The organism is Roseburia sp. CLA-AA-H209, assembly GCF_020687575.1.
In the GTDB taxonomy this organism is placed as follows: domain Bacteria; phylum Bacillota; class Clostridia; order Lachnospirales; family Lachnospiraceae; genus Roseburia_C; species Roseburia_C amylophila.
Genome location: NZ_JAJEQU010000013.1, coordinates 1 through 57,671 on the forward strand (window position 1 = coordinate 1; position 57,671 = coordinate 57,671).

General features: G+C 41.4%; 47 protein-coding genes (1 of these 47 running past the window's edge). 3 read left to right on the forward strand and 44 right to left on the reverse strand.

Features of this window, described 5'->3' with window-relative positions; genetic code table 11:
• Nucleotides 1–712 precede the first annotated feature (712 nt).
• The 21 genes from ftsH to LKD41_RS11860 all read right to left on the reverse strand — a co-directional run bounded on the left by ftsH (nt 713) and on the right by LKD41_RS11860 (nt 24,846).
• A complete protein-coding gene (gene ftsH, locus LKD41_RS11760) occupies nt 713–2,563 on the reverse strand; it encodes an ATP-dependent zinc metalloprotease FtsH (RefSeq protein ID WP_227701282.1) in 1,851 nt (616 codons plus the stop codon).
• Between the two features lie 12 nt (nt 2,564–2,575).
• Nucleotides 2,576–3,100, reverse strand: coding sequence for a hypoxanthine phosphoribosyltransferase (gene hpt / locus LKD41_RS11765; RefSeq protein WP_022242336.1), 525 nt, complete (start codon nt 3,098–3,100; stop codon nt 2,576–2,578).
• Nucleotides 3,093–4,553, reverse strand: a complete 1,461-nt coding sequence (tilS, locus tag LKD41_RS11770; RefSeq protein WP_227701283.1) for a tRNA lysidine(34) synthetase TilS — start codon at nt 4,551–4,553, stop codon at nt 3,093–3,095. The genes hpt and tilS overlap by 8 nt, the downstream gene beginning before the upstream one ends.
• A gap of 1 nt (nt 4,554) precedes the next feature.
• On the reverse strand, nt 4,555–6,390 hold the full coding sequence (locus tag LKD41_RS11775) for a SpoIIE family protein phosphatase (RefSeq protein WP_227701284.1): 1,836 nt from the start codon (nt 6,388–6,390) through the stop codon (nt 4,555–4,557).
• 170 nt (nt 6,391–6,560) lie between these two features.
• A complete protein-coding gene (locus LKD41_RS11780; protein WP_022242339.1) occupies nt 6,561–6,863 on the reverse strand; it encodes a septum formation initiator family protein in 303 nt (100 codons plus the stop codon).
• A 14-nt stretch (nt 6,864–6,877) separates the two neighbouring features.
• Nucleotides 6,878–7,354 carry a spore cortex biosynthesis protein YabQ gene (yabQ, locus tag LKD41_RS11785; RefSeq protein WP_227701285.1) on the reverse strand — a complete coding sequence of 159 codons (477 nt, stop codon included), beginning with the start codon at nt 7,352–7,354 and terminating at the stop codon, nt 6,878–6,880.
• A complete protein-coding gene (gene yabP, locus LKD41_RS11790) occupies nt 7,351–7,638 on the reverse strand; it encodes a sporulation protein YabP (protein WP_022242341.1) in 288 nt (95 codons plus the stop codon). The genes yabQ and yabP overlap by 4 nt, the downstream gene beginning before the upstream one ends.
• 82 nt (nt 7,639–7,720) lie before the next feature.
• Nucleotides 7,721–7,960: an RNA-binding S4 domain-containing protein gene (locus LKD41_RS11795; protein ID WP_022242342.1), complete on the reverse strand. Its 240-nt coding sequence runs from the start codon at nt 7,958–7,960 to the stop codon at nt 7,721–7,723.
• 612 nt (nt 7,961–8,572) lie between these two features.
• Nucleotides 8,573–8,848: an HU family DNA-binding protein gene (locus LKD41_RS11800; protein WP_022242343.1), complete on the reverse strand. Its 276-nt coding sequence runs from the start codon at nt 8,846–8,848 to the stop codon at nt 8,573–8,575.
• Nucleotides 8,849–8,982: 134 nt separating this feature from the next.
• On the reverse strand, nt 8,983–10,719 hold the full coding sequence (locus tag LKD41_RS11805; RefSeq protein ID WP_117697716.1) for a phospho-sugar mutase: 1,737 nt from the start codon (nt 10,717–10,719) through the stop codon (nt 8,983–8,985).
• A gap of 94 nt (nt 10,720–10,813) precedes the next feature.
• A complete protein-coding gene (locus LKD41_RS11810; RefSeq protein ID WP_227701286.1) occupies nt 10,814–12,076 on the reverse strand; it encodes a hypothetical protein in 1,263 nt (420 codons plus the stop codon).
• A gap of 66 nt (nt 12,077–12,142) precedes the next feature.
• Entirely contained in the window at nt 12,143–13,150 is a 1,008-nt protein-coding gene (locus tag LKD41_RS11815) for a phosphotransferase (RefSeq protein ID WP_227701287.1), read from the reverse strand.
• 50 nt (nt 13,151–13,200) lie between these two features.
• Complete coding sequence (locus tag LKD41_RS11820) at nt 13,201–14,535, reverse strand: CCA tRNA nucleotidyltransferase (RefSeq protein WP_227701328.1); 1,335 nt, start codon at nt 14,533–14,535, stop codon at nt 13,201–13,203.
• A gap of 22 nt (nt 14,536–14,557) precedes the next feature.
• Nucleotides 14,558–17,887 (reverse strand): tetratricopeptide repeat-containing diguanylate cyclase, encoded by a 3,330-nt coding sequence (locus LKD41_RS11825; protein ID WP_227701288.1) that lies wholly within the window; start codon nt 17,885–17,887, stop codon nt 14,558–14,560.
• Between the two features lie 256 nt (nt 17,888–18,143).
• Nucleotides 18,144–18,845 (reverse strand): aspartate/glutamate racemase family protein, encoded by a 702-nt coding sequence (locus LKD41_RS11830; RefSeq protein ID WP_227701289.1) that lies wholly within the window; start codon nt 18,843–18,845, stop codon nt 18,144–18,146.
• A 142-nt stretch (nt 18,846–18,987) separates the two neighbouring features.
• Entirely contained in the window at nt 18,988–19,971 is a 984-nt protein-coding gene (locus LKD41_RS11835; protein ID WP_117697731.1) for an SIS domain-containing protein, read from the reverse strand.
• A 42-nt stretch (nt 19,972–20,013) separates the two neighbouring features.
• Complete coding sequence (locus tag LKD41_RS11840) at nt 20,014–20,433, reverse strand: hypothetical protein (protein ID WP_022242350.1); 420 nt, start codon at nt 20,431–20,433, stop codon at nt 20,014–20,016.
• A 23-nt stretch (nt 20,434–20,456) separates the two neighbouring features.
• Entirely contained in the window at nt 20,457–21,362 is a 906-nt protein-coding gene (locus LKD41_RS11845; protein ID WP_227701290.1) for a fructoselysine 6-kinase, read from the reverse strand.
• Nucleotides 21,363–21,596: 234 nt separating this feature from the next.
• A complete protein-coding gene (locus LKD41_RS11850; protein ID WP_227701291.1) occupies nt 21,597–22,910 on the reverse strand; it encodes an anaerobic C4-dicarboxylate transporter family protein in 1,314 nt (437 codons plus the stop codon).
• Between the two features lie 296 nt (nt 22,911–23,206).
• On the reverse strand, nt 23,207–23,836 hold the full coding sequence (locus LKD41_RS11855; RefSeq protein ID WP_022242353.1) for an HAD family hydrolase: 630 nt from the start codon (nt 23,834–23,836) through the stop codon (nt 23,207–23,209).
• On the reverse strand, nt 23,836–24,846 hold the full coding sequence (locus tag LKD41_RS11860) for an SIS domain-containing protein (protein ID WP_227701292.1): 1,011 nt from the start codon (nt 24,844–24,846) through the stop codon (nt 23,836–23,838). The genes LKD41_RS11855 and LKD41_RS11860 overlap by 1 nt, the downstream gene beginning before the upstream one ends.
• A 165-nt stretch (nt 24,847–25,011) precedes the next feature.
• Here LKD41_RS11860 and LKD41_RS11865 point away from each other — a divergent pair, with 165 nt between their 5' ends.
• Nucleotides 25,012–25,722: a GntR family transcriptional regulator gene (locus LKD41_RS11865; RefSeq protein WP_227701293.1), complete on the forward strand. Its 711-nt coding sequence runs from the start codon at nt 25,012–25,014 to the stop codon at nt 25,720–25,722.
• A gap of 101 nt (nt 25,723–25,823) precedes the next feature.
• On the opposite strand, the gene LKD41_RS11870 is transcribed toward LKD41_RS11865, so the two are convergent.
• The 17 genes from LKD41_RS11870 to LKD41_RS11950 form a co-directional block, all read right to left on the reverse strand.
• Complete coding sequence (locus LKD41_RS11870) at nt 25,824–27,488, reverse strand: EAL domain-containing protein (RefSeq protein ID WP_227701294.1); 1,665 nt, start codon at nt 27,486–27,488, stop codon at nt 25,824–25,826.
• A gap of 71 nt (nt 27,489–27,559) precedes the next feature.
• On the reverse strand, nt 27,560–28,159 hold the full coding sequence (locus tag LKD41_RS11875; protein WP_227701295.1) for a hypothetical protein: 600 nt from the start codon (nt 28,157–28,159) through the stop codon (nt 27,560–27,562).
• A complete protein-coding gene (locus LKD41_RS11880; RefSeq protein WP_227701296.1) occupies nt 28,125–28,334 on the reverse strand; it encodes a hypothetical protein in 210 nt (69 codons plus the stop codon). Before LKD41_RS11880 ends, LKD41_RS11875 begins: the two co-directional genes overlap by 35 nt.
• Before the next feature lie 20 nt (nt 28,335–28,354).
• The gene (locus tag LKD41_RS11885) at nt 28,355–28,573 is read right to left on the reverse strand and encodes a HAMP domain-containing protein (protein WP_331470921.1); all 219 of its coding nucleotides are present in this window, start codon (nt 28,571–28,573) and stop codon (nt 28,355–28,357) included.
• Nucleotides 28,542–28,811 (reverse strand): hypothetical protein, encoded by a 270-nt coding sequence (locus LKD41_RS11890; RefSeq protein WP_227701298.1) that lies wholly within the window; start codon nt 28,809–28,811, stop codon nt 28,542–28,544. The genes LKD41_RS11885 and LKD41_RS11890 overlap by 32 nt, the downstream gene beginning before the upstream one ends.
• A complete protein-coding gene (locus LKD41_RS15845) occupies nt 28,808–29,338 on the reverse strand; it encodes a response regulator transcription factor (protein ID WP_331470922.1) in 531 nt (176 codons plus the stop codon). Before LKD41_RS15845 ends, LKD41_RS11890 begins: the two co-directional genes overlap by 4 nt.
• A gap of 73 nt (nt 29,339–29,411) precedes the next feature.
• Nucleotides 29,412–31,007, reverse strand: coding sequence for a GH1 family beta-glucosidase (locus LKD41_RS11900; RefSeq protein WP_227701300.1), 1,596 nt, complete (start codon nt 31,005–31,007; stop codon nt 29,412–29,414).
• 450 nt (nt 31,008–31,457) lie between these two features.
• Entirely contained in the window at nt 31,458–35,510 is a 4,053-nt protein-coding gene (locus LKD41_RS11905) for a glycosyl hydrolase (protein WP_227701301.1), read from the reverse strand.
• Between the two features lie 723 nt (nt 35,511–36,233).
• Nucleotides 36,234–37,169, reverse strand: coding sequence for a mannose-6-phosphate isomerase, class I (gene manA, locus LKD41_RS11910; RefSeq protein WP_227701302.1), 936 nt, complete (start codon nt 37,167–37,169; stop codon nt 36,234–36,236).
• Nucleotides 37,170–37,184: 15 nt separating this feature from the next.
• Complete coding sequence (locus tag LKD41_RS11915) at nt 37,185–40,283, reverse strand: diguanylate cyclase domain-containing protein (protein WP_227701303.1); 3,099 nt, start codon at nt 40,281–40,283, stop codon at nt 37,185–37,187.
• 28 nt (nt 40,284–40,311) lie between these two features.
• Nucleotides 40,312–41,349 carry an electron transporter RnfD gene (locus tag LKD41_RS11920; protein WP_227701304.1) on the reverse strand — a complete coding sequence of 346 codons (1,038 nt, stop codon included), beginning with the start codon at nt 41,347–41,349 and terminating at the stop codon, nt 40,312–40,314.
• A 232-nt stretch (nt 41,350–41,581) separates the two neighbouring features.
• Entirely contained in the window at nt 41,582–42,604 is a 1,023-nt protein-coding gene (locus tag LKD41_RS11925) for a glycoside hydrolase family 130 protein (protein WP_227701305.1), read from the reverse strand.
• Nucleotides 42,605–42,630: 26 nt separating this feature from the next.
• Nucleotides 42,631–43,812, reverse strand: a complete 1,182-nt coding sequence (locus LKD41_RS11930) for a glycoside hydrolase family 130 protein (RefSeq protein ID WP_227701306.1) — start codon at nt 43,810–43,812, stop codon at nt 42,631–42,633.
• The gene (locus LKD41_RS11935) at nt 43,809–44,978 is read right to left on the reverse strand and encodes an AGE family epimerase/isomerase (protein ID WP_227701307.1); all 1,170 of its coding nucleotides are present in this window, start codon (nt 44,976–44,978) and stop codon (nt 43,809–43,811) included. Before LKD41_RS11935 ends, LKD41_RS11930 begins: the two co-directional genes overlap by 4 nt.
• A gap of 29 nt (nt 44,979–45,007) precedes the next feature.
• Nucleotides 45,008–45,880 carry a carbohydrate ABC transporter permease gene (locus LKD41_RS11940; RefSeq protein WP_227701308.1) on the reverse strand — a complete coding sequence of 291 codons (873 nt, stop codon included), beginning with the start codon at nt 45,878–45,880 and terminating at the stop codon, nt 45,008–45,010.
• Between the two features lies 1 nt (nt 45,881).
• A complete protein-coding gene (locus LKD41_RS11945; RefSeq protein WP_227701309.1) occupies nt 45,882–46,916 on the reverse strand; it encodes a carbohydrate ABC transporter permease in 1,035 nt (344 codons plus the stop codon).
• Between the two features lie 116 nt (nt 46,917–47,032).
• A complete protein-coding gene (locus tag LKD41_RS11950) occupies nt 47,033–48,463 on the reverse strand; it encodes an ABC transporter substrate-binding protein (RefSeq protein ID WP_227701310.1) in 1,431 nt (476 codons plus the stop codon).
• A 339-nt stretch (nt 48,464–48,802) separates the two neighbouring features.
• On the opposite strand from LKD41_RS11950, the gene LKD41_RS11955 reads away from it, so the two are divergent.
• Complete coding sequence (locus LKD41_RS11955) at nt 48,803–49,756, forward strand: helix-turn-helix transcriptional regulator (RefSeq protein WP_227701311.1); 954 nt, start codon at nt 48,803–48,805, stop codon at nt 49,754–49,756.
• Here the strand turns inward: LKD41_RS11955 and LKD41_RS11960 are convergent.
• The 6 genes from LKD41_RS11960 to LKD41_RS11985 all read right to left on the reverse strand — a co-directional run bounded on the left by LKD41_RS11960 (nt 49,704) and on the right by LKD41_RS11985 (nt 57,289).
• Nucleotides 49,704–50,723, reverse strand: a complete 1,020-nt coding sequence (locus tag LKD41_RS11960) for a LacI family DNA-binding transcriptional regulator (protein WP_227701312.1) — start codon at nt 50,721–50,723, stop codon at nt 49,704–49,706. The genes LKD41_RS11955 and LKD41_RS11960 overlap by 53 nt on opposite strands.
• 164 nt (nt 50,724–50,887) lie before the next feature.
• Nucleotides 50,888–53,077 carry an alpha-galactosidase gene (locus LKD41_RS11965; RefSeq protein ID WP_227701313.1) on the reverse strand — a complete coding sequence of 730 codons (2,190 nt, stop codon included), beginning with the start codon at nt 53,075–53,077 and terminating at the stop codon, nt 50,888–50,890.
• A 9-nt stretch (nt 53,078–53,086) separates the two neighbouring features.
• Entirely contained in the window at nt 53,087–53,734 is a 648-nt protein-coding gene (locus LKD41_RS11970; protein WP_227701314.1) for an NUDIX hydrolase, read from the reverse strand.
• Nucleotides 53,735–53,774: 40 nt separating this feature from the next.
• Nucleotides 53,775–54,512: a hypothetical protein gene (locus LKD41_RS11975; protein ID WP_227701315.1), complete on the reverse strand. Its 738-nt coding sequence runs from the start codon at nt 54,510–54,512 to the stop codon at nt 53,775–53,777.
• A gap of 3 nt (nt 54,513–54,515) precedes the next feature.
• Nucleotides 54,516–56,243 carry a phospho-sugar mutase gene (locus tag LKD41_RS11980; protein ID WP_227701316.1) on the reverse strand — a complete coding sequence of 576 codons (1,728 nt, stop codon included), beginning with the start codon at nt 56,241–56,243 and terminating at the stop codon, nt 54,516–54,518.
• A 110-nt stretch (nt 56,244–56,353) separates the two neighbouring features.
• A complete protein-coding gene (locus tag LKD41_RS11985; protein WP_227701317.1) occupies nt 56,354–57,289 on the reverse strand; it encodes a glycoside hydrolase family 113 in 936 nt (311 codons plus the stop codon).
• A gap of 153 nt (nt 57,290–57,442) precedes the next feature.
• On the opposite strand from LKD41_RS11985, the gene LKD41_RS11990 reads away from it, so the two are divergent.
• Nucleotides 57,443–57,671, forward strand: the 5' portion of a protein-coding gene (locus tag LKD41_RS11990) for an AraC family transcriptional regulator (RefSeq protein WP_227701318.1). It continues 668 nt past the right edge of the window; only the first 229 of its 897 coding nucleotides appear in the window; its start codon is at nt 57,443–57,445; the stop codon falls past the right edge of the window.

A 57,671-nucleotide genomic window follows, 5' to 3' on the forward strand; every position in this document is an offset into this window, starting at 1 on the left:
CCTTATACGCCGCAGTGCGCATCCTCGCGGAGCGTTTTTTACTTTACAGGAAAGCAATTTCCTGTAAAGTAAAAAAAGACGACCTTTCGCACGGTCGTCCTTTTAGGAGAAGGTATTTTTACTATGGGGTGTAGCAAAAATTATATAATGTATTGGGGGGTTTTTACGTTAATTATAGTACCATTTTCCCATTCAAAAGTGTGCACAAACTTCCAAAAAAATTCACATTCCTTTTATTCAATCTGTATAGCCCATAAATTTCATATCTAAAATACCACTTATTTTTTGCACAAAAGAATGGCTTTTTTAGGCTTCTATTTTGGTCTGACCATTTTTCTGCTCTTTTCCTCATTACTCGCGTAACAAAGAATGTGCCTTGGCACATTCTCGCGCCTGCGGCGGTCGCTTGCGACATCTACCTTATACGCCGCAATGCGCATCCTCGCGGAGCGTTTTTTACTTTACAGGAAAGCAATTTCCTGTAAAGTAAAAAAAGACAGCCACCGATCGGCTGCCCTTTTAAGGAGAAGGTATTTTTACTATGGGGTGTAGTAAAAACTATATATATAATGTATTGGGGGGTTTTTACGTTAATTATAGTACCATTTTCCCATTCAAAAGTGTGCACAAACTTCACAAAAGTTGCACATGCTTTTTGTACACTTTGTATAGTACCTTTTTCCCATTTTCGAAAAAACCTTCTCTTTGGCTTCTACTCCTCCGTTGTCTCAGTTACAACATCAGCTCCGCTCTGGAATAATGCTTCAAATTCATCTCTTCCAATCTTTTCTTTTTCCAAAAGAAGGTCTGCTGATTTATGGAGTACATCACTATTTTCCTGAATGATTGCCCTTGCTTTGGCATAGCATTCGTCAATGATGCGTTTTACTTCTTCATCAATTTTGGATGCCACACCCTCGCCATAGCCTCTGGTATGTGCAAGATCTCTTCCGATAAACACTTCGTCATCATCATTGTTATAATTAATCAGTCCGACATTTTCGGAAAATCCGTATTTCGTTACCATTGCTTTAGCAAGCTCGGTTGCCTGCTTGATATCCTGTGAAGCTCCGGTTGTGATATCATCAAAAATCAACTCTTCTGCCACACGTCCACCTAAGGAAACAATTATCTGCTGCAGCATTCTTCCCTTGGTATCAAACATTTCATCACGCTCCGGCAATGGCATCGTATAGCCTGCTGCTCCACCACCGGTTGGGATAATGGATACGGTATATACCGGTCCCACATCTGGAAGTACATGGAATAAAATCGCATGACCCGATTCGTGATATGCGGTAATCTTCTTTTCTTTCTCGGTAATAATCCGGCTCTTCTTCTCCGGACCAACACCTACTTTTAAGAAGGATTCCTTAATATCTTTCTGGATAATATAACTTCTGTTTTCTTTGGCTGCAACAATTGCCGCCTCATTTAAAAGATTCTCCAGGTCTGCTCCGGTAAAACCTGCTGTAGTCTGTGCAATCTGTTTCAAATCCACATCCTCTGCCAGGGGTTTATTCTTTGCATGTACCTTTAAGATTTCTTCTCTTCCACCAATATCCGGACGCCCCACATGTACCTTACGGTCAAATCTGCCCGGACGCATAATTGCAGGGTCTAAGATATCGACACGGTTGGTTGCTGCCATTACGATAATTCCTTCGTTGACACCAAATCCGTCCATCTCTACCAGAAGCTGGTTCAAGGTCTGCTCCCGTTCATCATGTCCGCCGCCCATACCGGTTCCTCTTCTTCTTGCCACTGCATCAATCTCGTCGATAAATACGATACACGGTGCATTTTTCTTGGCATCTTCAAAAAGATCACGTACACGGGATGCGCCGACACCAACAAACATTTCTACGAAATCAGAACCGGAAATACTAAAGAACGGAACGCCTGCTTCTCCGGCAACTGCCTTGGCAAGCAGAGTCTTACCGGTTCCGGGAGGTCCCACCAGAAGAACTCCCTTCGGGATTCTCGCTCCCAGTCTGGTATACTTTCTCGGCTCTTTTAAGAAATCTACGATTTCTTCTAATTCTTCTTTTTCTTCCTGCAGTCCTGCCACATTTTCAAAGGTTACATTGCGGTTCTCATCGGTGGTCATCTTTGCCCGGCTTTTTCCAAAATTCATCATCTTGCTGCCACCACCACCGCCTGCTGCCTGATTGTTCATAACAATCATAAACAGAATAAACATTGCTCCAAACACAAGTAAGAGCGGCAATAAATTCATCAGCCAGTTTTCTGCCGGAATATCATTCACCACATAAGAAGTAAATTTTTCCTTATCCATCAGTGATTGAGCCTCACTGACATCCAGCACATATAAGGTCTCTTCTGACTTATCCGTTTTGACAATATCCAGTCTTCCGGTTGGATAAACTCTGTTTGGCTGCACTTCTACAGATTTAATCTCATCATCAGCCAGTTCCTGTTTAAACTGGGCATAATTATAGTCATCCTGATTCAGATGCTGTCCGTCCAGTAAGAACCAGACCAAAACCACAACTACAATCAGACTGATATAAAAGCCCCATCCTCTATATGATTTCTTCACGCAAACTCCTTCCTATCCCAAATCAAGAATGCCAATGTATGGCAGATTGCGATAGCGCTGGTCATAATCAAGACCATATCCTACTACAAATTCATCCGGAATTTCAAAACCGGTATAATCTACCGCAACGTCTGTTATCCTGCGATCCGGTTTATCTAACATTGCACACAATTTTAAGCTCTTCGGTCCTCTGGCGGATAAATCATCCAGCAGATAACGCAGTGTTCTTCCTGTATCAATAATGTCTTCAATGACAATTACATTTCTACCTTCAATAGATTCTTCCAAATCTTTCTTTATGGTGATTTTTCCACTGGACACGGTTGACGCGCCATAACTGGAAACGCACATAAAATCAATTGTTACCGGCACGGTAATACGCTTTGCCAGTTCACAGGTAAAGAATATACTTCCCTTCAGTATGCAGATTAAATGAACGCTTTCACCTTCATAATCCTTGCTAATTCTTTCTCCTAATTCAGCAATTTTACGATCAAGTTCTTCCTCTGAGAGTAATACACGAATCTGCTCACTCATTGTCTTCTCTTCCTCCATAATATTGTATTTCCAAAATCGTCTTCGTCGTACTGCTTACTTTGTAATATGCACTGATCCGGTATCCCACAATCCACAGGATATGAGCACCGTCTGCCACCAACGGAATAGTGTCCCGCTGCTCTTTTAAAATTTTCTCATTTACAAAATACTGCTTCAGCTTCTGTGTTCTGCCCGTCTCATCCAGCACAAAATAATCGCCCGGCCGTCTGTTCCGAATCAAAAGACTATTTTTTATTTTATCATAATCCAGCCATTTCGTATACTTTTTTTTAGAAATTCCTTCCGGTAACTCTTCCCGTTTATAAATCCGACAGGTAAAATCCGGATGTTCTTCTATTGAAATCCCACAACAACCGGCTGGTTGACCGCTTTGTCGTCCGACCGGCTGACTGGAAGACTGACCGGAAAGCATTCCTACCGGTTCTGTAATTTTATGCTCCGGTTGTTTTTCACACTTTTGCAGACGCACACCGCCATAAGTCCGCTCTGCCACCACCTGATAAGGCAGGTTCACGCTTCTTCCCGTCTGCATGGCAAAAAGTTTCTGTACCAGTTCTACATGGGTTCTTGTAATATCTTTACTGCTTGCGGCCGTCTCACAGATACACTCCTTTATAATGCTTGTATACAGGATTTCCGGTTCTTTTAAAAGCTCCTCCGATATCAGGAAAGCCTGCGTCTTTTGGAAATCTCTTTCTACATATTGTGCCCTTTTTTCTTCTATTACAGCAGACAGATATTCCTGTGTCTTCCGGATGTCATCCCCCAGCTGTTCCATATGGGCATAAACTCCGGCATTCAGTTTCTCCAACACCGGAAGTACCTGATTACGAATCCGGTTTCTGGTATAATCCAAAGATGCATTGGTAGCATCTGTACAGTAGCTTTCACCTTTTTCTTTTAAATAATTTTCGATTTCCACCCTTGCCGTATGAAGAAGCGGACGGATGATGCCATCTCTCACCGGCGGAATTCCAGCCATGCCACGCATGCCGCTGCCCCGGATCATATTCCAGAGCATAGTCTCTGCCAGATCATTACGGTTATGGGCAACTGCAATTTTCCCTTCCGGCGCACCCAATTCTTCTAACGCTTTATGAAAACTTTCGTATCGTAAATTTCTTCCCGCCTCTTCTTCCGAATATCCATGCTGCTTTGCATATTCCGGCACATCATAATCATAGCGGAATAGCTGCACCTGATACCGCCTGCAAAGTTCCTCCACAAATGCTGCATCCTGAAGGCTTTCTTCGCCCCGAATGCCATGCTGCACATGGACTGCTGCCAGCGTAAAGGAAAGTTTTTCTTTCAATTCCAGCAGATGCAGCAGCAGGCATACGGAATCTGCGCCACCGGACACTCCGGCAACCACTACATCCGACTGCTCAATCATATGATATTGTTCCAGAAAAGATTCTACACCAGGAATCATATTATTTCTCCCAAATTGCGGTAGCAAGCACCGTCATATCGTCTGCCGCCTTTCCTCCGGTAAAAAGTAACACCCGCTCTAAAATGCGCTTTGCAAGAATTGTTGCATTATTAGTCTCAATGCTTTCTATGATTTCCTGCATGGTTTCTTCCGGATTCGGCACATGTAAATATTCTAGCACACCATCTGATACCATGACAAGGAAATCTCCGTTATATAAGTCCTTTTCGCTTTTTTCCATATCCAGTTTATAAGACACGCCCACCGGAAGACTGGTGGAAATAAGACATTCCACTATGCCATTTCTCCGGATAAAGGTTGCCGCCGCTCCGATTTTATAAAAACGGCAGGTTCCGTCATATAAATCCAGTTCACTGATATCCACCGTGGAAAATAAATCCTCCTGCCCTTTCATCACCATGGCAGAATTCATCATGCGGGCTGCCGTTTCCACATCAAAGCCCGCCTCCAGAAATTTTTCCACCAGTTCAATGACCATTTCACTTTCCTTGCAGGCAAGACTTCCAGAACCCATGCCATCCGATAAGCACATGACCATTTTTCCACTTTCCGGCTCCAAAAAGGAAAAGTTATCCCCGGAAACGGCTGCTCCATCCTTTACCATCCGGGCTACGCCATAAATTGCCTGAAACCGCGGCTCTTCTTCATAGGTATAGAGGTTGACGCCTTTTCCAATCAGCGTCTTGGTATCCTTCTCCGGAATCATGCGCCGGTTCAGTGCTCCGGCTACTGCCTTTGTCAGTTCTCTCGTAGTGACACAGCCATCTTTTACCATGACTTTCATCATAAGCTGCCAGCGGCCGTTTTCCTTTTCCCAGAGCTGTTCATCAATCACTTTTATGCCCCGCTCCCTTGCCCGATAAGCTATGTCCTGCAGATTTGACCGGCACTCTTCTGTAATATTTTTCTGCTTCTTTGCACAATCCTCCATGATATATGCCATGGCATCCAGCTGCTCGGCTATGACCTCACGGTTTTCTACCAGCCGGTTGTACCACGCCATATTTAAAGAAGCTTTTTCAAATATCCGAAGAGCCTCCGCCGTCATTTCCTTCATATAGGGGCAATATTCTTCCATTTTCTTTTCAATATCGCGGTTTGTCTTTCCCGCCTCCCGGATAGATTGCAGCAGTGACGACAAATAGCCGTACATGGGGCTGTCATCCTTTTCCCAGCAAAGAGCACACTGGTCGCAGGAAACACACATTTTCCCGGTTATCTCATTTTGCATCCTGCCCATTTCCTCTGCCGAGAAACTGGTATGTTCCACATTCATCCGCCCGAATATATCTGAAAGGCTTTGAAAGGACTTTGCATAGGTCAGTAGTTTTTCTTCTTCATTACTCTTTATCTCCGGTATTGGCTGATTCACAAATGTAAATTCCAGAAAGCTATGTATGATACGGCTTAACACCATGGTGGCCGCAAATATAAAGACTCCTTCTAAGACCGCCATTTCCGTCCGCATTCCGTCTCTTACGTTTAACATTTCTCCAAATATGGATAATAAGGTTGCCGAACAGCCTGCGCCAAAGGCAGCTATCCAGGTATAACAGCCTTTATTTACCCATTCTGCCAGCTTGATGATTACTATGGTTACCAGCAGTGTCATTACATATTTTGTCATCAGTGTCAGTGGCAGCATAAATGCCATTCCAAGAAACATTCCGATTCCCAGCAGCAGCCGTCCGCCCCGTTCCAGGTAAGCTGCCGCAAAATATGCCGGGATAAAAGGGTAGCAGCCTGCAAATCCAAATTTACACACTGCTACCCCTATAAAACATATTACCGCCTGTTTCGTTCTCAATTTCTTCATTTCCATTGTTCCTCCTTCTCCTGTCATTTGTGACAGCAGAAGCTATTATAGAAATGTTTGTCCGAAATCTTTGTCAAACCGTTGTCTCATTTCAAAAAAGTTTTCGGCAAAAAGCGGAATGGTTTGTCTATTTTAAGTTTTTCTATGGTCTTTATGTTTTCGAAGCTGTTCTACTTCTTGTCTTCCTTGAAGATAATCTCATTTTCATGGGTCAGTCCCAGCTTGCTCTTTGCCTGGTCTTCAATATATTCCTGACTCTTGGTATATTCTTCGTAATTATCCAGCTGATTCTGACGTTCTGTTTCATCTTCTAAAGATTCCGTCAGTGCCTTCTCTCTGGCAGTATACTCCTGCTCCTTCTGGTAGAGCTTAACAATTTGAACTGACATAATCACCAAGAACATTATCGCAATCAAAGAGATACAGATTCTTCCGTTTCGTTTCTGTTTTCTTTTTCTTCGACTATTTGTCATACTCATTTCCTCATCTATAGTTTACATAATACCATTTTAATGGTTTTACGGATTTTTTTCAACGTTTTTTGTAATTTTCGTAATAATCTTCTGATTTTCCCTTTCAGGAAACGTAAGGGTACTGCCACCATGCGAAATACTGCCCGCAATGGTTTCCCCACTACCTGATACAGTTTCTTAAATACTTTTACGATTCCCTTCACCAGCCATGGACTGATGGCATAATTGCATAACAGCATCCCAACGCTCATGCCCAGCATGCAAAAGCCCCGGATTGCTCCGTCATTTTCCCGGCAGAGCATAATAAATATAAATATGGCACTGCCGATGCAGTACAGCATATCCTCCACTGCAACCATCCCTGTTCTATGGGGGATCAGCCTGCGCAGAATCCGAAGCAGGTCAAAGGCTAAGATTAACAGAAATCCCACCAGCATGAACCGGAGGAACCTTAAGGCTTCACCGGAAATTTCCGGGCTGATTTCTATCATTTAAACAACCTGCCTAAGAAGGATTCTCCGCCACCTTTGTGATAGGTTTCCACATCCGAATAGGTTAAGCCATCAATTTTCCCTGTGACATCCACTTCCCCCTGTTCTAAGGACAGGCGGTTTACATGAAGGTCATTTCCCTTTATCAGAAGCATTCCCTGTTCTGTTTCCAGTAAAATCTCATTTACATCAAAAGAAAGCACATCCAGCACTCCGCTGAAGTTTGCACTTTTCCGGTTTGCCAACAATACTTTATGTGCTTTTGCTGTTTTCAATTCTTCCATTCAGTCTCATACTCCTTTACCCGAAAGTTAGTCCTTTCCAAAATATATGAGACTGTTTCTCTTTTTATGCGTTTTTACTCTTTTACAGATAGCGGAATAATTCTCCTGCCTCTTCTTTCTTGGTGGTATCTGCGATTGCAACCACTTCTACTTTCACCGTCTTCTGTCCAAACATGATTTCGATGATGTCACCTGCTTTTACATTGACGGATGCTTTCGCCGGTTTGCCATTTACGGTGACACGTCCGGCATCACAGGCTTCGTTGGCAACGGTTCTGCGTTTAATCAGGCGGGTTACCTTTAAATATTTGTCTAATCTCATTTGCTTACCTTCTTTCTTTTTGAAATTCGAAGTAGCATTGTCCATCCTTCTATGTTCCATGAAGTAAAGAAACGGAAACTGGCTTTTGTATCTAATCAGAATGCGTTGTAATTTCTGTCCTGATTTTTCCTTGATATAAGGCTGGCTTTCCGCTTGCTTTGACGGAATGCGGCGGTTGTCCGTCTGCTGCGGATACGACCACTCGCCAGCAAGGGTGGCTAAGCATTCTGCTTAAAGAAAATGGTTATTCTGGCAACCGGCGCAAAGTCGCATCCATGCTCCAATTGCACCTCGCTGACACCTCCCTGTGTCAGCGTTGCCGGTTGCTATGCAGAATGCAAGCCACCCTAACCGTCTCGTTCATGTATCCGCATACAGGCGAACACCCACCGCATTTTGTCAAACATTGGAAAGACAGACTCAATTAACAAAAGGAAAAATCAGGGCTGCAATTACAGCATTCTGGTTTCACAAAAACAGTTTCCGTTTCTGTGTCTTCATGCATATAGAATGATAGAAAATTCTTTTCTACTTCGAATTTCAATAAAAAAAGGTGTAGCAAAAGCAGTTTTCTACTTTCGTTACACCTCTAATCAGAATCATTTTATCAACTTATTTATTGATTAAATCTTTTAAAGCTTTTCCTGCTTTGAACTTAGGTGCTTTAGAAGCTGGAATAACCATCTCTTTACCGCTCTGTGGGTTTCTTCCTGTTCTTTCAGCTCTTTCAGATACTTCGAAAGTACCAAATCCAACTAACTGGATTTTCTCACCTTTTTTTAATTCTTCAGCTACGATATCAGTGAAAGCTTTTAAAGCTGCCTCTGCATCTTTTTTAGATAAAGCTGTTTTTTCAGCCATAGCTGATACTAATTCTGCTTTGTTCATGTTAAAATTCCTCCTCTGGATTTTATAATTCTTCTTGAGGTCTACACTCTCCAAGATTACCTACGAATATATTTATACTTGTTTTTCCTTTATTTGTCAAGGAAAATACGGTAAATTAAGGCATACAATTTGGTCTATAACATTTTATTGATTTTGTCCAAAACTGCTTTTCCAAGGACTTCATATTTCTGCTCTGCTTCTTCCATAGATGAACCCTTCACACCAATGTAGAATTTTACTTTCGGCTCGGTACCGGATGGTCTTACACAGAACCACGCAGCATCGTTTAATTCATAGTAAAGTACATTAGAGCTTGGAAGTCCTGTTGCTGTTACTGCTCCGGTTGCAAGGTCTGTAATGGTATCCTTCTTGTAATCACGTACTTTTTCAACTTTATAGCCACCGATTTCAGTTAAAGTTTCGCTGCGCAGTGTATCCATGATTTCCTGAATCTTAGCCAGACCCTCGATTCCCTTTAATGTAATAGACTCAACATGGTCTTTATAGTATCCATATTTTTCATACATGGCAAGCATTGCATCCCAAAGAGTCATATTCTTGGTCTTGTAATATGCAGCAGCCTCACATAACGCCATAGATGCTACCACTGCATCCTTATCTCTTGCATAGGTTCCGGTCAGGCAGCCGTAGCTTTCTTCCATACCAAAGAGGTAGGTTCCTTTTCCGGTCTTTTCGAACTCTAAGATTTTGCCACCGATAAACTTGAATCCGGTTAATACTTCGATTAACTGAATGCCATAGTATTCTGCAATGGCATCTGCCATATTGGTAGATACGATGGATTTGATAAATGCACCATCTGCCGGCAGGGAGCCGTTGATTGCTTTCTTCTGTCCGATAATATAATCACCAATCAGGCAGCCGGACATATTTCCGGTTAAGGAATGATATTCTCCCGTCTTAGAATCCTTTACATATACACCAAGACGGTCTGCATCCGGGTCAGTTGCAAGGATTAAGTCTGCATCTACTTTCCTGCCCAGTGCAAGTCCCAATGCAAATGCTTCCTCTGCCTCCGGGTTCGGATAACTTACGGTTGGGAAATCTCCATCCGGAAGCTCCTGTTCCGGAACAACATATACATTTTCAAAGCCAAGCTCTTTTAACACACGGCGGACCGGGATATTTCCTGTTCCATGTAATGGTGTGTATACAATCTTAAGGTCTTTGCCTACTGCATCAATGGCATCCTGATGTACCACAAGCTTCTTAAGCTCTGCAATATAAGCATCATCGATTGCCGCGCCGATAGTCTCATAAAGACCTGCTGCCCTGGCATCCTCTAAGGACATGGTCTTAACGGTGCTGTAATCAGTTACTTTCTTTACTTCATCCATAATTCCGGTATCATGAGGTGGTGTAATCTGTGCACCGTCCTCCCAGTATACCTTGTATCCATTGTATTCTGGCGGGTTGTGGCTTGCTGTAATATTAATTCCGGCAGTGCATCCTAATTTACGGACTGCATAAGATAATTCCGGTGTTGGTCTTAATGACTCAAATACATATGCTTTGATTCCGTTTGCTGCAAGGCAAAGTGCAGATTCATCTGCAAATTCCGGTGACATATGTCTGGAATCGAAGGCAATTGCCACACCCTTATCCTGTGCATTTACTTTTAAAATATAATTTGCAAGACCCTGTGTTGCTTTGCGGACAGTATAGATGTTCATACGGTTGGTACCGGCACCGATCACCCCACGTAATCCTGCTGTACCAAACTCAAGATCTTTATAGAAACGATCCTCAATTTCCTTGTCATTGTCTTTGATTGCCTGAAGTTCAGCCTTGGTTGCCTCATCAAAATACGCTCCCTCAAGCCATGCTTCGTAAGTTTCCTTGTAACCCATTCCTGATTTCCTCCTGCTTTTCATTTATGTTGTTTACCAAAAGAACCTGCCAGTGGCAGCCTCCTTCGGATGTCTCGCCCTTTCATTTCTCCCACTAATTCGTAAGACTGTTAACTACCTGATTTAATGTACTTGTCGAAGAATTATTGTTACTGGTTAATGTATCAATAATTTCACTCAATGCCTTCCTATATGCATCAGAGTCACTGGATGAACTTCCACTGGAGCTGTTAGTTCCACTGGAATTCGATGTACTGTCGGAATGCTTATGCTCCACGGTTGTATTCTCTTCATTTCCGGCAGTTTCCGTCGATTCTGTCTCTGTACTGCCCGTATCATCACCTGACAACGCAATTTCTATCTGTGCTTCCGGTGAATTTACATATAGCCGCTTCGACCAGGTGTCATATCCATCTGCAGTAATCTGTATGGAATGAATGCCATACTGCAGCTGTAATGGCTGTGTATAATCAACCTGACTACCATCAATATACATCAAAGCGCCTGCAACATCAACCGCAAAGGTTAAAGTACAATATTTCGGATCCTCACCCTTTATGGAATCTACATCCACGGAAATCTGCTCATTTCTTGTTACAGCTACCTCTGTGGAACCGCCGTAGCCATTGCCGGCAACGGTTAATTCATAGGTTCCTTCCGGCACCTCTAACTGCATATTCTCCGTGATCTTATAATAATTCTTATGATTCAGGCTTAACCAGCCGCCCTCTAATGCCTGTGTATTTACAAGCTGGATGACTCCATGTCCTGTTGTAACGGACACTGACAGCACTTTCCGGTCAATTCCCTGTATTCTTAAGGTGTCCTGTCCGGTAACTGCGGACAATTCTATGGCTGCATCTCCGGAAAACACTTGTAATTCTTCATCATAAGAATACTTTGTGTCTCCGATGGTAAATATCTTATCTTCTTCATTATAGGAAAATTTTCCGATATCGTCCATCTCCCATGCATCTGCCGACTGCTCCACCTTTTCTAATATCAGGTCTTTGTCCCGTAGTGTTAAAGTAACCACTTTTCCCGGTACCATGGATGCTGCCGAAATCAGACTACCATGTCTGTCTTTAAAAATTGTCCCGTCTGTATAAGAATACTGTTCATAACGTCCCGTGTCAATATTCAGAAATGTCATTGTTGAAAGTGTTGTATCAACACCACTTACCGTATACAGGCTGCTTTCCTCTGCCTGTGTCTCTTCCTCCGTTGCTGCCTCAACACCTGATGCATAGCCTTTCATGCTGACAGGCCCATCGTCTTTCTTTCCACAGCCGCTCAAGGCCACAAATACTGTGAAAATAACCAAAGCCAACAGCCAGTGCTTCCCTGATTGCTTCATTTCGCACCTCTTTTTCTCCTGTATGCTCTTTTTCTCCGGCAATTGCCTGTACATGATTATACATGATTATTCCACAAAATAAAATAACATTCTTAAAAACTGCTGGCGGATTTCTTCCTGTTCGATAACCCGGTTCAACTTCTCAATGTCTCTGCCGGACACCCACGCCTTATTGGCATTAAAGTAGTGATTTGCCACTTTCCAGAACTTCTGTGGGTATGCCATCCTTACATAAAGCTGCTCCCATTCCTCTGGTAATAATTTTCGTCTTTTTTCGTAAGCTGCCAGCATATCCGTTGCCAGCCCGATATTAAAATTATGTTTTTCCATCAGTTTCCGTAAGAAATGCGCCAGATCCCCTACCAGCACATCATAATGTGCCTGTTCAAAATTTGTAATTATAATTTTACCATGGGTAAATAATACATTATGTTGGTTAAAGTCTCCATGGCAGATTCCATACATTGCTGCTTCCCGGCTCTGCTTTCCGCTCTGCCCCTGCGTTTCACCCGGATTTGGTTTCATCAGCCGATGTTCCACGTCCAGTGCCTGTTTTAAGAAAATCTCATAATTGCGCATAAATATCATTTCAAATTCATTCTTTTTATGCTTTCCATGAATATAATTACGCACCTTTTTAAGCTCCCGGTTGTGCCGGAATACCTCCATGGCATAATCCTGTCCGCCAATTTTTAAATTTTCATCCTCCACCTTCTGCAGGACAAGATGCAGCTTTGCCAGTTCTTCTACCGCAGCAAGTACATCATCACGGCTCCTGGTCTCACACTCCCTGCCCTCCATATATTTTCTGGCATAGTACCATGTTTCATCCACCTCCTGGGCTAAAATTTCTCCTTCCCTGGTATGTATGATTTCATCTGCTTCTATTCCATTTTCTTTCAGACGGAGCAAAACATGTTCTAAAGCTTCCGCTCTGCCTTTTGACCCGCGAAAAGATCCTATTATTATTTTTCTGCCCTCTGATGTCGTGCAGATATAGGTTCCCCTTCCTTTCTGGATGGCGGTTACCTCAAACGGATACTGTTCTAACAACTGGCTCGATAAATTATACACAAAAACCCCTCCATACGACGAATTCGCACAAATCTTTATGCGTCTTTCTATCATATGAAGAGGTTCTTTAAAGTATAACCTGTCAGATATTCTTTTGTATTCTTTTCCGGTTCTTCAATTACCACGTCTAAAAGCTTTGCCAAAATGTTCCCTATCTGCGGACCGGGCTTCACACCAAGTTCTATTAAGTCCCGTCCGTTAAGTGCAAGGTCTTTTAGTGTCAGACAGTCTGCATCTTCGATTATTTTATCATAAATCTTATGATATCCGTCCAATGCTTCAAGCTTTTCTTTCCTCTGATAATCACTCTGGGCTAAAATATCTGCTTTCTTCAGTTCAAATATAACCGGATAGCACTCTAATCCTGCCTTCTGTATTGCCTTTCGTACGGACTCCGGTGTCAGTGCCGGGTTAATATCGTGAATTGCCACCAGCCGGCAGACCATATCAATGGTTGCATTGTCGAATTTTAATCTGCGTAAAATTGTCTTCGTCTTCTTTGCTCCCACCTGCGGATGCTCGTAGAAATGGTCAATTCCATCTTCATCTGTACTGCGGCAGTCGGGCTTTGCCACATCATGAAATAATGCTGCAAGCCGTAGCACCTTGTCTGCTTCCACACCTTTTAACACTTCAATGGTATGCTCTCCTACTGTATAACAGTGATGGGGATTATTCTGTGGTGTACGCATCATCACCGAAAATTCCGGCAGTACCACATCCGCAATTCCTGTGGCATATACGGTATGCATCTCCTCCGGATGAACTGAGGTAAGAAGCTTAACCAGTTCTACCTGAATACGCTCTGCACTGACCTTTTTTAACATCGGTGCAAGCTCCTGAATCGCTTCTGCTGTCTCTTCTTCTATATCAAAGCCCAGCTGTGCCGCAAAACGCACTGCCCGAAGCATCCTTAAAGCATCTTCCCCAAATCTCTCCTTTGGTTCTCCTACACAGCGGATGATGCCACGCTTTAAATCTCCTGCTCCGTCAAAAGCATCCACCAGTCCCCGCTGTTCATTATATGCCATGGCATTAATGGTAAAATCCCTGCGTTTTAAATCCTCTAAAAGATTATCTGTATAGGTTACTTTCTTCGGATGTCTGGCATCCTCATATTCGCCATCAATCCGGTAAGTTGTCACCTCATACCCTTTTTTATCCAGCATTACCGTTACCGTTCCATGCTCAATTCCGGTATCGATGGTGCGCCCAAAAATTTCTTTTACGTCTTCCGGATAAGCAGAAGTGGTGATATCCCAGTCCTGAGGCACACGTTGAAGGAGGGTGTCTCTGACACACCCTCCTACTGCATATCCTTCAAAGCCTGCTTCCTGCAGCTTCTCAATTATAAACTTAACATGCTCTGGAAGCTTCATTACCATACGTTTTCCCGTTTCCTTTGCCTTACTTCTGTTCCTGTTCTTCAAAGAACTTATACGTTCCTTTGGATTCTGCTTTTACTGCATACAGAAGATCATCTGCCACTTTAATCATTTCATCAATGTCTTCTGCCTTCTTTACCTGATTGGAAGAAATAATACCAATAGAGCAGGAAAGTAATTTCTTATCATCAATCTCAACCGGCTGTCCGATTTCTTTTGCAATCAGTTCCCTGAACCCATCCTGTTTCTTAATCTCTTTATAGATAGCCTTTGCGGTATCCTCTAAGGTCTTTTTTTCTCCGGTGTAGAGGAAAATAATAAATTCATCACCACCGAAACGTGTCACAAAGCCCTTGTCCCTGCAGACCCTGCTGAAGATATTTGCCATGGACTTAAGCAGCAAATCTCCCACATCATGTCCAAAGGTATCATTATATCCTTTGAAATTATCCAGATCGATAAACATAATACCAAACTCATGCTTCATGCGGCCCTTTTTAATCTTCTGGATAATTTCCCCGATGTTCTGATAGAATCCCTTCCTGTTGAGAATTCCTGTCAGCTGATCGGTTACTGCAGATTTATACAATGCAGCATTCATTTCATAGAGCTTCTCATATGCATAGAGACGATTCAGTGCATACTGTACCTCCCGGAACAAAAGCTCATAAATCCGCATATCACTCTCATCTAACATATACCGGCTGACAGAGGAATGCCAGTTATCCTTCATCAGAATATATGCTATCATAATGCTTGTTACTTTTCCATTGTCAAAGAATGGAATGGCAACAAGGGAGCATACATTATCTTCATCAAACAGTTTGACCACATTCAGATGTTCCGAATAGTTACTGCTGATTTTCGATACAACAAACCCTCTCTGTGTCTTTTCGAACACTTCCTTTAAATACTTCTGCTCCTTCATAGAAAGGCTGGCTTCTGTATTATCATAAAGTACCTTTGGTTTTCTTCCATGATACTGTATATATAATGCCCGGTCCAAATTAAAGTGATACAGGAATGTCCGCATCACATTCTCTACCATTACTTCTGCCGAAACATCCGTCACATCAATGGTCTTCTGCCATGTCGACAGAAAATCCATCTGACGTCGTTCCTGCTTGTAAGCACGGTTAATGCTTTCCTGCTTCAGCTGCATTTCCATCTCCAGGGTAGATATCACATGAAGAGGTTCTTCTAATAAATACTGTTCCAATGGCTCTAATACCTTAATTTCTTCATCTGTAAGAGAATGGGTATTATCCTCAAGATATTGTTTTAAGATTGCCTCTTCATTGCTCTTAAGTTCCATTCTTCCTGTCTGCCCATAAAAGCGGATCCTGTCCTTACGGAACAGCTGATAACAGAAGAACTGGTTCCCCTCAGTCCGCACCAGATGTGTCTCTGCACAATTAAAATCTTCAAATGCAGACGAATCATTACCGGAATCCACTTCAAGTAATGCCCGTGTGAAATGATAAAGGAACATATCATCATCACAACGTGCATAATCGTGGATGATTCCCAGATCATTCTGAAGCTTTTCTTTTTCAATTATGTAATTTAAGAACTGTTTGCAGTTATTGAGGTACTGTTCACAGTTGAAACGGTTGCCAATCTTCTGATTGCACAATGCTAAGAGTCCATACAATTTGCTTAAATTGCAGACCCTCAGACTATTCAAATGCAGACGTTCAATGATCTTCATGCAGCGCATCAGATATTCGTTGGCTTCCTTGAATTCTTCTGCTGCAATACAGTTAATTGCCATATTGTAATATACTTCCGCAATATCCTCCGGCAATTCCAGATTATATAAAATTTCTACTGCTTTCTGAAAATAACGCTTTGCAAGATCATTCTGTCTTAATGCCGTTAAGGTATAACCGATTCCCGAGAAAATACGTCCACTTTCCACAGAACGTTTGTTGTCCAGTGCTTCGAAAGTTCTTACCGAATACAGCAATGAAATCGGATACATACCGTTGGTAGACGCCAGCATAATATTCTTCTGGTATGCATTGTAAATAAGCTGTGTATTGCCAATTTCTGTTGCCAGTCTGATTCCCTTACTGAAATAAATAAGCTGGGATTCGGAATAATATGCCTTTGCTACAATCTCCGGCTTATTGTCATAGGCATATACATAAATGTACGCCAGATGATTCCGGTAATTATATTTCATTAATTTTTCAATCATGGCATCGCTGACTTCCACGTTCTGTGCACAGAAGAAAATATTATTCCAGCCTGCCATCTTCGCCTGTATTTCTACCAGCTCTGCTTCAAACTGACCGCGCTCCATGCCACCTTCTATTGCAATACTTTTTGCAACACCTGCACATTCAGTGGCTTCCTGCAATTTTGACTGATACATATAAATTACAGAGCGGATATAATATGCATGAAAGCGCATCCTGCGGTTCTTTTTCTTCCCTGCAAGCTGTAAGATACCCTCACTTATTTCCAGTGCTTTTGGCAAATCCCTCATATATACCGATACATATGCATAGAACTGCCAGAGTTCGTATTTCACTTCATCCGATACGGTAAAATTTTCAAATCTGATTCTGCGGTCTACTTTCTCCAGATAAAACAATGCCTGTTCAAAATCCATGAAAAAAACAAGATTCTGTAATGTTCTGATATCTTCTTCAATACTTTCTGCTGTAATAATCTCATCTCTTTGTTCCTGGGATTCTCCGGCATTTCCAATGCGGAATATTGCAACATTATTGTCCAATTCCTCCGTTACGCTTTCCCAGCCCGGCAGCATATATTCCGGCAGCCGCTGCTGCTCATTCATGCCGAGAACGATTCCGATATTCTCTGTATGCTCTGCCTTTAACAGTTCATAGACTATTTCTATGGTTCCCATTCCGGCAAACTGCACACGGTTAATCCAAAGCATAAACGGCTGTATCTTAGAAACTTCAACAAGCATTGCCACAATAGCATCATGCATCCGCTCCCGCTCATAGTCAACTTCTGTATACAATAAACTCTCTTTCCGGATACATTTTCCGGTCTCCCGGTATGCTGCAATAATCGGACGCTGCAGGGAATAGACATTACACTTGTCCAGAAATTCATCAAATGTCATCTCCTTCTGCTGGTCGAAAAGTTCAAAAATCAAATCCAGAAACGGCTCATATGCTCCCGATAATTTCTCTGCCCGGAATTCGTGGGCTGCAAAATGAACCTTTTTATTATTTGTTATCTGCTCTGATATTTCCAGCTGCTTTAATGAAAAATCATTACTGTATTTTGCCAGAACAATGTTGTGTTCTTTCTTTCCAATCTGTGCAAAAACCTGTTCCAGAATACTGTTATAATATTTTTGAATCATCTGTTTCCCCCTCAGAAATATTCAAAAAGGCTCTGAAAATATATGATAATTCCCTGTTATCATATACCTCCCTTTCTCTTTCTGTAATAACCTGTCTGGTATTTATAATTTATATATTAGTATAGTCCTCAAACCCACGGATTGTCAATGTTTGTTGCGACTTTTTGAAGGGAGTTTGAATGAAGTCCTGAAGCAGGTTTTAATAGAAATCCAGTCCTTTTTCGGTATCATTTATTTTCATAAAAATACAGCTGCTTTATAATGCATGTATTGGTAATTGCAGAAATTTTAATGCAGCTCTTGCTGCAATCTCCGTCGGGTCAACTATATTTTCTCTGATTCCTGCCAAGGAAAAAGCAATTGGTAATTCAGTACATCCCAGAATCACACTTTGCGCACCCTGTTTAATCAAGGATTTTAAAATATCGTCAAGTCCGTACTTTTCTACATCCTTTTTTCCAGCTTTAATACACTGATAGATTACTGCCATAATTTTCTGTTGCTGCTCTGCATCCGGATAAATCGTTTTGATTCCCTGTGCCCGAAGCTCTTTCTCATAAACCCCACTCTTTATCACGCCATCCGTAGCCAATACGGCTGCACATGATATATTCTGCTCTTTTAAAGCTTTTACTGTCTCGCGGGGCATATGCAATATCGGGATATCAGTAAATATTTTTAACCGGTCATAAAAAAAATGTGCTGTGTTACAAGGTATCATCAATAAATCTGCTCCCATATTTTGCAGACTTACTGCACTTTTTACCATCTCTGGTATAGGATCCTCTCCATTTTCAAGAATAGCTTTCGTTCTATCCGGAATATTCGTGTTACAATCAACACAAACATGCACATAGTTCTGATCGCAGTCTGCATCTGACACTTCAAAAATCTTTTTCATTAAATCGCAGGTAGCCATCGGTCCCATGCCACCAATAATACCTATTGTTTTTTTCAATTCCGTTCCTTCTTCCTCAGGTCATGTGTCAAAGCTCAGAAAGCCCGGAAATCATTATCATTTCCAGGCTTTCCTTGTAATGTACTTCAAATTTTCCATCAAAATCTGACATGCTGTATGTTTACATCATTTTTTAAGTTTTTTAATACTCTACCTTCCACATATAGCGTCGTGTTGTCAGTGGATGCTGTCTCTCCTCAGCCAAAGCCTTATTATAAACCGGATATACATTTGTGAATAAGGAATGGTTAAAATAGTCTACGACTGATGCATCAATTGTAGACAGCCCTAAATCCTTTGCATCAATTACTTCAATCCGTTTTGCATAAGTCTTCAAAAACTTCAATGCACGTTCATCCAACGGTCGATTGGTTCCCTCAGAAACCTGAAGCACAAATGGTACTTCTTTATCTGTAATTTCGAAAGGTCCATGGAAAAATTCCCCACTGTGAATACTGGAAGAATGAATCCACTGCATTTCCATAAAAATACATATACTTTGCATATATGCTGCACCATAACCCGCTCCGCTTGCCATAGTATAAATAATTTTATCATCTTTATATTCCTTGGCAAACAGTTCAGCCCGTTTTTCCACATGCTTACATGCATGTTTCACAATACCATCAATACGTCCAACACCATCCATAAATTCTTCATAATGCTCATACCCTTCTGTCTGATTCAACAGTTCCACTGCCACCAGAAGTGCACAGATAATTTTTTCACCAGCAATATCCTTATTATCCCCAAAAGTATAATTGATAATATAATCACCAAATGGGGTAATCTCTGATTCCTCTTTCCATGTCAGAATAATTACAGCTGCACCTTTTTCCTTTGCCAGCTTCGCTGCATTAATTGTTTCCGGTGTATTTCCCTTATGGCACGATAAACACACGATTACATTTTTTCCCAAATCCTTCGGAGTACTATATACAAATTCATTACTATTAATTAGTGCTGACTTAATATTTGCACATTCTCTTTCCATAAATGTTTTCGCTGGATAAAGTGCTCCATTAGAGCCACCACATCCCACAAAATATAATGCTTTAATACCGCCTTCTTCTTTTCTGCTTTCTAAAATTTCTGTAATTACATTCTTGATTTCTGTTGGCTTCATTGATAATCCTCCCATAAATATTTTTAATACATTGTTGTTATATTATTCTGCAAGCATCGGTCTCGCTAATTTCTGAATATATGAAATTTCTTCCTGGCTCAGTTTACAATACTCACTATTATCCATACTACATCCGGCATCCTGCACATACATCATTTTGGTATCCTTTTCTACAATAGTAAAAAACCAACGCTCTTTCGGTACATTGTATAAAGTTCCTTTCTCCACCGGAGTTAATTCAATATTAAACTTTCCATCTATTCTGTCCGCTGTAATAATAATACATTTTCCAGAAATCAAAATGAATTGTTCATCTGTCGTATGATGTATCTCTAAATGCTCTAACCCATCAATGTCATTATTCGGTTTCCAATTTTTAATACAAACAACCCATTTTTCATTCCGATATGCACATTCTATTCCTTCTCCATCATATCTGTAACTTGTCGGCTTTATATCCATATACTGTTCCTCCTTAAACCCTTTTAATTATTTCTATTATCAATTATTCTTCCTGCAATTGGCGTTCCATACCCAAACGCTCCTTCGACACCGCAAATCTTTGAAGCGAATTCTGCTCCAGCCTGCATGGCTTTCTTTAAAAGTTCTTTAACATTCCCATCATCTTTACTTTCTTCTTTAAAAAATTCCGGTTCTTTATGCCGTAAAATATATGTCAAAAATGTCGCGAAATAAGAGTCTCCTGCACCCATAGTATCCATAATGCTTTCTGCCTTTACAGCTTTTTCATACATCATTTCACCATGGTATAAAATGTATGAGCCAGCTTCTCCTATTGTTCCCAGAACAAATGGGACTCCAAGCTCTTTTACTTTATTCATTTCCCTTTCGCGTTCTTTATCACTTAAATGTGCACAGGAAAGCATCGCCACTTTAATATGCGGACAAATTTTTTTCAGATATTCGTCTGTCCATCGATTTGAAAAATCAAATGCAACCGGAAGACCCAAAGAAGCAATTTCTTCTATGTCATCATCTATATAGGCATTCAGATTTGTATAAATCAGATCAAACTTTCTTATATATGAAAAATCTTCCTGCGTAAAATCATAAGGATACTCTTTTGCCACACCTCCATGATTGGATCCGATAAATACGCGATCTCCCTGATTCAGTGTCACACATGCAAATCCATTTTCACCTTCATAATTCCTGCTATGTGAAAAGTCTACATTCATATTTTTCAGTGCTGCCTGAATGCATTCTGCTACTTCATCATTTCCAAATTTACCTAAAAATGCACTTTCTGCATTATTCATATGCGCATATGCACATGTGTTAACACACTGACCTCCTGGATACATTTTCCCCCTGGAAAGATATTTGTCACAAACTGCATCTCCAATTGCAATTATTCTAGGCTGTCTCATTTTTATTTCTTTCTCCTTTCTTTCAATTTTTCTTTCACCCAGACTCCCTCACCTCTTCTTTTTGCAACAAGCAATTATTTTTCCAGATTCGCTCTTTCATTTTTTCAGATAGCCATTATTAATATTTATGTATATCTGGCAATCCATCATGAGGTGGCAGTTCCCACAGCCTGTCAGAATAACACAGGCTGTGTGCTGTTACTGTTTTCTTTATTTTGCCACCACCGGTTTTTATCAGAAAACAAAATATCCGATTCCTGTTGCTACTAATACCGATACAATTGTACATACAAGTCCCGGCCGCATATAGCTGTGATTAAATATGAATTTTCCAATCTTCGTAGTACCTGCCGTGTCAAAAGCAAGACCTGCTATACACTGGCTGGAATCCGGGATAAAGTAGTTGGATGAGCATGCCATCCATCCACCTACGATAATATAAGCCGGCAGTTTCAATGCAATTGCAATCGGAATCATAATCATTGTCGTAGACGCTTGTGAACTCGTCAGTGCACCTACCAGAAATACTGCAATAATATAAATCCAAGGATATTTATTTGTTAATGCTGACAAATTTTCTGTAATGAAGTCTGTCTGTGCTCCAACAAAGGTATTTACCAGCCAGCAAAGTCCCGATGCAAGAATAACAGCAAAGAATCCAGTCTTTAACAACGGTACTTCTAAAATATCGTTACTATCAATTTTACTTACAATAACAATAATTGCGGCAGCTACATACATAATAATCTGGATTAAAGATGTCATTGCTAACTGTGTACCATCGCTAAATGTTGGACGGAGTGCCGGGAAAATACCGCATATTGCAATTACTACCATAGAAACCAGGAAGATAGCAACAGAAATCTTTGCTTTTTTGGTTACCTGTTTTTCTCCTTCTACTTTCTTTTTAAAATCTTTTACCAGTCCATCTGCAACTCTCTGCTGATATTCAGGATCATCCTCTAACTCCAGGCCTTTCTTGTATACAGACAATGCTGCAACCAATACTCCTATCAGTGCTGCCGGAATTGCTACCAGCATAATTGTTGCCAGATTTACTTTTTCAAAAATAGTCATATAACCCACAATAGCTACTGTTGCAGCTGTTATTGGTGATCCGGTATTTGCCTGCTGGGATGAAATAATACTAACAGAAATCGGGCGCTCAGGCCGAATTCCATTTTCCAATGCTATTTCATTAATAACCGGAAGTAACGAATATACAATATGTCCGGTTCCACAACAGAATGTAAATAAATACGCTACAAAAGGTGCTACCAAAGTAATGTTTTTCGGATTTTTCCGTAATATTTTTTCTGCAAGCTGTACCATAAAATTCAATCCGCCAGTCGCCTGCATCGTACAGGCTGCGGTAATTACTGCCAACATAATCAGTATAACAGTAATCGGTGGATCTGATGGAGTCACTCTAAAGATATATACGAAAATCAACATTCCGATGCCGCCAGCCATTGCCAGGAAACTTCCACCTTTTCTGGTTCCCCACACAATAATCAGCATTAAAACAATAAATTCAATCCAAAACATGGACATCTACCTCCTCTTTTTTATTTATTCCAAAGCATGTGCACTACTTTAAAACCCAAATGTGTTAATTTGTTTTTATTTGTATTGTTTTATTTTGTATCTATTTGTATTATATATATTCCATACATTTGTGTCAATAAAGAAATACATTTTCGACATTATGCACAATTTTTTGTTTCACTTTTTGTACATCAATATCAATTTAATTGTGCATAGTAAAACCCGCCAGGAGCACTGGCGGGCATACAATTAAATACTTTTTATTCTTCTGTTTTCTCTTTCTTTCACTCAAGCAGTTAAATGTATGAAGAAATAACATAATCCGCCTGACTTACATCCTGATTCTCACCAGCTCCTGTATACGCAACTACCTCTATATTTGCAGCCTTTGCTGCCTGTATACCAATAAACGAGTCTTCTATTGCAATACATTCTTCCGGCTTTGCTTCTAAATATTGCATTGCCTTTCTATAACATTCCGGATCCGGTTTTCTATTCCGGCACATGTCTCCGCATACCACCACATCGAACAAACCCAGCATTTTCATCCGGTTCAATGCTACTACAATCAGCCGTGTAGAGGTCGAAGAAACCACTGCCAGCTTTTTCCCCTGTTTTTTCAAGCCGGCAATAAACTCCAGTAATCCCTCCATCGGCTTAATGCAGCCATTTTCATATGTATTTCCTATTTCTTTTCTTTTTTGCAAAAGCTGTTCCATTGTTATTTTCTCCGGCGAGCGTTCCAGTAGTCCCAGCAGAATATGGGAATCATGTGAGCCAATTAGTCTATCCCTGTCTTTTTGTGTCAGTTCCACTCCAAACTCTTTTAATGCCAGGCCCAGATAATTACCATTACTCTCTTCTGTATCTGCTATAACTCCATCAAAGTCAAACAATACATATTTTTTTTCACAGAATTTTTTCATTAATATTCTACCTTCCACATATAGCGGCGGGTTGTTAACGGATGTTCACGCTTTACTGCCAGTGCGTGGTTGTAAATCGGATATACATTATTAAACAGTGCATGGTTAAAGTAATCTACTACTGATGCATCAATTGTGGATAAGCCAAGCTCTTTCGCATCAAGAACCTCAATACGTTTTGCATATGTTTTCAGAAATGTAAGTGCTCTCTCATCCAATTCACGGGTTGAGCCTTCTGATATCTGAATCATAAACGGACGGTTTGCATCTGTAACTTCAAATGGACCATGGAAAAATTCACCGGTATGAATACTGCTTGAATCAAGCCACTGCATCTCCATAAATATACAGATGCTCTCCATATAGGCAGCTCCATATGCTGCACCACTTCCCATTGTATAAATCACTGAATCGTTCTGATACTCTTCTGCAAATGCCTCTGCTCTGGCAGCTACATGTGTACGTGCATTTCTGATGATATTGCTAATCATGCCTAAAGCTTCATAGAATTTATCATAATTAGCATATCCCTCCGTCTGTGCAACTAATTCCACTGCCACAAGCAATGCACACTGTGTCTTTTCTCCTGCATAATCAATATCTCCTGCAAGATGGTCAGGACTTGCATCAAATGTATAATGGATAATGTAATCTCCAAATTCTATAATTTCTGATTCCTCCAGCCATGTCAGAATAATAACCGCCGCTCCTTTTTCTTTTCCTAATCTGGCAGCCTTAATCGTTTCCGGTGTATTTCCCTTGTGACAGGCAAGACAAATAATAGAATTTTCTCCAAAGTCCTTTGGCGTACTATGTACAAACTCATTACTGTTTATCCAGGCTGATCTCAAAACCTGTGATTCTCTTTCCACAAATGTTTTTGCCGGATAAAGTGCACCAAGTGATCCTCCACATCCCACAAAATAAATATTTTTAATTCCACCGATGTCTTTTTTTTCTTCTAAAATTTCTTTCACAATGTTTTTAATGTCTTTACTTCCGTATCCCATTTTTTCTCTCCTTTTTTATAATGTATTTATTTGTTCTATGCATTTAATATAATACAATATAATACCTTTTGTCAATATATATCATACAATATAGGAAAATATATACATTTTTGCAACTTTGTTTTATAATATTTGTGAAAGTTATATTAGGAGAGAGGTATTTATATGGAACTGAACAACACCATTGCCACACCACTGTACAAACAATTGGAGGAAAAAATACGAAAAGAAATTGACGCCGGAGAACGGGCGGCCGGCAGTCGTCTGCCTACAGAAAATGAATTAAGTGAATCATACCATGTGAGCAGAGTTACTGTCCGAAAAGCATTAGCCGTTTTATCTGAATCCGGATATTTAGAAAGGAAATCAGGAAAAGGGACTTTTGTAGCTGAGAAAAAATTGCAGCGTAACATTACAGAAGTCATAAGTTTTTCTGATATGTGCCGGATGAAAAACGCAACACCTGGAGCTAAGACCATAAAAATTGCATTGGAAGATCCTTCTGAACGGGATTTAACTGAAATGTCACTACACGAAGGGGATAAAATACTTGTAGTGGAAAGAATCCGTTATATGGATAATGTCCCTGTCATCTTAGAGTTCAATAAATTTCCTGAATCCTTTTCTTTTTTATTTGGAGAAGATTTAAACGACTCATCTTTGTATGAAATACTAAGAAAACACAATATCATTCTGGATCATTCACGCAAAACACTTGATATTGTTTTCGCTAATGCCCAAGAGGCTAAGTCTTTAAACATCAGTAAGGGATATCCTCTGCTCCGGATATCAAGCACCATCCACGATGTTGACAACACTATCACGAATCTTTGCAAACAGCTATGTATCGGTGATAAGTTCCAGTTTATTATTTAGTTACAATTTACACCATTTCCAATGCGGCTCATCTAATAGCAAATGCGATAAAGTTCCCTATTACAATTAACTTTATCGCATTTATTATATCCTTAAAGAGGTCATTTCTTAGCAGAAAGAAGTATCTCCAGTTCATCTGCTCCAACCGGTTTGGAATAATAGTATCCCTGAAACCAGGTGGCTCCCACAGTCCGGAGATAATCTTCTAATGCCTTATTTTCCACGCCCTCCAGACAACTCTTGATATTGGCTGCATTGGCAAAATCCACCATGCTCTGGACAATCGCCTTATTCTTTTTATTTACAAGAATCTTCCGGATAAAGCTCATATCAATCTTAATCTCATCAATCAGCATCTCAAGTGCCATGGCAGAAGATGAACTTCCTGTTCCAAAATCATCCATGGCAAATTTGATTCCATAGCCTCTTAATACTGCCATCCGCTCATTGATTACCGATACCGGAAGGCTTCTGCACCGCTCCGTAATCTCAAGGCAGAGATGTCTTACCGGAAATTCCGTCTTATCCAGAAGCTCTAATACCACCCGGCAGAAATCCGGCCGCTCAAGCTGCTTTGCCGATACATTTACATTAATAAAGAACTCCGGGTTCTGCTGTAAAAAGCTTTTACTGTCCCACAAAGCCTGTTCCAGAACAAAATTTCCCAAATCATACATGGAAGGATCATTTTCCAGCCAGTCGATAAAAAGTCCCGGTGGAATTGCTCCATAAGGTTCCTTCTTCCAGCGCACCAGTGCCTCTGCCCCCATTATCTTTCCATCCTCAGAGGTCACAATCGGCTGATATTCCACATAGAATCCATCACAATGATTCAAAACAGATTGATGAATAATTTTCATCAAATCCAGATCCATGCCACCATAGGACAGCACTAAATCATTAAAGAATAAAATGCCGGTGCTGCGGCGTTCCCTTGCTTTCTCCAAGGTGTATTCCAGCTTACTTTGAACCGTGGAAATATCTCCCTTATAATCATCTAAAATCAGCCCGCTGGCATAGATTTTAAATTCAAAAAAATGCCCGTCAATATATGCATTTTCCTTTAAGGTGTCCTTTATCTTTTCCATATATGCTTCCGCTTCTTCCCGGTCTGCATCCCTTAAGATAAAGGCAAAATTGGAACTGTTCATGCGATATACTGCTGTATCAGCATCCATCATATAGATGAAACGCAGTCCGATTTCCCGCTGCATCTGCTCGCTGTAATTCGTTCCATATAAAATATTCATGTCATTCATATGGTCAAATTCGATTTCAAGGACTGCCACTTTCCGTCTGGTCGCAAGATAATCTTTGATATGTTCTTCAAACTTGACCTGACTATATAAATCCGTCTGCGCATCAATCTCCTGAAGCGCATTTTCATTCTTCAGTACAACAATCAGATATTCCCGGTTCTCTTTTCTTAATACATCCACAGAAAAGCCCATCATATAATCCGTTTTCTCTTTTCCCATACGAATATAAAGAGGTTCTGAAAGTGCCTCCTTCTTAAGACGTTTTCCCATTGCTTCTTCATATTCCGGTACATCATATGGATGGATATGCTCTTTCAGCTTCTGATAAAAAGCAACGATGTATCCGGCTTCCATTCCAAGAAATTCTGCCGTTTTCTCCGGCACAAATGTCAGATTTTTCTGCAAATCCGTTACCAGAAGATAGAGATTCTTTGACAAATCTGTTACCTTACTCATCATGCCTGCAAAAAAGTCTGCATCCCCCATCCAGAAGTCTTCCTGCTTCATCTGCAATCATCCTTTTTTCAATCATTACAGGCGATTATTTACGCCCCACAAAATACCCTTACCTTCGCCTTTTATCTTACCATGTTATGCTTCGTTTGGCTATCGGATATTGTGCTGATTCCATAGATAAATTTTGTTTTATCATATAATTCAAAGTATCGGTAGCCGGCATCTTTTTCTTCCTGTGTTATATCGGATTTTACCTTCATTCCGGACACATCAAGCCCGGTATAGGAAAGCTGTTCTGCCAGCTCTTTCTCCACTGTTTTTTCTTTCTCTTCGCCATCATCTTTACCAGATGAGGAAGTTTCCTCTGTTGCTGCCGTCTCCGATAAAATATCTTCTCCTTCTGCCTCCGCCAGCAAAACGGTGCCATCTTCTAACAGAAATACCGCATGCTTCTCTGTGCCATCATATTTTGTAAAAATAAGTTTCCAGTAGTAGGCACTGTAGGTATGAAATGTTGTATCCACCGCTTTCTCCGGAAATGCTTCCCAGGTATACCAGTTGGCATAAGAAGAAGCTAAATCGGAAGGATACTGCCCTTTCTGATAAATGGCTTCCATACTGTCTCTTGCCAGTGCCGCTGCCTCGTAATCCTTTAAAGTCATCTCATAGGAATAGGCTTCCTGTGTCTCACTCTCCCACTGCTTTACGTTCCTGCCCTTCAATCAGAATTCCCGGCAGAAAAATTCCTGTCAGCACCACCAGAAGTTCTTTATTTCCATACAGTACTGCCGGCTCGATATTTTCCTTTAACACAAGCCCTTTTGCCTCAAAGGACGGTATCACCACCTTAAGTACTTCACTGCTTACATTTTCAACCTGAACTGCTTCCTTTTCCATTTCATGTTCCCTTAAATAAATCAAATCAAAGAGCTTTCCCGACATCCGCTCCAACCGTCTGCCTTCGGAAAAGATATAACTAGCTGATCCCTTTTCCGTACCATTCCCTGAAGCTCTCCTATCTTTTCTGATACTGCTTCTGCCACCCGGTTAAAGTTTTCTTCCAGAAGTCCTACTTCATCCTGACTCTTTACTGTAATCCTCGTCTCATAAGAGCCATCGGTAATCTCCTCTGCCACCCGGTTCAACTGCTCCAATGTCTGGAAGTGCGCCCTTTACCGACTCTTCCCGGTTCAACGCCTGAAGTACTTCATATTCCACCGAGGACTGCACCAGATTATTCTGAATGACTGCATTAGAAATCTGTGTTTCCTTCGCCAGTTCAAAATTCTTATGTATCATCAGATAGCCCACCAGTCCCAGACTGACTGAAAGCAGGATTAAATTTGTAATTAATACTTTATATCGAAATTTCATGCTTTATCCTCTAACCGGTATCCTGCCTTAAATACTGTTTTAAGCTCCGCTCCAAGATTCAGTTTTTTCCGTAATCTCTGGATATGAAGGTCTAAGGTTCTTGACTCTACGGAATATTCCGTTCCCCAGATTTCTTCATAGATTCTTTCCCGGAACAGTGTAATATTCCGGTTGCGCATCAGAATTTCTAAGAGTTCAAATTCCTTTGGCGTAAGCTCCACTTCTTTTCCTGCCTTTGTCACCACCTGATTTTCACTGTCTAATTCAATATCCATAAAAGTAATCTTCTGCTCCATCTTATGATAGCGGCGCAGCACAATATTAATCCGTGCCAAAAGTTCTACCACTTCAAAAGGCTTTACCATATAATCCTCTGCCCCGGAGGTCAGCCCCTGCATCCGGTCTTTTAGGGAATCCTTTGCCGTCAGAAAAATCACCGGAATTCCCATTGGACGGATGTATTCCATCAATTCAAATCCATTTAAATGTATCTGTACACAAAAAAAGTTTCTTCTATTCCTTCTGATTGCTCATCGGAATAAAAGAAACTTTTTTTATTCTCATTTTCTCTGGTCTAGAAGAAACAATTATTTTTTCATGCTACGCCTGCACCAGTGTCATTTTTCCACTGCAATGCATCTTCCGGATGCCATCCGGTATCGTAAGTCTGTCTCCGGTATCTACCCAGATGCTGCCAATTAAACCGCTGCCGGATGCCACATAAATGACATCTGTGCTGTCAGAAAGCAGCAAATCCATTTCCCCCTCTACCTTAAATCCTGCACCTGTTACTTCTGCAGCACCACGCTCTATCCGGATTTTTCTATCCGGCTGGTTGCAGGATAACGCTGCTCCATTGCTTTCCATGACTTTCTTATACCAGAATGCTGAATCCTTTACATAACGCTGCTGGGTTGCAAAGTCCACATAAATAATTCCGAACCGTTCGGAATATCCCTCATGCCATTCGAAGTTATCTAAAAATGTCCATAAGAAATAGCCTGCAATCTCTACTCCTTCGTCTGCTGCCTTCTGCAGATTGCCAAGGTACTCATCTAAGAACTGGATACGGTTGGCATCATGTACACTGCCATCTGCTTCCACATTGTCATGACAGGACATTCCATTTTCCGTAATATAAATCGGAAGCTGATAACGTTCGTAGAGGAATTTTCCTGCCCAGTATAGGCATTCCGGTGTCACCGGCCATTCTGCGGCAGTCTTTGGGAATCCTGCCGGACGGTCTACAAATTCCGGCTCTCCATCTGCTCCTGCACGAACCGGATATCCGTTATAAATATTCTGACCGTAAAAATCAATGGGCTGGTGAATCAGTTCCATATCTTCTTTCGTGATTTCCGGCAGATACTCCTTGTATTTCTCAAGACCTTCCTTTGGATAATGTCCTAAAATAACCGGGTCGGAATACCAGGATACATTCCAGGTCCAGTTGTCGACATCATTATAAAAGCCAAAATATACCTTCTTTGCAGCTTCAATATCTTCCGGGGAATTACTTGCCGGATATGCCACCCCACTGGTTGGTGCATAGCCAATCTGTATCGGCTGCTTTGCATATTTCCGGAGAGTAATAACTGCTTTTCCATGTGCCCGCAATGCATTATGCGCAATCCGGAAGCTTTCCTCTGGTGTGACTTTCTTTCCCGGTGCATGAATACCACGATAATATCCCAGTCCGATAAAGCACTGTGGCTCATTCAAAGTAAAAATCTTGTCGCAGATATCAGTAAAATTCTCTGCTACTACTTTTGCATATTCTGCAAACCAATCTATGATTTCTTCATTGAGCCAGCCGCCTTTATCCTCCAATGCCTGCGGAAGTTCCCAGTGATAAAGTGTCATATATGGCTCAATGCCGTTTTTCTTCATTTCAAGAATCATATCACGATAGAGTGCCACCGCTTTTTCATTGACTCTTCCGGTTCCCTCCGGCATCAGTCTCGCCCAGCTTACGGAAAAACGGTATGCCTTCACACCGAGTTCTCTCATCAGCGCATAGTCCTCTTTATAACGGTGCATGTCATCGGCACTGACATAGGCATTATGATGTTCGAAGGTTCTTCCCTCTTCGGTAAAGGTGTCCCAGATGCAGGTTCCTGCGCCATCGTTTTTGTCTCTTCCCTCTACCTGATAGGCACTGCTGGCAACACCCCATACAAAGTCTTTTCGAAACATTTGTTTTCCTCCTGATTCTATTTCTTGTGTTATTCTTCTGCAATTGTGAAAAATACTATAATTTTTTCAGTTCGAATATCTGTGCAGTTCCTCGAATGCGAATGCCACATAAGAACTGCAAGGGGCACTAAGAATTTTGCGAACCCTTTTCTTTTTCCCGGCAACCGGCACAAATTCACATCCATGTTCATATGTGCCTCGCTGGCACTTCCCTGTGCCAGCGTTGCCAGATGCCGGACAAAATTCCAAGTGCCCCTAGCAGTACTTAAAATGCATCCGTACTTCGACGAACCACCCAGATATATTCCAATCATAAAAGTATATCATTTTTCACAATTGCAGAAGGATTCTCTTAATCGTTTTCGTTACAAAAACACTCTACCACGAAACAACTGTTCCGGGATAGAGTGTTTTATATTAAAAATGGTAGAAATCTATTTTTCTAATTTTTTATTTTATTTTCCGATTAGAAAACGGAAGTTTTTTGCGTCTTGCAAGTACTACTGCTGCACTTCCGGATATTACTGCAACAATGCTCCACAATACGATTGGTGTGGTATCTCCGGTCTTTGTTTTTGCTGCTGCAGTATTGTCTGCTGCCGGTGCTGTGGTGGTTGGTGTTGCAGTTGGTGTTGTAACTGCTCCTGAACCATTTCCATTACCCGGATTATTTCCGCCGTCTTCATTACCGGATGGTGTTTCTTTGACATAGGAAGTATCTGTTACAATATATCCTTTATCATAGTATGGATTGCTCTTTGCCTCCTCTAATTCCTTATCGGTAAGCTTAATGCACTGGATGTCATCAAATACGATGGTCGAACTTAAATCTACTCCATTAACATAATCCACACTGTTGCACCATACGGCAAATTTTGTCACATTGGATGGATCAAAGGTTCCACCATTTTTTCCCTTTAATTTATCAAAAGGAATGGTGACATATTTTGCATCGGATGTTGCCACAAAATCAGTCAGATGTGCTTCAAAATCTTCACCGTTTGATACTAACTGGATGACTAACTTCTGTCCCTTACCATCCGGTTTTACCCACATGGTAAGTGCATTGTAAGCACTGTAGTCATTAACAGAAAGTCCTTTCTGTCTTCCGGTCCATACCTCAGGTCCGCTGGATTTTAATGTATAATCAAAAGCTCCGCCATAAGTACCACCGGACTTTTCATCAGTCAGACGGAACGCAGAACTACAGCCGGCTGCTGAGTTCTCGGTAAAGGTTCCATTGAGATAATCATCATCTCCGTAATAGAGCTCAAAGTTCTCAATTACATTTGCCGGAAGGGTTGCCTTTTCCTGTCCGAAGCTGACAAAGGAAAGGGTGGATAATGTTTTTCCATCTGCCACTAAGGTAATCGTTCCTACATCTGTCTTTCCAAGTGCTGCCAAATCTGCTTCTGTAACATCTGCTTTATAAGCTTTCACACCGCTGTTTGCTGCAAGATAAATATTTCCTTTTGCAGCCTTGCTGCTCTGGTTCTTTCCTGTTACTGCTGCCTCTAATGTTACTTTGTTCTCACCGTTTGCCAGAATAAACTGTACTTTATTCGCATTCTTTACATAAGCATACAGACTCTGGGTTCCTACCAGTGCATCTTTTGAAAATACATTGGTGAAATATCCGCCCGGATTCTGATTGGTATTGCCATTAGCTACTGCATTACTGTCTACATTTCCATAGAAGTTGGTTCCATTAGCAAATATGGTGGAACTCTCATTATAGAAATCAATAAATTCATTGATTAACTCTTGTCCCTTGGTATCATTATACTTATACGGAACATAGAAGTTCGTATCTGAGAAGTTTGCCCATACTAAGAAATACGGCATACCATTTTCTTTGGCAATGGCATTGACTTTTGAGTACCAGTTCTGTCCTTTGATTGGGTTATCTTTTACCAGAATACCTTCATTGTCAGAACCGTCTGCTTTCTGCACCCGGACACCGGTCTCGGAAATTGCAGCAATCTTGCCATGTTTGTCACCAAAACTCTTGACCACCTGGCAGGTCTTTGCAAGGCCTTTCATAAAATCATCGGAATAAGCTGCCGGATAAGTATTGTAATCATCATAGTAATCAAATGCTACGATATCCACATACTCATCGCCCGGATATCTCTTTTCATAAGCTGACTCTGTCTCAATTGGTCCGCCCGGAGAATAAACGTAGATAAAGTTATGTACGCCTTTTTCTTCGGTCAGGTAATCATGGGCATAACGGAACAGTGCATTGTAAGTCTCAATGTCTGTTGTTGCAGAACCCCACCAGAACCATCCGCCAGTGTTCTCATGGAACGGACGGAATAATACCGGAATATCGCCCAGTCCGTTGGCATAATCTGCCAAAATATCAAGATATGCGCAGAACTGTGCATTGTATTTTCCACCCGGAAGAACCTCTTTGGAACAGTTATTGCTTAAGTTCTTGGATTCTGAGAAATCGCAGGCAGAAAAATCATATGGTCTGCTTGCATCCGGTGTTGCTTTAATCTTGCTGTCACTCATATTTGGCATATGGGTAGAAAGGGTAAGGATTGCGCCTTCTGCCGCTGCTTCTTTACTGATTTTTACAGTCTCTGCAATGGCATCATCCACATTATCCATGCCAAGTTCTGCTCCTGTTAAGGAAAGGGAGTCGATTCCGACGATACCACTGATACTTCCGGTTACGTCCTTGGTATCGGAATAAACGCCACTTCTTCCTGTTACATGCTTATGGGTATCATTCTGATGTCCAAACAGTACCTCATCAGACTCAGAAAGTCCGGTAAGATATGCGTACAATGCTTTTGTTTCTGTTGTTGCATTGGCATCCGAAAGTGTTACTGTTGCCGGCATTTTACTGGTATCTGCTACCGTTCCTGCCTGTGGAACAGAAGTGATATCCACAAAATCTGCTGCCGCATTGTACTGGGAAAGCTTGATATCATCCAGATATACATTTCCCACAAAGGTTGTGCTGACGCCAACGATTCCAATGGTAAGGTCTGTTAATTTCTCTGCATTTGGAGAAAAGCTTACGGTTACGTCTGTTTTTACCATTCCATCACCTAAATCTGTTGTCTCAATCACACCTTCTTTTTCAATGATTACTTCTTCTGAATCACTGTTTTTACCAAATACCTTGGTCTTAAATCCACTAAATTCTTCTGGGGCAATCAGGGTAAAGGTAAGTCTGTTATAAGCAGATACATCCATTCCTTCCGCAAAGTTCTTCTTTATCTTTGCTTCACTCCAGGTATATCCGCCACATCCGGTATAATCCAGTCCCAGCTCTAACATCTGGCTTCCTGCATAGGAAACAACTTTGCGGGTCAGTCCGTTGGCATACTGCCAACCGCTTTCCTGTTCCCAGCCGCCATCTGTTCCTAACTGTGCGCTTTCAAAATCGTCCACTACCGCAGGGTCCGCTTCCGGAAGAGGTGCTTCTCCTTTTTCCACATTGGAAACCTTCACATCAGAAACTGTTACTTTTCCTTTTGGACCTACACCTGCGAAACGGAAGTAAATGCCTTTTAAAGCACCTTCCTTTACTCCTGAATAAGCAAATTCTGCCAAAAAGCTATAGGATGAACCGTCTGCTGTGACACTCTCCTGTGTCAGTTCCGGCATTTTTGCTGCCTGGTTCCACTCCCAGCCATCCTGCGTCTTCATAACGGACTGCACCTTTAATGCTCCGGATACCAGAGACTGGTACATTTCTTCATCAATACTGAATTTTGCACGCACAATGGCATTCTCTGTTACCGATACATCCAAAATGCTTTCATCATAGCTAAGCACCGGCATGGTATCGCCCCAGTCCTCTGCATCAAGTGCACTGAAATCAATGTCGATATCCTTTGCATCTGCCTTTTCATAGACGAGCTTCTCATGGGTCTCTTCATTTCCACCGGTGGTGGCTGTTCCGTCGATTAATTCTACATTTTCCACATAAGTAACTCCGCTGAAATCACATTCCGTTCCTGCCAGCACAATGGTAAAGCTTGCAAGCTTATCTTCCGTAATGTTATCGCCGGAAAATGTAAATGTAACCGGTGCAGACATATACGCTCCGTCTGCTGTCTCTGTAAAATCATCCCTGGTCAGTGCTAAGGTCTTGCTTCCGCTCTGGTCTGACTCTGTCCAGGTCCAGTCACTTCCAAGTCTTGCTACTGCCTTAAATTTGATATATCCACTAAACTCCGCTTTATCCTTTGGAATCAGGAAGTTCATTTTGACGGATGCACCTTTCTTTAATGCCTGCTCAGTCGTTAAAGCCAGCTGTGTCTCTGACTTTTCGTCCCAGCCGCTGGCACTGTCAAATGTTACTTCCGCGCCATCATACAATGGCGTAATTCCACTGATGGATGCAATAGCATCCCCTTCTGCTGCAAGGACAGTCTGGCTGCCTTCCTGCTGCAGAAACATTCCGGTTTCCGAACATACGGAAAATACCAGAATCGCCGATAACGCACCTGCTGCGATGCGTTTCCCCAATTTGTTCATATTCTTTCTCTCCAACCTTTAATTTTTTCTTTGCATTCTCTCTTTACTTTCGTTTGTTACTTCATCGTGCTCTCTTTTCCTTTCACCTCCGCTTCTTATACTCTGCACCGATAAGAACTTCTCCATGATTCTTTCTGGTACAGTTTTCTTCTATATGCAGCAGTGCTTTCGCCCTGCAATACATATCTGCTTCCGGTGGCTGCAAAATACTTCTGATGACTGGAATTTCCGTGAAACCTGTCTGCCGCTTTTCTCAAAATAAACTGTTCAGAATGTGGCAATGCTATATGGGCTCTGCTTTCTTTTGCCGATAAAAAGCGTCTTGCTAAGGTTTGGCAAAGAACCAGAAGCTGTGCGCCTGCCACGGATACTTTTTGAATGGCGATTAGAGGCTCTTAAAAATTTGCCTGTCATGGCAACTTTGCCGCAAGGATGCGGCAAAGAGGCGGCAAGTTGAACATGGATGTGAATTTGCCGCCGGTTGCCGGAATAACTTTTTCGTACAGACAAATTTCTTAGAGCCTCTTTCGACATGATATAGTATCCGCGACAGACGTACAGATTCCGGTTTTTGTCAAAGCCGAAGCAAGACACTTTATCATCAGGAAAGCCATGCCCATAAGAATTGCACACATTCTGCCAAATCATTTTGAAAAAGCAGCAGACAGGTTTCATTCAAATTTCTTTTCAAAAATATTTTGCAGCCACTGGAGTATATATCCTCTACAGGGAGGATGCAATTATCTGCATAGTTCCGGAAAGTTCTACCATTCCATAATCATTTGGAAGAATCAGATGGTCACCCTTCTTAAGGGAAGTTCCGTTTAAGGTTCCTTCGCCATCTAATACGCTCATGATTAAAAATGGATGATCCTGTTTAAAGCTTAATTTATCTGCAACATCAATACGGTATACGGAATAATAGTTGCAACTTATCAGACGCTGTACTTCATCCGGTTTTGCCTGAGTGTGTAAAATGCTGTTTTCTACGGATTTTGCCGGCACAGTTATCACCTCCAGACTCTGTTTGATATGAAGTTCACGCGGCACGCCGTTGCTGAGACGGTCATAATCATAAACACGATAGGTGATATCACTGTTCTGCTGGGTTTCCAATATCATGATGCCACCCTTGATAGCATGTACGGTTCCGGGGTCTATCTGAATGAAGTCCCCTTTCTTTACCGGAATCTCACGGATGAAATCATTCCAGCGTCCGTTCTCTACCATATCTTTTAATTCTTCTCTTGTTTTTGCATTGTGTCCTACGACCAGTGCGGAATCTTCTTTACAGTCCACGATATACCAACACTCGGTTTTTCCCAAAGAGCCGTTTTCATGCTCCTTAGCATAAGCATCATTTGGGTGCACCTGAATACTTAAATCTGCTTTGGCATCAATGATTTTAATTAATAATGGGAAACGATCCAGTCCGGTATTTCCAAATAACTCCGGGTGTTTGTCCCAAAGTTCGGATAATTTCATTCCTTTGTAAGTTCCGGCTGCAATGGTATCATCTCCGTTTGGATGGGCGCTGACACCCCAGCACTCTCCGATATCATCTCCTTCTACCGGATAATGAAAATCATCTTTGAGGCGGGTTCCGCCCCAGATGTTGTGTGTAAATACAGGATTTAAAAATATAATTTCTTTACTCATGATGTTCCATCCTTTCTATTTTCCGGTTCCTGCCACAATGACGGATGTCAGATAAAACGGCACTGCATCATCCGGATGTGTCTCGATTACTTCAAGTTCCAGTTCATGGCTGCCATAAGGCATATGCTCCGTTAAGGTGGTCAGTTCCAGTTTGTCTCCCCATGTCTCATCAAAGGCTCCGTCTAAGATAACTGCATGCTCTCTGTCTCCGTCTACAACGGCTCTTACCTTCGGTGCTTTTCCTGTCACAGAGCGGCGGTACTGCACGGAAATTCCGGTTCCCATAACCTTAAAGTGGATAAATGCACCCTGCTTTTCTGCCATCCAGCCATTGCGAAAGCAGTCGGTAATGTCCTTCTGCGGTGTCGGGTCTTCTTCAAATCCTTCAAACTCCGGCTTGCTGTTAAAATACTGTAACCGTCTGCAATTCTCATAACTGTTATAGGTAAGCGGTGCCCGGTATCTTGCCTCTTCCTCATCCTGCGCCGGATTCTGAATCAGCTTATCTAAGAAATGTGTAATGACACCGGCTACCAGTTCATGTCCCATGTCATTCGGATGCAGGAAATCTGCGGTAATCTTCTCTGCCGGAAGCCGTCCTGCGGATACCTCCGGGTAAATGCTGCTCTGCATGCTGATACATGGAATGCCATAATGTCTTCCGATTTTTGCATGATAATACTGTGCGCTCTTTCCGCTGTCATAATACACATTGTGAACCAGCATCACTGCCGGACGCTGCTCACTTCCGTAAATCTGCCGCACCAGTCCTTCGTAGGTTTCCATAAAGTGTTCACTGCTCTCATCATTGACGGAAAACTCCACCACTACCAAATCCGGCAGCCGGCGAAGCAAATCTTCTTTTACTCTGGCTGCGCCAAACTGGGAAGTAGTTCCTCCGATTCCAGCATTCACATATGTGAACTCCGTATTGAGAAATCTCTGCTGCAGCCAGGCATACACACGATAGGCATAACAGTTTTCCGGTGTAGTCGCTGCACATCCCTGAGTAATGGAACCTCCGATAAATCCAACAGTAAGACTCTCTCCTGCTGTTGCCCGCTTGATAAAATTCTTTAGACGGTAAAGATTTCCACGATAAAGGATTCCGGCATCCTTATCAATGGCATTTCCGGCACTCTTGCGGTTCTCGTAAATGCTGTTTTCCTCGGTGGAATACCGCTTTGCTTTATTCTTTAAGGATTTCATAATCTTAAAAATTTCCAGTGCCCCATAAGAGCGGTGGCTGAGATAATAGATGCCTCCGAAAAGGCGGACTTCCTTAATGAGATTCTTTTCTGCCATCATTGCTTCAAAAGTAATCATGATATGATTGAGCTTTTCCATGGCTGCTTCCTGATTGCAGTCAATTAGGATTGCAAACTCATCCGCTTTCAGATGACATACCATTTCTTTGTCCTTTAAATTCTTGCGGATATGAGAGCCAAGATAGAATAATAAAGTCCGCTCCATCTCTGCTCCTCCACGCTTAATAATCTCTTCATAGCTTCGGATACCAAGCACTGCAACTGCATACTGGGTATCCTGCCAGAGCAGCGTCTGCTCGATTTTTCTTCCGAAGAATTCTTTTGTGCAGGTTCCGGTCATGGAATCCAGTTCCTCGCGGGGTGTTTCTTTCTCGCTCTTCTTCTCCGGCTCTTTTCCTTCCCGCTGCATATAGGCACGGCAGAGATAGCTTTCCACCATTTTTGTTAAAGTAGAAAGAATTTCACACTCTGATTCCGTCCACTCATGGTCTTCTGCCACATTCTGGAATACTGCCAGCATCTGTACTTCATTTCCAATGCAGACCGGCATTTGCAGGCAATTCTTATAAATGGAAAAGCTGTGATCCTGAAAATATTCCTGTATCTTTCTCCAGTTGCGGGTATAGTAATTCAGTTCGATTTTTCCATCCCGGCTGTTCCATTCTTCATAAATTTCCGCAGCCTGTTCTCCGTGCTGTAATAATCCGATATAATCCAGATTAAACTTTAAACCCAGTTCGAAAAAAATTTTATGAATGGCTTCCTTTAAATTTCCTTCTGCCGCCATTACCTGGAATGCATAATCAAAGATTTCACGCTCAATAAAAATATTTTTCTTACCGGCATCTTCTCTTCGTTCCTTAGTATCTTCACGCTTACGCTCGGTGGTGTAATTTTCGTAATTATAATTTTTATCATAGACGCTGAATGCATTTTTTCCACTGTGCTTTACCCGGTATAATGCCTGATCAGCCGCCTGATATAAGCCTTCATACGTGGATGCATCCTTTGGATAAGATGCAATTCCCATACTTAGCGTAACTTTCTTGCCCTCTAAGGAAATGCGGTCTGCGGAACGGGAAATACGCTCTGCAATTTCCATGGCTCTTGCCCTTGCATGATTTTCCCGGCAGAAGATACAGAACTCATCACCACCAATTCGTCCTACATAATCTTCCAGCGAAGAATTCATAATCAGAACGTTTGCCACCTTCATTAAGACTTCATCTCCGTATAAATGGCCATAGGTGTCATTGACGGATTTGAAATCATCAATATCTATAATCAGAAACGCAGCATCCTGGTCTTCCACCGCATGCTGGGTCAGATAATTTTCAATTAGTTCCTTCATTTTTGCCTTATGGAAAAGGTCTGTCAGGGAATCTCGTTCTGCTTTCTGGGTCAGAAGCTCCTGTCCCTTCTTTTCCTCTGTCACATCCATGGTCTTTCCCATAATCTTATATGGCTTATGATTTTTATCGTAAACCGGAATTCCCACATAACGGAACCAGACGAATACAGATTCATCACTTACCTGCCGCACTTCATAGCGGATATGCTCATCCCCCCGGTCCATGGCTGCGCAGAAATCATCAAAGATATTCCAGTCATCCGGATGGACAAACCCCCAATTGTGCATCTGCTGCTGGTAATCCTCGATTACCATATTGGACTTGCTCCATTTACCACCGAGTTTTTTCGATAAGACATATCGTTTGGTGGCAATCTCATATTCCCAGATTGCACAGTCGGAATAATCTTCTGTTATCTTTCTCCTTACGCGTTCTTCTTCCAGTTCCTGTTCCAGTTCTTCAATTTTCTTTCTTAACTCCAAGGTTTCTGTCATAACGCTTTCTCCTTCTTGTTGCGGCATTTCAGATATCTTCCCATAAAACTTCTATATAGGCAGCCAGTTCCTCTGCCATTTCTTCTGCTTCCGGTATCCGGATATGTCCCTTTGTTCCACATCCATTCTTCCGGTACAGAAAATGATGAACTTTTGCATCTGCAATGGATTCACAGACCTCTTCAATTGCCCGGTCCCAGGCAATATCATGTTCCATAATTGTTGTAGTTAAAATAATCTGTGCATCCGGATATATTTCTCTTAGCTTTAAAATAAATTCACGGTAATGTTTTCTCCATTTTCTTCCCATAATGCCATCATAATCCCGTGCCATAAAATCGGTCGGGTGGCTGTCATTCTGTCCGATTGCTACAATGACTGCCTGTGGTATATATTTTGAAAAATCCCATTTTTTCATTTCTCCCAAGTCCGGGTGATAAGCCGTTTTATCATATATCGATTCCATTCCGATATATCCCGGTTCATGGAACCATCCAATTCCGTCTAATAATGCAATTCCGCCCTGTGCTACATCATGAATCTGTGCACCTAATTTACGGGCAGTCATCCATGCATAGGAATAATAGCTGTTGGAATATTCTCCGTTATGTTCCGGATCCGGCTGTCCTATGAAATCTACTGCTTCCGATACTTCTCCGGCGGAAACACTGTCTCCATATACTTCAATTTTCCGCTCCGGCAATGGCTCTAACGGCAATACCTCTGCATCTTCTTCTATTTCAAATCCTAAGAATGTCACATAATGGCAGGCATCCATCCGTTTAAAAAGCAGGCAGTCATGCTCTGTATTATCTAACTGTTCTGCTAGCAGGAGCTCTGTTTCACCGGTCTTTGGCAGCAGATATTTTTCCTGTCTGCCGTCTATGATACAGCCCATATAATTATCCCAATATTCTCTTTTATTTTCTAAATGAACCCGAAGAGAAGTTCCGGTAAAACGAATCCGTACATAACTTGCCGGATAAATCATGACCGGTCTTTCTTTTTCTTCAAAATCAATTCTTCCGCTGTATTGCAAGAATGGATGGTCTGGTGAAATAAACATATTATCCTCCGGTTTTCTACAACTACGAGAAACACGCTTTGCGAGTTTCTCGAGTTATCGCGGTGCTCGCCAAATCTGCATGCAAGCATGCGATTTTTCTCGCTACTCGCGTAAATTACAAAAGGACCCACACATGTGTGAGTCCTTTTGTGCTTACAATTTAGGAGTGGGAATCTGGAATAATGTGTTAGGGAATTGTATACTATTCCAGATCATGAAAAAGAAAACTATCCTATCTTCTGCCTACCTCTGTGTCGCTACAATTAACCACACTATGCTCTTTGATATAATCAACGATTTCATCTATTGTTGTAAACGCTAATCCTACATAGCTATCGGCAGCTCCATAGTAAATAGCAATCTTTCCTGATTCTGAGTCATGAATGGTTGCACATGGGAAGCATACATTCGGTACGAATCCGCGTTCCTCATACCATTCTTCCGGTGTCAGAAGGAAATTTTCACACCGGTATTTCACAACGGACGGATTATCTATATCAAGGATTGCTCCACCGATGGAATATACATATCCATTACAGGTTCCGCTTACACCATGATAGAATAAAAGCCATCCTTCGGAGGTCTCAATTGGTGCTGCGCCTCCGCCAATCTTTAAGGACTCCCACCATTCGGAGCCTTTTCCCATTACATGTCTGTGCTTTCCCCAGTAGACTAAATCCGGACTTTCACTGACAAAGATGTCACCGAATGGGGTGTGTCCGCTGTCTGATGGGCGGGAAAGCAACATGTAATTGCCATGAACTTTTCGAGGGAAGAGCACAGCGTTCCGGTTAAATGGGAGGAAAGGATTTTCAATCCTTGTAAATGTACGGAAGTCGGTAGTCTTTGCCATTCCGATTGCTGCGCCGTAAAAATCCTGGCACCAAATTATGTAATAGGTATCCTCTACTTTTACCAGTCTTGGATCATATGCATATACCGGCATAAAGGATTCCCCGTTTTCGTCAACAAACTCGATTTTATCTTTTTCAAAATCCCAATGGATTGCATCTTTGCTTCTTCCCATATAGATATATGGAATACCATTGGTCTGTTCTCCACGAAATACTCCGATGAACTCATCTCCATAAGGCATTACTGCACTGTTAAAGATTCTTGCTACTCCATCAATTGGATTTCTTCCAATGATTGGGTTTTCTGTATAACGCCATACCGGCGCACCTTTTAATCCTTCCGGTTTGTCCTGCCATGGTACATTTGGGACTGCCGGGCTAATCATTTTTACTTTGCTCATAAAGGCTACCATCCTTTTTCTCAAATTTATTTTGCTGCTTCGTTTTTCAAAAATTCCAGGTTCTTTTCAATGAGATTACATCTTTGTGCCACACACTCTACAGAACGTCCCGGGTCAGATGGTGTCTCAAATACATAATCAATCAGTTTCTCTATGGTTGTTGTTGCAACATGCATTCTGGTATCACTGGATGCGTAGTAAATAAATACTTCGCCTTTTTCATTTGCAATAGCTCCATTGGTAAATACAACGTTGGAAACATCTCCTACACGTTCTTCTCCTCTTGGTCCAATCAGAAGTCCGGACGGCTCTGCAATTACTTTGGCAGGGTCATTTAAATCTGTTGCAAATGCATAAATTACATAACGTAAACCTGCTGCCGTATTACGCACACCATGTGCAATATGAATCCAGCCACGGTCTGTCTTAATCGGTGTTGCACCTGCTCCATTCTTTGCTTCTGTGATGGTGTGGTACTTACGAAGGCTGGTCATTCTCTCTTCATCAATGACTGCATGTGTAATATCATCACACAGTCCAAATCCGATTCCTCCGCCGCTTCCGGTCTCAATGAAATCATCCATTGGTCTGGTATAAAATGCATATTTTCCATCTACAAATTCCGGATGTAATACGACATTTCTCTGCTGTGGGGAACGAAGGGTGGTAAGATTATCCAATCTTTCCCAGCGTTTTAAGTCTTTCGTTCTTACGATTCCGGCTGCTGCTACTGCTGCGGATAAATCATTTACTGATGTATCCTTGCTTTCCGAACAGAACACGCCATAGATATAACCGTCTTCATGTTTGGTAAGACGCATATCATATACATTGGTCTCTTCCGGGCAGGTATCCTCTAAAAGAATCGGATAATCCCAGAAACGGAAACCGTCAATTCCGTTGTCACTTTCTGCTACTCCGAAAAATGACTTACGGTCATTTCCTTCAATTCTTGCTACCAGATAATATTTTCCATTTAATTCAATGGCTCCGGAGTTCATGACTGCGTTGATTCCAAGACGTTCCATAAAATATGGATTGGTCTTTGGATTTAAGTCATATCTCCAGGTCAGCGGAATATGCTCTCTGGTTAATACCGGATATTCATACCGGTCAAAGATTCCATTGTAGAAATCTGTTTTTCTATTTTTACGGCTCAGAAGCTCTTCCTGTCTGGCGGCTTCCACATAATATCTTTCATGCATCATTTTGACATTCTCCTTATCACTTCCATGCACATCCGTCCATTATGATACGGACATTTCCACGGTTCTACGATAGGTCTTCCCTCGTATGGTTTTCCTTCTTTGTCTACTTCCCAGAACCACTCAGAGCCTTCTCGTTTATCCATCACATGTTCTTTAATGAATTCCCAGATGCTTTCTGCTGCTTCTAAGTATTCTTTTTTCTGTGGATCTTTTTCGTATCCATTTAAGAAACCTACGATAGCTTCTGCCTGCACCCACCATACACGGTGTTCATTTACCACACCTTTTTCACATTCGTTGGCAAGCGAATGTCCGTCAAATGCTACTTTGTAAATCTGGCTGGTCAGGTCTCTTGTGATTGCTCCCATACGCTCTGTATAAGTTTCATCACCCAGTACTTCTGTTCCTCTGTCCATCAGCCATGCTGTTTCAATATCATGTCCATAGGAATGCAGGTCGATAATACTGTTATAATTCTTATCAAAGAACACTTCCTGTCTGTGAAGCTCCGGATTGTATACCTTATCAGCAAATACATCCATAATCCACATTAAGCGTTCCTTTACTTTTGTTTCTTTCGATACACGATACAGTTCGGTATATGCCTCGAATACATGTAAAAGAGTATTCATAGTCTTATCAGCAAGTACGCCGTTTTCCGATAATTTTTCATTGGATTCCGGCTTAAAATCTCTGGTAAATGCTTCTAAGTATCCGGCCTCATCCATACAGGTAATCTCAATTTTCTCAAAGAGCTGCATGGCAAGTTCTAAGGTTTCTGCATCCTTAGACGCTGCATAGTATGTAGACAACGCATAGATGCAGAATGCCTGATTGTAAGTATGTTTCGTTGTATCCTTTGGAGTACCGTCATAATTTAGTGACCAGTAAATTCCTCCATATTCTTTATCCAGACATTTATTCTTTAAGAATTCATATCCGTGTTTTGCTTCGTCTAACAGGCTCTCATCTTTTAAAAGCAGATATGCGTTTGCAAAGAACCATGTAATTCTACTGTTTAAAATGCATCCTTTTTCTGCTTTTTTATCAAGGTTCAAGTCATAATCCAGCAGACCGTAATATCCGCCGTATTCATCATCACGTAAGTTTTTCCAGAAAGGAATGATTCCATTTACAAGCTCTTTCCTTATTTCATCTACCATCATCTTTTTATGCTCCTGTTATCTTAATCTTATCAGCCTTTTACAGCTCCTGCTGTGATACCACTGTAAATCTGCTTCTGGCAGAGCAAGAATACAATCAGTGCCGGGAGTAAGGAAATCAGTACACCTGCACAAATCAGGTTGTATTTGCTTCCAAGTGGTCCGGTAAAGGTATAAAGTGCAGTTGCGACTACGCCAAGAGTTCTCTTATCCTGTAAGTAAAGACTTGAGCAGTAGTATTCGTTGTATACAGACACACCCTTCAATACCATACAGGTTACAATTGCCGGTTTCAGTAACGGAAGAATAATCTTCCAGTAAATCTTAAAATAAGATGCTCCGTCGATGTATGCAGATTCATCTAAGGATACAGAAATGTTTTCCATGAACTGAATAAATACATAGATGGAAATAACATCAGTACCCATACTCATGATGATGTATCCATAAAGGTGATTGATAAATCCAAGTCCGCTCATGATCTGGTATACAGATACCTGCATTGCGATTCCAGGAAGTAATGTTGCGAACAGGAATAAGTTTCTTACCAGTCCGTTTCCAGGGAACTTGAAACGGTTCAATACATAAGCAAGCTGTGTTCCAATCAGGATGGATGCTCCAAGCACACACACCAGAATGATTCCGGAGTTGATGAATGCCCTTCCCATATTGGCTCTTGTGAACGCATCAATGAAGTTCTGGAAATTGAGCCAGCTGCTTGGTAATGTCATTACATTGGTGCTCTGATATTCTGCTTCTGTCTTAAATGCTGTGATTACACAGGATACGATTGGCAGCAGTGCCACAAAGGAAAAGAATATCAAAGAGAAATATTTTACAATAATCCAGATTATGGAGCCTGCACTGTAATGTTTCTTTCTTTTTTTAATTTTCTGCTGTGCCATCTTACATCGCTCCTTTCTGTTTCAGGCGGTATTCTTTCTTTCTCCGCTTTTCTAATTTCTTACGCTGCTTCTTTGCATCGTAAGTCTCATCATCAGATTCTGCATTTCGGAATGCGAATTTGAAGAAGAGTTTCTGTAAAATGGTTGCTGCAAAGATAATAAGAAGTAATACTACCGCCATGGCAGATGCAAGACCTACCTTCTGGTTGGTATGTGCGATTTTATTCATTACTACAAAGTATGTTGCGGTTCCACCACCACCGTTTGTGATAACATAAGGCGGGTCGAATGCACTTAAGAAACCGGTAATGGATAAGATGACATTCAATGTTACGATTGTCTTTATACTCGGTAAAATAATATGTAAAAACTGCTGGAATTTATTTGCACCGTCTAACTCTGCTGCCTCATACATTTCGGCATCTACTGACATGATTGCTCCGATGAAAAGAACCATATTCTGTCCAAAATACCGCCATACAGAGGAAGCCACAAGAGAGATATTATTGATACTCTTGTCTTTCAGCCAGTACGGAAGATTGTCTAATTGAAATCCACACCACTGTAATACTGTGTCAAATACAAAGCCTCTGGTGTAGAAGAATTTAAAGATAAAACCAACTGCGATACCACTGATGAGGTATGGGAAAAACATAAATCCCTTAAACATATTTCCACATTTGGTTTTAAAACTTAAGATTGTTGCCAGGTACAATGCCAGTGCAAGCTGAACAATGGAACCTGCCATGTAGTAAAGACTCAATTTCAAAGCACTGAAACAGTCTTTTCTGTTAAATACGTCGATATAGTTTGCCCAACCCACAAATTGTCTCTTATCAGGTGGGGTTGCATATTTCATTTTATAAAAGCTGAACTTTACCATTTCTCCAAACGGAAGATAGGTAAATACAAATAACAATAACAGTGGGATAAACATAAATGCCAATATGATTATGGTCTGTTGTCCCTTTCTGCTTTTTGCCCATTTTTTGATACTGAAGGGCTTCTTTGCTTTCTTCATTGTCACTGCATCCATCGAAATACCTCCATGCCCTTCTTTTGACAGGCTGCCCCCGCCAAAACCGGCGGGAGCATTCCTGTAAAAAGGCTTGTTTCATTTTATGTCTATGGGGAGTTTTCAGTTACTCAATATTACTCGGTTGCTCCACAGTCTTCCTGTGCTGTAGTCCACTTCTCATTCCATTCTGTCATGATGTCATCGAAGCTCTTAGAGCCATCTGCTGCGCACTCTACAACTTCCTGTAATTTCTCTTCACCGCTGTTATTGATGTTTAATCCGGAATCTGCATTCAGTTCATTTAAGAGGTCTTCTTCACCTTCTAATGCCGGCTCATCTACTACAAAGTCAATATCTGAGAATGCTGCATAGAAGTCAGGCATTTTTGTATCTTTTGCTGCGATTGGAAGTCCACCACAATCATATGAGAATCCAGACTGCTCTGTCATGAATTTAACGAAGCATAATGCTGCTGCTTTGTTGTCGTCAGAAGCGTCTGCGTTGATACCAAAGCTGTAGTCAGGTCCTACAGATGCACACTGTTTTCCAGTAGAAAGTGTGATTGGGAATGGCATGTATGCGATATCATCTGCATGATCGCCAGCCTGCTGCATCTGAGGAACAGCCCAGGAACCAAGTACCATACAAGCGATTTCGCCGTTGTTAATCATTCCTTTGGAACCTTCCCAGTCAGTTGTTGAGTAGTCATCTTCTGTTAATCCGTTTGCTACTGCATCGTATAATACTTTGTATACGTTGTATGCGCCTGTTCCATCACCTGGATCTGCAAATGGGTTAGAAGCATGTAATAATTTCTGGTTCATGAATGTGCTGTCTCCAGTAGCACTTCCGCTGATTGCCGGGTCCCACTGTCCACCCATTGCCCAACCAGCTGCGTAGTTGGTGTAAAGTGGAATAGCATCTGTGTTGTCTTTGATTTTCTGTAATGCTGCAATGAAATCTTCTGGAGTCTTTGGAACTTCTGTGATTCCAGCTGCTTCGAATACTGCTTTGTTGTATATGATACCGCCGTTTACACCTGCTGTATAAGGAACTCCGTATACTTCTCCAGCGTAGTTCTGATTGTAGTAGTTAATCTGGCTCTTCATTTCATCTTCTGTTCCAAGAGACATGAAGTATGTACTTAAGTCTGCCTTATCTACTGCCGGGATCATCATTACATCACCCCAGTCACCGCCCTGCAGACGAAGTAATGTATCATCTGCGTAGTTGGTAATTCCTTCTACATCAACTTTGATGTTTGGATACAATTTGTTGAATGCATCGATATATGTCTGATAAGAAATCTCTGCACCATCCTCTAAGAGGTCTGTACGGTTTGTTATTACTTTGATTTCTGCTGTAAGGTCTGCGTAGTCCTCACCGAGCTTTAAGTTAGCATAGCTTAAATCGCCATCGCCTGCGTTGTCACTGGAACCTGTCTCTGTTCCTGCTGCATTGTTGTCTGTGTTGCTGTCTGTTCCGGCATCTTTGCTTCCGCATCCAACCATTGAGAATGCCATTACTGTTGCTGTTGAAAGAGCTAATAACTTTTTCAATTTCATAATAAAAATATCCTCCTTTTAATTTGTTTCGTTACTGTTTCGTAACTTAATTTAATTATACTTTTTTAAACTAATTAATCATCAATCATTCTTGTTTTTAATCTTTCTTTCTTGCGTTTTTCGTCGTTTTCTTCGTTTTAGCCAAATTTATACGTTTGTTTTTAGCATTGTTGCACAAAACAAAGGCGTTTTTTCAATTAATTTAGCTTGGTTAAGTTATTTTTAAGTTATCTTTAGCTTTTTAAAGTTAACTTTATGCTTGCAGTTACCTGTTTTTTTAACTATAATAATGACAGGCTAAATTGTTTTACCATTTTTATTAAGCAATGGAGGGGCATTATGGATTTTAAAAACACTTTTTTTAACTCTATAAAGAACAAATCAAAGTTATCTGACCGGGCTGTAGCAGATGATTTCCTCAAGGATTTTTATTTTTTCCCGGAAGCTGCTCCCTCAGTCAATGTCCTTCTTACCATTCCTGCCGGTGGAAAAATCAATTTCACAACTCCGGTTCATTATATTTTTAATCCTTTTCCTGCCCATCTCCTTATTTATACCATTTCCGGAAGTGGAGCCTTCTCTGTTAACGAGACCGTTTATACTGCTGATGCCAGTCATTGTCTGTTTTTTGACTGTACAAAGCCTTTTTCCATTGAACATAAAGGACACAACTGGAAGTTTTACTTATTTTTTATTTCCGGAAATGCACTTGCTTCCTATTACGAACTCTTTCAGGCAGTTTATGATATTCTTTATCCGGTTCCCGCAGGTTCTTCTATTCCAATGCTTTTTTCGGAACTTGCTGCAATGCCATCAGAACCTTCCTTAAAAGATATTCTGCTTTGTAATAAGAAGCTTCATGACATTTTCACCGAAATGATTCTTTCTGCCCTGAAACAGTCTGACCCTAAGAAGCCTGTTGCCGACTATCTTGTAAATATGAAAGAAGCCTTCGACAATCATTATGAACAGGAATATTCTCTTGCCTACTTCGAAGAATTTACCGGCATCAGCCGTTACCGGCTCTGCCGGGAATTCTCTGCCGCCTTTTCCAGCTCGCCTCTTCAATACCTCAATCAAAGGCGGATTGAAGCTGCCAAAGAACTGCTCTTAGATTCCGATATGCCGGTACATGAAGTCGGTTCTGCTGTCGGCATTGACAATACCAATCATTTTATTCATCTTTTCAAAAAATTTACCGGGACCACCCCATTTGTCTTCAAACAGGCAGTCCCGGCTTCTATACGCGAGCTACGCTCTCCTTACAAACCAGGCGGCCTTCCACCACAGTAACTCCCGGTTTGTAATTATCATTACTGATTTTCTTTACAATATTATGGATTGCCCGGCGGGCCATCTCTTTGATATCTACTTCATAAGTTGTAATCTTCACATCAGAAAGACCCGGATAAAGGTAGTTATCAAATCCTACCACAGAAATGTCCTGTGGAATACGATATCCATTTTCTTCCAGTTTTTTTATCAACATGCTGGCAGTCAGATCACAGTTACATACAAATGCTGTCGGCATGTCTTTTGGAAGTTTCAGCATATTTACTACATCAATCTTTCCTGTTTCAATATGCCGGTCATCTATAATCCAGTCTTTTCTATATTCCAGTCCATGCTCTAACAGTGCCTTCTGGTATCCAAAATAACGGTCTGTAATACTTTCTGTTGCAAGCAGCGTTCCAACGTAGGCAATCTTGCGGTGTCCCATCTGGTACAGATAATTTGTCAGTTCATACGTTCCATAATAACTATTGGAAATAACAGAATCACTTGCCTCTCTTCCGTTATAATAATCAAGGTAAATAACCGGAACACCGGAACCATGATTCAGGATTTTCAGATATCCATCTGTCACATTACCAATGACAATGATACCATCCACTTTACGTTCCTGCACCAGCTTAGGCAGTCTTTCCTCTTCTTCATCTTCAATGCTGATAACCTCCAGCATCGTAAAGCATTCCTTGGCTGTTGCCTTTGTTGCCACAGCCTGATACATCTGCCAATAAAAAGACTCATATTTATCCAGGAACCGTTCACTGATCAATATTCCAAGATTATAGCTCCGGTTCGGCTGGCTCTTCTTCACCATGGAAGGCTGCTTATAGCCAAGTTCATCTGCCACCTGACGGATTCTCTCCCGGACTTCTTCACTCACGCCCTTCTGACCGGACAGTGCTTTTGACACTGTTACCGTGCTGACTCCCACAATCTCTGCAATATCCGCAAGTTTTACTGCTTTTGCCATTTATCTGTACCCCTGTTTCCTATTCTTTATAGTTAACATAACATTAAGTAAATTTCTTATGCATTTAACCATATATCTGATTAAATTTTAATTACTATCCAGCCACTTGTCAAGCAAAGCAGCTATCTCCAATCCATTTTCCTTATCCTTTCTGTATATCCTGATTATTCTGCCATCAGATGAATCAGTTTTCCTTTAAAATCACCCTGTCCACGTCCTATCAGCATTCCGGCATTCATCAGAAGATCACCGGCATATACTTCATCCGTTCCTTCTACTTCGTAGTTCATCTCATCTGAAAGTCCCTTCAGTGTAAGTTTACGGCTATGGCAGTTTGGCTGTGCCAGTACCTGCACATAAGTAACCAGTGCTTCTTTCTTATCTTTCGACACAACCATATAAGCGTCGTACTCATGATTTCTGCTAAAAGACGCCAGCCGGTAATAATCTCCTCTGCGGATGAGGTCGTTATACTTGTGATACATCTTCGTCTGCTGTGGAATCATCGCCTGCTCTTCTTCTGATATCTTCGTAATATCAAGCTCATAGCCAAACGTTCCTGCCAGTGCAACATAACCTCTTGTTTCAAACGGTGTTACTCTTCCAACCGTATGGTTCGGGCAGTCCGAAATATGTGCTCCCATCGTAGAAAGCGGATAAATAAGCATTGTGCCTTCCTGAATCTTCAAACGCTCTATTGCATCTGTATCATCTGAGCACCAGATCTGAGGACTGTAATATAACATTCCCGGATCAAATCTTGCGCCACCACCAGAGCAGTTTTCTAGCAGAAGATGCGGGAATTCTTTTAACAGACGTTCCTGTAATTCATAAACACCCAGCACATAGCGGTGCAACAACTCGCCCTGTCTGTCTTCCGGCAGTACTGCACTGCCGACATCAGAAAGCTGACGGTTCATATCCCACTTTACATATTCAATATTGGCACTCCGCAAAATAGCTGCAACGCTTTCATATGTATGTTCAATTACGTCTCTTCTTGATAAATCCAGTACATACTGATTCCGGCATAGACTTGCCTTCCGTCCTGGAATTGCAATTGCCCAGTCCGGATGCTCTTCATACAATCTTGAATCCGGTGATATCATCTCCGGTTCAAACCAGATACCAAATTTCATGCCAAGGGCATTGACTTTATCTACCAGATTTTTCAGTCCGCCCTTGATTTTATTCTCATTGACAATCCAGTCTCCAAGGCTTGTGCTGTCATCATTGCGGTGTCCAAACCAGCCGTCATCCATAACTAACATTTCAATGCCAAGTTCGGATGCACGTTTTGCAATGCCAAGCAGTTTATCTGTATCAAAATCAAAATAAGTTGCTTCCCAGTTATTGATGAGAATTGGACGTTTCTTATCTTTATATTCACCCCGTATCAGATGATTCCGGTACAAATTGTGAAGATTTCTTGTCATTTGTCCAAGCCCTGCTGCAGAATAGGTAAGTACAACCTCCGGTGCATAGAAATCATCACCCTGCTCCAATTTAAAACAGAACTGCTCCGGATGGATTCCCATCATCATACGTACCGAATCAAACTGGGATAATTCTGCCTGTGCCAGGAAGTTGCCGGAATATACAAAGTGCATGGCATATACAGAACCAGTATCTTCCGTAGCACTCTTTTCTTTTAAAGCAAGGAATGGATGTTCCTGATGGGAAGATTCTCCTCTTACAGAACCTACACTCTGTTTTCCATAACCAATCTGCCGGTATTCTATCTGCCGTTCTTTTGCCCAGGAGCCATGAAGGGTAACCATCTCATATTCCTTATTATCCATATCCAGTGAAGCGGACATAATTTTTGTAAGAAATAATGGTTCTGTTCCATCATAGTGGAGCACTACGCTTCTGGTAATCACATTTTCTTTTTCAAATACGGTATAAAGAAGGTCTGCCCGCAAATCAAGCACTGCATCTTCGCAATGCAATACCAGTGTCTGGCAGGCCTCTTCTCCTGCAAAAGTGGACGGAAGTCCCTTTAGTTCCGGTTTCTCATTTAAAATCTCATAGGACTCATAACCAAGCTGTATTCCGGCATGTCCCTTTACAGTCTTTACCTCGATTGCACTTTCCCGGTAATCGCCCAATCCATTGCCCGGATATTCCATTGGAAAACTGTCTAAGAATGAAAGTCGTTCCCTGTTATTTACCGATGGAACGAATGGTGCTTCTCCTGTGCGCATCAGATATGCCGCATTGGTGCATCTTATTTTCTTTCCATAATATACATGCCCTACAAAATTTTCTTCGTCCACGATTCCAATGATATAACTGGTGTTTTCTGTATCTAACTGAAACAGTCTCTCTTCTTCTAAATATGTGATTGCCATATATGCTCCTTACTCTATCTCTAAAAATTCAAATGGTGTCTTCGGGTCTGCTTTCAAAAACTGCATCAGAAGAAAGGCACAGCGGATTGTAATGCGTTCCGTTTCCAAAATCTTCTTTACCATGGTGCGGTCTGCCAGAATCACTTCCATATCTTCGGTATTTTCAAGATACTGTATGCCATTTTCTTCTCTTACTGTTCCAAACACCATGCTGCCGCTTTCATCACTCATTCCCTGCGCTAAGAAAAAGCCTCTCCGGAAACATGCCGCTCCACCTTCATAGACTTTAAGTGTCAGTCCGGTCTCTTCTTTCATTTCCCGTACTGCTGCATCTTCCGTCCGTTCTCCGGCTTCAATCAATCCTGCCGGAAGTTCATAAATATAATCATTTAATGGATAGCGGTACTGCCGCACCAGAACAATTTTCCTGCCATCTTCTGTCACTGCATAGACCGCCATTCCTTCCGGCTGCATGCTGTGGGTCTTATGTTTAATCCGGTCAGCATCATTCCGGGAGGCAAAATAGTAATCAAAATGTGCTCCGTCTCTTGCTATGGCATCAATCTGATACAGATTCAGAAACGGATTCTCTGTAAGTTTTGTTACATGACCATACTTTTTCTTCTCTTCCTGCACGGCTTTTCCTTTCTCCTGCACATACTTTATCTTTTTATTGCTTTATTTTTTATTTCTTTACTTATTTTAAAATCTCTTCCATCAAAGCAGTCGCAAGCTCCGGGCTCTTCATGCCGTCTGCCATTCCCACGACAACCTCGCCGTCATACCAGCCGGTTGCCTTTACCCAAGCATTGTCTCTAAGGCGGATGCCTGCTGCAATGGTCTCTCCGGTCTCTTCCACTTCTGTCCAGACGATATCGTCCTGATATTTTTCAATCAGTTCTTCCGGCAGATAATCCCGGATGTCTACCAGATAATCGGTTCCTGCCATACATTTGAAAAAGGTTTCATCCGAAAAGAATACATCCACAGACCGGGTCATAAACAGCGTCTGTATCGTCTCTAAGCTGGTAGTATCCACGCTCTCACCGGAATTCGGATCAATCCAGATGGTATAGTTTAAATTAACTTTTTCCTTTTTCGGATTCACGCCGTTTGCTTCCAGAAAATCATTAAAATAGTCCGGGCTTGTGGCTTCAATATGGGTGCCATCAGTATTAACTGCCATCACTCCCATGACCATAGTGGTCTTTGTGGCAAAATGAATAATCAAAAATGCCACAATAAACACACCAAGAGCCACGCCCAGGGTCTTCCACAGGTAATAATCCCGGAAGTAACGCCGCTTTTGCTTTTTCGAAAGCTCCGACCATTTCTGCTTTTCTGTTTTGATTTCCGGTTTCTGATAGAAATCAGAATCTTCTCCCAGTGCTGTTTTTACCGGGCGGTAATTATCATCCCTTTTTCTTTCTCCCACTATTTACTCCTCTGCATAGGCTAACATGGCATTTTTCAATTCTTCTAATTTATCAGCAGAATCTTCTAAGGATTCTCCCACTACACCAAAGTAGAATTTAATCTTTGGCTCTGTTCCTGAAGGTCTTACACAGCACCATGCGTGGTTGCTCAGTTCATAATATAATACGTTAGATTCCGGTAATCCTGCAGGCTCTTCTTTGCCATTTTCCAAATCCTTACGGATTCCGGTCTTATAATCACGGATGGCAAGAACTTTATGCGCACCGATTTCTGCCGGTACATGTTCACGCATTTTTGTCATCATGTTCTGAATCTGCTGTGCTCCGTCCATTCCCTTTAAGGTCATGGTCTCTAAGCCTTCTTTATAATAACCGTATTTCTCATACATGTCTAACATGGCATCCCAGAGTGTCTTATTCTGGTTCTTATAGAAAGAAGCTACTTCGCAGAGCATCATAACTGCCACGCAGGCATCCTTATCTCTTGCATAGGTTCCTGCCAGACATCCATAGCTTTCTTCCAAGCCAAATACATAAGAATAGGAATTGTTCTGCTCGAATAATTTAATCTGTTCTCCGATATATTTAAATCCGGTTAATACTTCAATAATCTTTACGCCGTAAGCTGCTGCAACTGCTTTTGCCATATCTGTAGTAACAATGGTTTCTACCAGTGCTGCATTCTGTGGCAGTGTTCCTGTTTCTTTTCTTTCTCTTAAAATGTATTCTGCAATCAGCATACCAGACATATTTCCGGTAAAGCTTACATATTCGCCGGTTGCGGTATTCTTTGCATAGACACCAAGACGGTCTGCATCCGGGTCTGTTGCCAGAACGATATCTGCATCTACTTTCTTTGCAAGTTTTAATGCTAACTCAAATGCCTTTGGAGATTCCGGATTCGGATAAGATACTGTTGGAAAATTACCATCCGGAAGTTCCTGTTCCGGTACTACATAAACCTGTTCAAAACCTAATTCCTTTAATACTCTCCGGACCGGAAGGTTTCCTGTTCCATGTAATGGTGTATATACAATCTTAATGTCCTTTGCCATCTTCTTAATGATTTCCGGATGAATGGATTGTTTCTTTAATTCAGCCATGTAACGGTCATCCAATTCTTTACCGATGATATGGTAAAGTCCTGCTGCTGTTGCCTCTTCTTCACGCATGGTCTTCACCTGGGCAAAATCCGTTACTTTCGCAACTTCCGCTAAAATATTTTTATCATGTGGCGGAGTAATCTGCGCACCGTCTTCCCAGTATACTTTATATCCGTTATACTCTCTTGGATTGTGGCTTGCTGTAATGACAATACCGGAAATGCAGCCTAATTCACGCACTGCAAAGGAAAGCTCCGGTGTCGGTCTTAAGGATTCAAATTTATAAGTTACAATACCGTTTGCATTTAAGCAAAGTGCTGCTTCTTGCGCAAATTCCGGAGACATAATTCTGGAATCATATGCAATGGCAACCCCCTTCTTCTGTCCGTTCTGGCTTACAATGTAATTTGCAAGTCCCTGGGTCGCCTGACGCACGGTATAGACATTCATGCGGTTAGTTCCGGCTCCAATAACTCCTCTTAAACCACCGGTACCAAACTCTAACTGACGATAGAAGCGGTCTTCAATTTCTGCTTCCTGTCCCTCTAATGCCTTAAGCTCTGCTCTGGTTGCCTCATCAAAATATGTATCGTTACACCATTTTTCATATACTGCTCTGTAATCCATGTTAATACCCTCATCCTTCCTTAAATTTACTTTTGTTAGTTAATTATAGCAAATTAATTTAAGTTTGTGTATAAGGATTTTTAAGTTATTTTAGGTTTTTTAACTTTTTGTTACTTTTGAATAGAATCGTAGTATTTTTTCACGATTTTCTCCGCTGGTTTTGCATATATTTCATAATCTTTTCTCTTTAGGGCAGCATTCTTCGTGTAGAGATGACTGTTCCAGGACCAGAATGCCATGCCCCTCACCCATTCTCTTTTTAAGCAGGCTTCAAACATTGCTTCATACCAGTCTGCCTGCCCCTTAGCATCTGCTTCTCCCTGCACCGCCCAGTCATTTGGCACTTTATTAGAATCCACGATAGACATACATCCTGCCTCTGCAAAGAAAAATGGTTTTTGAAATTTCTTTACCACCGCTTCAATCCGGTCAAGCTGCTTCTCCCAGTCCTCCAATGGATAATATCCGCTGGAAGAAATCACATCTACCGCATCCCACCATTTCACATTATGCTCCTGATATTTATCGGTATTATAGGAAACAAGTCCGTCAAATTCACTCCGGATATCAGCAATCAGCTTCCGCCACTCTGCTTCCCTGTGCTCTGCCATAACCATTTCGCAGCCTGCAATATGCATTTCCACACCCATTTCTTTTGCCAGCCTCGCATAATGAAGCTGAAATTCGGTATAAGATTCAAACCAGTTGCACCACTTTGGTTCACAGACTACGTCTTCATCAAAGAAATTTACATGGGCGCGCCAGGTTCCATTTTTGCAGTTTACCGTAGGCTTTAATGCCACACGCATACCAAGCTCTTTCGCATAGTCAATCATGCCCTTTAATTCATCATCTGACACCGTTGCTTCAGAAGTATAACAAATCTCTTCCGACTGTGCCGTGTCCTGCAATCCGTTGGGTGCTAAGATAACAAAATTGCTGTTGGTATTTTCTTTCATTTTCTTTAAGCTGTCAAAAGCACTCTTCTCCTGATAGCTCCCTTTTCTTGCAAATGGTGCATATGTCATGCCGCAGATATATTCCATGGTAAGTGTTTCCTTTCTCCTCTTTCAATGACTTTTTATGATGGAAACTATAGCATTCGCCCTGGAATCTTGCTATAATGATTTATTATAAAAATAGTAAAAATCTCTTATGGCAGGAATTCATTTATTTTAAATATATTGGGGGACGACTTTATGAATTCACTTTTTGAATACAGCGACCGGCTGAATGTTCCTTTTGAATGTTTCTTATTTAATACGAGAATCCATTCTTTTCCTATCCGGTCCCACTGGCATTATTTTGTTGAGATTCTGTATATGTTAGAAGGCACCGCCATCATCAACTGTGATGATGATACTTATGTATTAGAAGAAGGTGATATGACATTATTTCTTCCACAGGCAATCCATTCTATCTATACTG

Excerpts from the sequence above, each read along its gene's own strand:
- LKD41_RS11905 (WP_227701301.1), bottom strand. The coding sequence starts at position 35,510 with ATGAACAAATTGGGGAAACGCATCGCAGCAGGTGCGTTATCGGCGATT.
- LKD41_RS11960 (WP_227701312.1), bottom strand. The coding sequence starts at position 50,723 with ATGGCAAAAGCAGTAAAACTTGCGGATATTGCAGAGATTGTGGGAGTC.
- LKD41_RS11775 (WP_227701284.1), bottom strand. The coding sequence starts at position 6,390 with ATGAAGAAATTGAGAACGAAACAGGCGGTAATATGTTTTATAGGGGTA.
- LKD41_RS11795 (WP_022242342.1), bottom strand. The coding sequence starts at position 7,960 with ATGAGATTAGACAAATATTTAAAGGTAACCCGCCTGATTAAACGCAGA.
- LKD41_RS11940 (WP_227701308.1), bottom strand. The coding sequence starts at position 45,880 with ATGGCACAGCAGAAAATTAAAAAAAGAAAGAAACATTACAGTGCAGGC.
- LKD41_RS11855 (WP_022242353.1), bottom strand. The coding sequence starts at position 23,836 with ATGAAAAAATTCTGTGAAAAAAAATATGTATTGTTTGACTTTGATGGA.
- tilS (WP_227701283.1), bottom strand. The coding sequence starts at position 4,553 with ATGATTCCTGGTGTAGAATCTTTTCTGGAACAATATCATATGATTGAG.
- LKD41_RS11900 (WP_227701300.1), bottom strand. The coding sequence starts at position 31,007 with ATGTTTCGAAAAGACTTTGTATGGGGTGTTGCCAGCAGTGCCTATCAG.
- LKD41_RS11890 (WP_227701298.1), bottom strand. The coding sequence starts at position 28,811 with ATGAAATTTCGATATAAAGTATTAATTACAAATTTAATCCTGCTTTCA.
- LKD41_RS11780 (WP_022242339.1), bottom strand. The coding sequence starts at position 6,863 with ATGACAAATAGTCGAAGAAAAAGAAAACAGAAACGAAACGGAAGAATC.
- LKD41_RS11810 (WP_227701286.1), bottom strand. The coding sequence starts at position 12,076 with ATGAAGCAATCAGGGAAGCACTGGCTGTTGGCTTTGGTTATTTTCACA.
- LKD41_RS11925 (WP_227701305.1), bottom strand. The coding sequence starts at position 42,604 with ATGAGCAAAGTAAAAATGATTAGCCCGGCAGTCCCAAATGTACCATGG.
- LKD41_RS11915 (WP_227701303.1), bottom strand. The coding sequence starts at position 40,283 with ATGACAGAAACCTTGGAGTTAAGAAAGAAAATTGAAGAACTGGAACAG.
- LKD41_RS11985 (WP_227701317.1), bottom strand. The coding sequence starts at position 57,289 with ATGGAATATATCTGCGGCATGACATATGCACCATTTGCAAGAAAAGGG.
- LKD41_RS11835 (WP_117697731.1), bottom strand. The coding sequence starts at position 19,971 with ATGAAGCCAACAGAAATCAAGAATGTAATTACAGAAATTTTAGAAAGC.
- hpt (WP_022242336.1), bottom strand. The coding sequence starts at position 3,100 with ATGAGTGAGCAGATTCGTGTATTACTCTCAGAGGAAGAACTTGATCGT.
- LKD41_RS11935 (WP_227701307.1), bottom strand. The coding sequence starts at position 44,978 with ATGATGGTAGATGAAATAAGGAAAGAGCTTGTAAATGGAATCATTCCT.
- LKD41_RS11950 (WP_227701310.1), bottom strand. The coding sequence starts at position 48,463 with ATGAAATTGAAAAAGTTATTAGCTCTTTCAACAGCAACAGTAATGGCA.
- LKD41_RS11800 (WP_022242343.1), bottom strand. The coding sequence starts at position 8,848 with ATGAACAAAGCAGAATTAGTATCAGCTATGGCTGAAAAAACAGCTTTA.
- LKD41_RS11845 (WP_227701290.1), bottom strand. The coding sequence starts at position 21,362 with ATGAGACAGCCTAGAATAATTGCAATTGGAGATGCAGTTTGTGACAAA.
- yabQ (WP_227701285.1), bottom strand. The coding sequence starts at position 7,354 with ATGATAGAAATCAGCCCGGAAATTTCCGGTGAAGCCTTAAGGTTCCTC.
- LKD41_RS11880 (WP_227701296.1), bottom strand. The coding sequence starts at position 28,334 with ATGGAAAAGGAAGCAGTTCAGGTTGAAAATGTAAGCAGTGAAGTACTT.
- yabP (WP_022242341.1), bottom strand. The coding sequence starts at position 7,638 with ATGGAAGAATTGAAAACAGCAAAAGCACATAAAGTATTGTTGGCAAAC.
- LKD41_RS11980 (WP_227701316.1), bottom strand. The coding sequence starts at position 56,243 with ATGGATTACAGAGCAGTATATGAAAAATGGTGTAACGATACATATTTT.
- LKD41_RS11860 (WP_227701292.1), bottom strand. The coding sequence starts at position 24,846 with ATGGGATACGGAAGTAAAGACATTAAAAACATTGTGAAAGAAATTTTA.
- LKD41_RS11805 (WP_117697716.1), bottom strand. The coding sequence starts at position 10,719 with ATGGGTTACAAGGAAACTTACGAAGCATGGCTTGAGGGAGCGTATTTT.
- LKD41_RS11840 (WP_022242350.1), bottom strand. The coding sequence starts at position 20,433 with ATGGATATAAAGCCGACAAGTTACAGATATGATGGAGAAGGAATAGAA.
- LKD41_RS11825 (WP_227701288.1), bottom strand. The coding sequence starts at position 17,887 with ATGATTCAAAAATATTATAACAGTATTCTGGAACAGGTTTTTGCACAG.
- LKD41_RS11870 (WP_227701294.1), bottom strand. The coding sequence starts at position 27,488 with ATGAAGCAGGAAGACTTCTGGATGGGGGATGCAGACTTTTTTGCAGGC.
- LKD41_RS11865 (WP_227701293.1), top strand. The coding sequence starts at position 25,012 with ATGGAACTGAACAACACCATTGCCACACCACTGTACAAACAATTGGAG.
- LKD41_RS11820 (WP_227701328.1), bottom strand. The coding sequence starts at position 14,535 with ATGGTAATGAAGCTTCCAGAGCATGTTAAGTTTATAATTGAGAAGCTG.
- LKD41_RS11945 (WP_227701309.1), bottom strand. The coding sequence starts at position 46,916 with ATGGATGCAGTGACAATGAAGAAAGCAAAGAAGCCCTTCAGTATCAAA.
- LKD41_RS11850 (WP_227701291.1), bottom strand. The coding sequence starts at position 22,910 with ATGTTTTGGATTGAATTTATTGTTTTAATGCTGATTATTGTGTGGGGA.
- LKD41_RS11920 (WP_227701304.1), bottom strand. The coding sequence starts at position 41,349 with ATGTTTATTTCACCAGACCATCCATTCTTGCAATACAGCGGAAGAATT.
- LKD41_RS11955 (WP_227701311.1), top strand. The coding sequence starts at position 48,803 with ATGGATTTTAAAAACACTTTTTTTAACTCTATAAAGAACAAATCAAAG.
- LKD41_RS11930 (WP_227701306.1), bottom strand. The coding sequence starts at position 43,812 with ATGATGCATGAAAGATATTATGTGGAAGCCGCCAGACAGGAAGAGCTT.
- LKD41_RS11965 (WP_227701313.1), bottom strand. The coding sequence starts at position 53,077 with ATGGCAATCACATATTTAGAAGAAGAGAGACTGTTTCAGTTAGATACA.
- manA (WP_227701302.1), bottom strand. The coding sequence starts at position 37,169 with ATGAGTAAAGAAATTATATTTTTAAATCCTGTATTTACACACAACATC.